At 71.4% G+C, this 57671-nt stretch carries 51 protein-coding genes and 4 tRNA genes (1 of these 55 running past the window's edge); 45 read left to right on the forward strand and 10 right to left on the reverse strand.

The window, feature by feature from the left end; translation table 11 throughout:
* Positions 1-134: 134 nt before the first annotated feature.
* Positions 135-1403, reverse strand: coding sequence for a hydrolase (locus ACFVVA_RS06265; RefSeq protein ID WP_387686220.1), 1269 nt, complete (start codon positions 1401-1403; stop codon positions 135-137).
* A gap of 278 nt (positions 1404-1681) precedes the next feature.
* Here ACFVVA_RS06265 and ACFVVA_RS06270 point away from each other — a divergent pair.
* The 8 genes from ACFVVA_RS06270 to ACFVVA_RS06305 all read left to right on the forward strand — a co-directional run bounded on the left by ACFVVA_RS06270 (position 1682) and on the right by ACFVVA_RS06305 (position 6494).
* Positions 1682-1754 (forward strand) — tRNA-Thr (locus ACFVVA_RS06270).
* A gap of 42 nt (positions 1755-1796) precedes the next feature.
* Positions 1797-1869: transfer RNA gene (locus tag ACFVVA_RS06275), tRNA-Met, on the forward strand.
* Positions 1870-1952: 83 nt separating this feature from the next.
* Positions 1953-2117 carry a 50S ribosomal protein L33 gene (gene rpmG, locus ACFVVA_RS06280; RefSeq protein ID WP_006604855.1) on the forward strand — a complete coding sequence of 55 codons (165 nt, stop codon included), beginning with the start codon at positions 1953-1955 and terminating at the stop codon, positions 2115-2117.
* A gap of 116 nt (positions 2118-2233) precedes the next feature.
* Positions 2234-2692: a MaoC family dehydratase N-terminal domain-containing protein gene (locus ACFVVA_RS06285; RefSeq protein ID WP_387686222.1), complete on the forward strand. Its 459-nt coding sequence runs from the start codon at positions 2234-2236 to the stop codon at positions 2690-2692.
* A gap of 5 nt (positions 2693-2697) precedes the next feature.
* Positions 2698-3120 (forward strand): MaoC family dehydratase, encoded by a 423-nt coding sequence (locus tag ACFVVA_RS06290; RefSeq protein WP_359897552.1) that lies wholly within the window; start codon positions 2698-2700, stop codon positions 3118-3120.
* Positions 3121-3225: 105 nt separating this feature from the next.
* Positions 3226-3807, forward strand: coding sequence for a TetR/AcrR family transcriptional regulator (locus tag ACFVVA_RS06295; RefSeq protein ID WP_387686225.1), 582 nt, complete (start codon positions 3226-3228; stop codon positions 3805-3807).
* Positions 3808-3913: 106 nt separating this feature from the next.
* Positions 3914-5344 carry an MFS transporter gene (locus ACFVVA_RS06300; RefSeq protein WP_387686227.1) on the forward strand — a complete coding sequence of 477 codons (1431 nt, stop codon included), beginning with the start codon at positions 3914-3916 and terminating at the stop codon, positions 5342-5344.
* A gap of 100 nt (positions 5345-5444) precedes the next feature.
* Positions 5445-6494, forward strand: a complete 1050-nt coding sequence (locus ACFVVA_RS06305) for a UDP-N-acetylmuramate dehydrogenase (RefSeq protein ID WP_387686377.1) — start codon at positions 5445-5447, stop codon at positions 6492-6494.
* A 12-nt stretch (positions 6495-6506) separates the two neighbouring features.
* Here the strand turns inward: ACFVVA_RS06305 and ACFVVA_RS06310 are convergent, their stop codons facing one another.
* Entirely contained in the window at positions 6507-7571 is a 1065-nt protein-coding gene (locus ACFVVA_RS06310; RefSeq protein ID WP_359897549.1) for an adenosine deaminase, read from the reverse strand.
* A 126-nt stretch (positions 7572-7697) separates the two neighbouring features.
* The gene (locus tag ACFVVA_RS06315) at positions 7698-8945 is read right to left on the reverse strand and encodes a pyridoxal phosphate-dependent aminotransferase (RefSeq protein WP_359897548.1); all 1248 of its coding nucleotides are present in this window, start codon (positions 8943-8945) and stop codon (positions 7698-7700) included.
* A gap of 284 nt (positions 8946-9229) precedes the next feature.
* Between ACFVVA_RS06315 and ACFVVA_RS06320 the strand changes: the two genes are divergently transcribed.
* From ACFVVA_RS06320 to ACFVVA_RS06425, 22 genes are all read left to right on the forward strand, one after another.
* Positions 9230-9302: transfer RNA gene (locus tag ACFVVA_RS06320), tRNA-Trp, on the forward strand.
* 147 nt (positions 9303-9449) lie between these two features.
* Positions 9450-9773, forward strand: a complete 324-nt coding sequence (gene secE, locus ACFVVA_RS06325; protein ID WP_387686230.1) for a preprotein translocase subunit SecE — start codon at positions 9450-9452, stop codon at positions 9771-9773.
* A 209-nt stretch (positions 9774-9982) separates the two neighbouring features.
* Positions 9983-10864 carry a transcription termination/antitermination protein NusG gene (nusG, locus tag ACFVVA_RS06330; RefSeq protein WP_387686232.1) on the forward strand — a complete coding sequence of 294 codons (882 nt, stop codon included), beginning with the start codon at positions 9983-9985 and terminating at the stop codon, positions 10862-10864.
* A gap of 165 nt (positions 10865-11029) precedes the next feature.
* Complete coding sequence (gene rplK / locus ACFVVA_RS06335; protein WP_359897545.1) at positions 11030-11464, forward strand: 50S ribosomal protein L11; 435 nt, start codon at positions 11030-11032, stop codon at positions 11462-11464.
* A 102-nt stretch (positions 11465-11566) separates the two neighbouring features.
* Positions 11567-12289: a 50S ribosomal protein L1 gene (rplA, locus tag ACFVVA_RS06340; RefSeq protein ID WP_387686236.1), complete on the forward strand. Its 723-nt coding sequence runs from the start codon at positions 11567-11569 to the stop codon at positions 12287-12289.
* A 213-nt stretch (positions 12290-12502) separates the two neighbouring features.
* The gene (locus ACFVVA_RS06345; RefSeq protein ID WP_387686238.1) at positions 12503-13282 is read left to right on the forward strand and encodes a hypothetical protein; all 780 of its coding nucleotides are present in this window, start codon (positions 12503-12505) and stop codon (positions 13280-13282) included.
* Between the two features lie 123 nt (positions 13283-13405).
* On the forward strand, positions 13406-14284 hold the full coding sequence (locus ACFVVA_RS06350; RefSeq protein WP_387686240.1) for a hypothetical protein: 879 nt from the start codon (positions 13406-13408) through the stop codon (positions 14282-14284).
* Positions 14285-14373: 89 nt separating this feature from the next.
* Entirely contained in the window at positions 14374-15285 is a 912-nt protein-coding gene (locus ACFVVA_RS06355) for a hypothetical protein (protein WP_387686242.1), read from the forward strand.
* Between the two features lie 185 nt (positions 15286-15470).
* Complete coding sequence (locus ACFVVA_RS06360; RefSeq protein ID WP_387686244.1) at positions 15471-16349, forward strand: hypothetical protein; 879 nt, start codon at positions 15471-15473, stop codon at positions 16347-16349.
* 371 nt (positions 16350-16720) lie between these two features.
* The gene (gene rplJ / locus ACFVVA_RS06365) at positions 16721-17284 is read left to right on the forward strand and encodes a 50S ribosomal protein L10 (RefSeq protein WP_045693068.1); all 564 of its coding nucleotides are present in this window, start codon (positions 16721-16723) and stop codon (positions 17282-17284) included.
* Positions 17285-17375: 91 nt separating this feature from the next.
* Entirely contained in the window at positions 17376-17759 is a 384-nt protein-coding gene (gene rplL, locus ACFVVA_RS06370) for a 50S ribosomal protein L7/L12 (protein ID WP_350519878.1), read from the forward strand.
* Positions 17760-18469: 710 nt separating this feature from the next.
* The gene (gene rpoB / locus ACFVVA_RS06375) at positions 18470-21946 is read left to right on the forward strand and encodes a DNA-directed RNA polymerase subunit beta (RefSeq protein ID WP_387686247.1); all 3477 of its coding nucleotides are present in this window, start codon (positions 18470-18472) and stop codon (positions 21944-21946) included.
* A gap of 98 nt (positions 21947-22044) precedes the next feature.
* On the forward strand, positions 22045-25938 hold the full coding sequence (locus tag ACFVVA_RS06380; protein ID WP_380538571.1) for a DNA-directed RNA polymerase subunit beta': 3894 nt from the start codon (positions 22045-22047) through the stop codon (positions 25936-25938).
* Between the two features lie 198 nt (positions 25939-26136).
* Positions 26137-26210, forward strand: a tRNA-Met gene (locus tag ACFVVA_RS06385).
* A 172-nt stretch (positions 26211-26382) separates the two neighbouring features.
* The gene (locus tag ACFVVA_RS06390; protein ID WP_387686250.1) at positions 26383-27057 is read left to right on the forward strand and encodes a DUF4097 family beta strand repeat-containing protein; all 675 of its coding nucleotides are present in this window, start codon (positions 26383-26385) and stop codon (positions 27055-27057) included.
* A gap of 82 nt (positions 27058-27139) precedes the next feature.
* Complete coding sequence (locus tag ACFVVA_RS06395) at positions 27140-28327, forward strand: sensor histidine kinase (RefSeq protein WP_387686252.1); 1188 nt, start codon at positions 27140-27142, stop codon at positions 28325-28327.
* Positions 28324-29004 carry a response regulator gene (locus ACFVVA_RS06400; protein ID WP_380351773.1) on the forward strand — a complete coding sequence of 227 codons (681 nt, stop codon included), beginning with the start codon at positions 28324-28326 and terminating at the stop codon, positions 29002-29004. The genes ACFVVA_RS06395 and ACFVVA_RS06400 overlap by 4 nt, the downstream gene beginning before the upstream one ends.
* 116 nt (positions 29005-29120) lie before the next feature.
* Positions 29121-29774 (forward strand): hypothetical protein, encoded by a 654-nt coding sequence (locus ACFVVA_RS06405; RefSeq protein WP_387686254.1) that lies wholly within the window; start codon positions 29121-29123, stop codon positions 29772-29774.
* A gap of 91 nt (positions 29775-29865) precedes the next feature.
* Positions 29866-30606 carry an NAD-dependent deacetylase gene (locus tag ACFVVA_RS06410; protein WP_380538563.1) on the forward strand — a complete coding sequence of 247 codons (741 nt, stop codon included), beginning with the start codon at positions 29866-29868 and terminating at the stop codon, positions 30604-30606.
* 91 nt (positions 30607-30697) lie between these two features.
* Entirely contained in the window at positions 30698-31912 is a 1215-nt protein-coding gene (locus ACFVVA_RS06415; RefSeq protein WP_387686256.1) for a cytochrome P450, read from the forward strand.
* Positions 31913-31932: 20 nt separating this feature from the next.
* Positions 31933-32931 (forward strand): ADP-ribosylglycohydrolase family protein, encoded by a 999-nt coding sequence (locus ACFVVA_RS06420; RefSeq protein ID WP_387686258.1) that lies wholly within the window; start codon positions 31933-31935, stop codon positions 32929-32931.
* Between the two features lie 55 nt (positions 32932-32986).
* A complete protein-coding gene (locus ACFVVA_RS06425) occupies positions 32987-34306 on the forward strand; it encodes a serpin family protein (protein ID WP_387686261.1) in 1320 nt (439 codons plus the stop codon).
* 16 nt (positions 34307-34322) lie between these two features.
* Here ACFVVA_RS06425 and ACFVVA_RS06430 read toward each other — a convergent pair whose 3' ends face one another.
* The 4 genes from ACFVVA_RS06430 to ACFVVA_RS06445 all read right to left on the reverse strand — a co-directional run bounded on the left by ACFVVA_RS06430 (position 34323) and on the right by ACFVVA_RS06445 (position 39328).
* Positions 34323-35435, reverse strand: coding sequence for an ADP-ribosylglycohydrolase family protein (locus ACFVVA_RS06430; protein ID WP_387686263.1), 1113 nt, complete (start codon positions 35433-35435; stop codon positions 34323-34325).
* 71 nt (positions 35436-35506) lie between these two features.
* Positions 35507-36778 carry a DUF2786 domain-containing protein gene (locus tag ACFVVA_RS06435; RefSeq protein WP_380538554.1) on the reverse strand — a complete coding sequence of 424 codons (1272 nt, stop codon included), beginning with the start codon at positions 36776-36778 and terminating at the stop codon, positions 35507-35509.
* Between the two features lie 97 nt (positions 36779-36875).
* Positions 36876-38510 carry a transporter gene (locus ACFVVA_RS06440; protein ID WP_387686265.1) on the reverse strand — a complete coding sequence of 545 codons (1635 nt, stop codon included), beginning with the start codon at positions 38508-38510 and terminating at the stop codon, positions 36876-36878.
* Entirely contained in the window at positions 38507-39328 is an 822-nt protein-coding gene (locus ACFVVA_RS06445) for an ABC transporter ATP-binding protein (RefSeq protein WP_359897527.1), read from the reverse strand. The genes ACFVVA_RS06440 and ACFVVA_RS06445 overlap by 4 nt, the downstream gene beginning before the upstream one ends.
* Positions 39329-39594: 266 nt before the next feature.
* On the opposite strand from ACFVVA_RS06445, the gene ACFVVA_RS06450 reads away from it, so the two are divergent.
* The 9 genes from ACFVVA_RS06450 to ACFVVA_RS06490 all read left to right on the forward strand — a co-directional run bounded on the left by ACFVVA_RS06450 (position 39595) and on the right by ACFVVA_RS06490 (position 50021).
* Positions 39595-40149 (forward strand): DUF1707 and DUF4190 domain-containing protein, encoded by a 555-nt coding sequence (locus tag ACFVVA_RS06450; RefSeq protein WP_387686269.1) that lies wholly within the window; start codon positions 39595-39597, stop codon positions 40147-40149.
* A gap of 266 nt (positions 40150-40415) precedes the next feature.
* On the forward strand, positions 40416-42014 hold the full coding sequence (locus ACFVVA_RS06455; protein WP_387686272.1) for a hypothetical protein: 1599 nt from the start codon (positions 40416-40418) through the stop codon (positions 42012-42014).
* A gap of 47 nt (positions 42015-42061) precedes the next feature.
* Positions 42062-43663, forward strand: a complete 1602-nt coding sequence (locus ACFVVA_RS06460; RefSeq protein WP_387686275.1) for a DUF2142 domain-containing protein — start codon at positions 42062-42064, stop codon at positions 43661-43663.
* Between the two features lie 376 nt (positions 43664-44039).
* The gene (gene rpsL / locus ACFVVA_RS06465) at positions 44040-44411 is read left to right on the forward strand and encodes a 30S ribosomal protein S12 (protein WP_014144289.1); all 372 of its coding nucleotides are present in this window, start codon (positions 44040-44042) and stop codon (positions 44409-44411) included.
* A 2-nt stretch (positions 44412-44413) separates the two neighbouring features.
* Complete coding sequence (gene rpsG / locus ACFVVA_RS06470) at positions 44414-44884, forward strand: 30S ribosomal protein S7 (RefSeq protein WP_030055803.1); 471 nt, start codon at positions 44414-44416, stop codon at positions 44882-44884.
* A 39-nt stretch (positions 44885-44923) separates the two neighbouring features.
* Entirely contained in the window at positions 44924-47029 is a 2106-nt protein-coding gene (fusA, locus tag ACFVVA_RS06475) for an elongation factor G (protein ID WP_359897523.1), read from the forward strand.
* A gap of 199 nt (positions 47030-47228) precedes the next feature.
* A complete protein-coding gene (tuf, locus tag ACFVVA_RS06480) occupies positions 47229-48422 on the forward strand; it encodes an elongation factor Tu (protein ID WP_359897522.1) in 1194 nt (397 codons plus the stop codon).
* A 220-nt stretch (positions 48423-48642) separates the two neighbouring features.
* Complete coding sequence (locus ACFVVA_RS06485; protein WP_387686279.1) at positions 48643-49575, forward strand: glycosyltransferase family 2 protein; 933 nt, start codon at positions 48643-48645, stop codon at positions 49573-49575.
* Positions 49572-50021: a GtrA family protein gene (locus ACFVVA_RS06490; protein ID WP_359897520.1), complete on the forward strand. Its 450-nt coding sequence runs from the start codon at positions 49572-49574 to the stop codon at positions 50019-50021. Before ACFVVA_RS06485 ends, ACFVVA_RS06490 begins: the two co-directional genes overlap by 4 nt.
* A gap of 74 nt (positions 50022-50095) precedes the next feature.
* On the opposite strand, the gene rfbC is transcribed toward ACFVVA_RS06490, so the two are convergent.
* Both rfbC and rfbA read right to left on the reverse strand, forming a co-directional pair.
* Entirely contained in the window at positions 50096-50695 is a 600-nt protein-coding gene (rfbC, locus tag ACFVVA_RS06495) for a dTDP-4-dehydrorhamnose 3,5-epimerase (protein WP_359897519.1), read from the reverse strand.
* Positions 50692-51567 (reverse strand): glucose-1-phosphate thymidylyltransferase RfbA, encoded by an 876-nt coding sequence (gene rfbA, locus ACFVVA_RS06500; RefSeq protein ID WP_359897518.1) that lies wholly within the window; start codon positions 51565-51567, stop codon positions 50692-50694. Before rfbA ends, rfbC begins: the two co-directional genes overlap by 4 nt.
* Positions 51568-51648: 81 nt before the next feature.
* On the opposite strand from rfbA, the gene rfbB reads away from it, so the two are divergent.
* The 6 genes from rfbB (at position 51649) to ACFVVA_RS06530 (ending at position 56955) form a co-directional block, all read left to right on the forward strand.
* Complete coding sequence (gene rfbB, locus ACFVVA_RS06505) at positions 51649-52626, forward strand: dTDP-glucose 4,6-dehydratase (protein WP_359897517.1); 978 nt, start codon at positions 51649-51651, stop codon at positions 52624-52626.
* On the forward strand, positions 52623-53558 hold the full coding sequence (gene rfbD, locus ACFVVA_RS06510; protein WP_387686282.1) for a dTDP-4-dehydrorhamnose reductase: 936 nt from the start codon (positions 52623-52625) through the stop codon (positions 53556-53558). The genes rfbB and rfbD overlap by 4 nt, the downstream gene beginning before the upstream one ends.
* Before the next feature lie 17 nt (positions 53559-53575).
* Positions 53576-54892 carry a lipopolysaccharide biosynthesis protein gene (locus ACFVVA_RS06515; protein WP_387686284.1) on the forward strand — a complete coding sequence of 439 codons (1317 nt, stop codon included), beginning with the start codon at positions 53576-53578 and terminating at the stop codon, positions 54890-54892.
* Between the two features lie 68 nt (positions 54893-54960).
* On the forward strand, positions 54961-55650 hold the full coding sequence (locus ACFVVA_RS06520) for a glycosyltransferase family 2 protein (protein WP_387686287.1): 690 nt from the start codon (positions 54961-54963) through the stop codon (positions 55648-55650).
* Positions 55647-56045, forward strand: coding sequence for a DUF2304 domain-containing protein (locus ACFVVA_RS06525; RefSeq protein WP_359897514.1), 399 nt, complete (start codon positions 55647-55649; stop codon positions 56043-56045). The genes ACFVVA_RS06520 and ACFVVA_RS06525 overlap by 4 nt, the downstream gene beginning before the upstream one ends.
* A 4-nt stretch (positions 56046-56049) precedes the next feature.
* Complete coding sequence (locus tag ACFVVA_RS06530) at positions 56050-56955, forward strand: glycosyltransferase family 2 protein (protein ID WP_387686290.1); 906 nt, start codon at positions 56050-56052, stop codon at positions 56953-56955.
* An 87-nt stretch (positions 56956-57042) separates the two neighbouring features.
* Here the strand turns inward: ACFVVA_RS06530 and ACFVVA_RS06535 are convergent, their stop codons facing one another.
* Positions 57043-57671, reverse strand: partial view of a hypothetical protein gene (locus tag ACFVVA_RS06535; protein ID WP_387686293.1) — the 3' portion only. 1132 nt of this gene lie beyond the right edge of the window; 629 of the gene's 1761 nt are visible here — the last part of the coding sequence; its start codon lies off the right edge, out of view — the gene reads right to left on this strand; it ends in the stop codon at positions 57043-57045.

The raw sequence follows: 57671 nt of genomic DNA on the forward strand, positions 1-57671 counted from the left end.
GGGGGCGCGGGGGGGGGGGGGTGGGCGGGGGGGCGCCGGGCGCCGGGTCGGGGGGGGGCCTTGTGGGGGGGGGGGGGCGCGCGACACCCGGCCCCCGCCCCCATCTGTCGTCGGAGCCGGGTCCGTCCCCCGGATCAGCCGTCCGCGGCCCCGGACTGCCGGGGCAGCGCCAGCGCCACCGTGTCCGCGAACTCCCGGACCGCGCTGGTCCGGCTGACCACCCGGCCGCTGTGCACCACCAGCCGGCTGTGCCCGCCCGCGAGCGCCCCGGCCAGGCTGTCCCCGCGCACCGCCAGCAGCTCCGCCGGGAACCCGGCGTCCACCCGGACCGGGGCCAGTCCGAGCGCCGCCCGGGCCTGGTTCGCCACCGCGTCGTACGCCGCCGCCGGGTCCAGCTCCCCACCGGCCGACAGCAGGTACGCCGACTCCAGCGGATCCGCCCGGCCGACCGGGTTGGACGGGTCGCGCAGCGCCCCGCTGCCCGCCGCCAGCGGCACCCGGGCGGCGGCCAACTCCCGTACCAGGCCCGGTCGCAGGCCCGTCGTCCGGCCCTCCAGCCCGGTGCAGCCGCCGTTCTGCGGCAGGCAGACGACCCGGATCCCGCTGGTCGCCAGCACCGTCGACCCGCCCCGGGCCAGTGCCCCGCACGGGCCGAGCGTCACCCGCGGCCGTAGCGGCGCCAACGCGCCCGCCAGCCGGGCGAGTTGGGCGGCGTCGGCGGCGCCGGTGTGCAGGTCCACCGGACAGTCCGCCTCCCGGGCGGCCTCCAGCAGCAGCTGCACGTACCCGGCCGGGTCCGGATCCAGGTCCGGGCAGCCGCCGGCCGCGGTGGCGCCCAGCTTGAGCGCCTCGCGCAGCTGCGCCCGGCCGTCCGCGCCGGCCCGCCCGGTGAGCAGCCGGGGCATCGCCACCGCCTGGAGCTCGGCCAGCCCGCGCAGCGCCTGCCGGGCGGTGAGCACCGCCTCCAGCCGGCGCAGTCCGTGCACGTCGCCGATCCGGACGTGGGTGCGCTGGGCGGTGGCGCCGTAGCCGAGCGAGGTCAGCGCGGCCTCGGTGACCCGGCGGGTGAGGTCGGCCGGGGTGTCCGGCGGCGGGGCGGCCAGCGCGGCGGAGAACGCGGTGTCGTAGTGGGCGTGCGCCTCGGCGGGGGCCGGGAGCAGCAGGTAGCCGCGCAGGTCGATCCGGGCGCCGGTGGTGACGGTGGGCGCGCCGGGCAGGGCGGGCAGTGGGCCGAGGCTGCCGACGGTGCCGACCGCCTGGATCCGGTCGCCGCTGATCCGGACGTCCACCACCCGCCCGTCGGCCAGCCGGGCGCCGGTGAGGAGCAGGACCGGGCCGTGCCCGAGCGGGTTGGCCGCCGGGCCGGGTCCGGAGTGCGGCCCGTCGGCGGCTGCGCTGTCCATCGCCGGCTCCTTCTCGCGTCGGCCCGTGCGGTCGGCCCCGGACCGCCGGCCCGTACCGCCGGGCGGTCCTCCCGATCAATGAGCGTCGAGCCTATGGGCCCGGGGGGCGGGGCGCCGGGAGGCGGGCAATAGTCGTATCGGGTCGGGCCGCGGCGCTCGCGGCCCGATCGAACGCCCGGCCTTGGATCGTCCGCCCGTACCCCTCACCCACCTGCGGTCTTCGCCGCGGGATACGGATTTCACCTCCGGGCGCGAAACGTGTAATCTCTTCCTCGTTCGCCCCTATAGCTCAGTCGGTAGAGCGTCTCCATGGTAAGGAGAAGGTCTGCGGTTCGATTCCGCATGGGGGCTCGGTGAGAAGCAGTCAGCCTCGGCTGTGCTGTGGATCACTGTGGCGGTGTAGCTCAGTTGGTAGAGCAAGCGGCTCATAATCGCTGTGTCACCGGTTCAAGTCCGGTCACCGCTACCCCGCGTAGTCGGTCGGGAGATCGCACTCCCGGTCGGCTACTCTTGTTGTGTTCTTATTCGTTGTCCAAGGAAGGCACTCCCGTGGCTGCCACCGACGTCCGCCCGAAGATCACGCTGGCCTGCGTGGAGTGCAAGGAGCGGAACTACATCACCAAGAAGAACCGGCGTAACGACCCGGACCGTCTTGAGATGAAGAAGCACTGCCCCCGCTGCAACTCGCACACCGCGCACCGCGAGACCCGCTGACCCTGAAGTAGGGCGACGGGCCTGTGTGAACTCAGGTCTTCTGCTCCGGGCCGCATCCCTCACAGGGGGTGCGGCCCGGAGTTTTTTCGTATCCACCCGCGTTCCGAGGAGCTGCCATGGCGCTCGACCCCTCCTTCATCGGGCGTAGTTACCCGCCCACCGAGCCGTACGAGGTCGGCCGGGAGAAGATCCGCGAGTTCGCGACCGCGGTCGGCGACGCCAACCCGGCGTACACCGACCCGGAGGCGGCGAAGGCGCTGGGCCACCCCGACGTGATCGCCCCGCCGACCTTCCCGTTCGTGATCACCTACCGAGCGGCCGGCCAGGTGGTCGAGGACCCGGAGCTGGGCCTGGACTTCAGCCGGGTGGTGCACGGCGACCAGAAGTTCGCCTACACCCGCCCGGTGCGGGCCGGTGACCGGCTGTCGGTCGTGGTGACCATCGACAACATCAAGTCGCTGGCGGGCAACGACGTGCTCACCGTGCGCGGCGAGGTGACGGACGCGACCGGCGAGCACGTTGTGACGTCGGTCATGACCCTGGTGGCCCGGGCCGCCGACGAGGCGGGGGAGTGAGCACGATGGCGATCAGCTACGACGAGGTCGAGGTCGGCACCGAGCTGCCGGCGCAGTCCTTCCCGGTGACCCGCGACACATTGGTGCGGTACGCGGGCGCCTCGGGCGATTTCAACCCGATCCACTGGAACGAGAGGTTCGCCCTGGAGGTCGGCCTGCCGGACGTCATCGCGCACGGCATGTTCACCATGGCCGAGGCGATCCGGGTGGTCACCGACTGGGTCGGCGACCCGGCCGCGGTGGTCGAGTACGGCGTGCGCTTCACCCGCCCGGTGCCGGTGCCGAACGACGGGGTCGGTGCGGTGGTCGAGGTGTCGGCCAAGGTCGCCAAGAAGCTGGACGACCGCAGGGTGCAGGTCGACCTGCTGGCCACCGCGGGCGGTCAGAAGGTGCTCGGGATGTCCCGGGCCGTGGTCCGGCTCGGCTGAGCCGCCCCTCGCGACGGCGGCCGCGGCCGGAGCCCCGTACTCACGGGATCCCGGCCGCGGCCGCGGGCCTTGCCTTGATAGTGATTGGCCACTAACTTGGAAGTCATGGCGAAGTCGAGCATCCGGATGAGCGCGGAGGAGCGGCGCGAGAGCGTCGCCCGGGCCGCCCTGATCGAGTTCGCCCGGGGTGGGTACCACGGCACCTCCACCGAGGCGATCGCCCGCCGGGTGGGCGTCTCGCAGCCGTACCTGTTCCGGCTGTTCCCGGGCAAGCAGGCGATCTTCGCCGCGGCTGCCGAGCGCTGCGTCGAGGAGACCTGGCGGGTGTTCGACGAGGCCTCGGCCGGGCTGTCCGGCGAGGAGGCCGCCGACGCGATGTCCGCCGCGTACATGAGCCTGGTCGAGGACCGTGACCAGCTCATGATGCAGATGCAGCTCTACGTCTCGGTCTTCGCGGCCCGGGCGGCCGGCGAGGAGGAGGTCGGCGAGACCGCCCGACGGCTGTGGGAGGACCTGTTCGACCGGGTCAGGATCCGGATCGGCGGCGACATGAAGGGCGCCACGCAGTTCTTCGCGTACGGGATGCTGATCAACACCATGGTGGCGCTGGGCTATCCGCCGGACCACCGGATGTGGAGCGGCTTCGACGGGGGCGAGGAGCCCGAGGAGCCAGAGGGGCCCGAGTAGCCGGGCCGCGCGGCGGGGTCCGTGCGGCCTTTTTTCGGTCCACGAAAGTTATTGAGCAATAACTACCTAGAGGAACCTGGGGGACGTCATGACGGAGAAACCGACCATGGGCAGAACCGCGGTCTGGACGCTGGTGATCGTCAGCGCGGCCAGTTTCATGGCCGCCCTGGACAACCTGGTGGTCACCACCGCACTGCCGTCGATCCGCGAGGAACTCGGCGGCGGGCTGTCCGACCTCGAGTGGACGGTCAGCGCCTACACCCTGAGCTTCGCCGTGCTGCTGATGTTCGGCGCCGCGCTCGGCGACCGCTTCGGCCGCCGACGGATCTTCCTGGTCGGCCTGACGGTCTTCACCGCCGGCTCCGCCGCGGCGGCGATGTCCCCGGGCATCGGCGACCTGATCGCCGCCCGGGCCGTCCAGGGCGTCGGGGCCGCGGTGATGATGCCGCTCACCCTGACCCTGCTCACCACCGCCGTGCCCGCGGCCAGGCGGGGGATGGCCTTCGGCATCTGGTCGGGCGTCAGCGGCCTCGCCGTCGCCGCCGGGCCGCTGATCGGCGGCTCGCTGACCGAGCACTTCTCCTGGCAGTGGATCTTCTGGGTGAACGTCCCGGTCGGCCTCGTCCTGCTGCCGCTGGCCTACCTGCGGCTCGGCGAGAGCCGGGGCGCGGGCCGGGCCCTGGACGTGCCCGGAACCCTGCTGGTCAGCCTGGGGATGTTCGGGGTCGTCCTCGGCCTGATCCGCGGCAACCCGGACGGCTGGACCAGCCCGCTGGTCCTCGGCGCCCTGGTCGCCGGCGTCCTGCTGCTGGCCGCCTTCGTCCGGTACGAGCAGCGGGTGGCCGCCCATCCGATGCTGCCGATGCGGCTGTTCCGCAACCGGGCCTTCTCCGCCGTCAACGCGGCCAGCCTGCTGATGTACCTGGGGATGTTCGGCTCGATCTTCCTGATCAGCCAGTACCTCCAGGGCGTCGGCGGCTTCAGCCCGCAGGAGTCGGGCATCCGGATGCTGCCGTGGACGGCGATGCCGCTGCTGGTCTCCCCGGTCGCGGGCATCGTCTCCGACCGGATCGGCGGCCGCCCGATCGTGGTCGCCGGGCTGGCCCTGCAGGCCGTGGGCCTGGTGCTGTTCGGCCTGGTCGCCGACGGGAGCACCGGGCTCGACTACCCCGCCCAGATCCCGGCCATCGTGATCTGCGGGATCGGTATGTCGCTGTACTTCGGCCCGACCGCCCAGCTGGTGATGGCCAGCGTCCGGCCGCAGGAGCAGGGGATCGCCTCCGGCGCCAACAACGCGCTGCGCGAGGTCGGCGGGGCGCTCGGGGTCGCCGTGCTCGCAGCGGTGTTCTCGGCGCGGGGCGGCTACCAGTCGGCGCAGGCCTTCACGGACGGGCTGGTGCCCGCGCTCTACGTCGGCGGGGCCGCCGTCGGGCTCGGCGCGCTCGCCGCGGTGTTCATCCCCCGGCGGCGCGCGGCGGCGGCCGCGGGGGCGCGGGAGGAGCGGGCCGGGGAGCCGGCCGTGCCCGCGGGGGTCTGAGGCGCCGGCCCGGGCGACCGGTGTGCGGGCGACCGGCGTACGGGCGGCGGGAGCACGGGTGGCGGGCGTGCCGGGGGGCACCCCCGCCACCCGTACGCTGGTGGGCGTGCTGGTAGAAAACGACGCCCCCCTCGCCCCGCTGACCACGCTCCGGCTCGGCGGCCCGGCCCGCCGCCTGGTGACCGCCCACACCGATGACGAGGTGATCGCCGCCGTCCGCGAGGCCGACGCGGCCGGCGAGCCGCTGCTGGTCCTCGGCGGCGGCTCCAACCTGGTGATCGGCGACGCCGGCTTCCCCGGCACCGTGCTGCGGATCGCCACCGAGGGCTTCGCCCTGGACGGCACCGCGCTGGAGGTCGCGGCCGGCGAGACCTGGTCCGAGGTGGTCCGCCGGACCGTCGTGGACCACGGGCTGGCGGGCATCGAGTTCCTGGCCGGCATCCCCGGTTCGGCGGGTGCCACCCCGGTACAGAACGTGGGCGCCTACGGCCAGGAGGTCGCTCAGTCGGTCACCGAGGTGGTCGCGTACGACCGCGCCGCCGACGAGGTGGTCGTGCTCTCGAACGCCGAGTGCGCGTTCTCCTACCGGCACAGCCGCTTCAAGGCCGAGCCGGAGCGCTACGTGGTGCTGCGGGTGCGGTTCCGCCTGGAGGACAACGGCGGCCTCTCCACCCCCGTCCGCTACGCCGAGACCGCCCGGCACCTGGGCGTCGAGCAGGGCGAGCGGGTGGCGGTCGGCACCGCCTGGAACGCGGTGCTGCTGCTGCGCGCCGGCAAGGGCATGGTGCTGGACCCGGCGGACCACGACACCTGGTCGGCCGGCTCCTTCTTCACCAACCCGGTGCTCACGGCCGCGCAGTACGACTCCTTCCGCACCCGCCCGGGTGCCGAGGACGCCCCCGCCTACCCGGCCCCGGAGGGCCGCACCAAGACTTCGGCGGCCTGGCTGATCGACCGGTCCGGCTTCGGCAAGGGCTACGGCAGCGGCCCGGCGACGCTCTCCACCAAGCACACCCTGGCGCTCACCAACCGCGGCTCGGCCACCGCCGAGGACCTGCTGGCGCTGGCCCGGGAGATCCGGGACGGGGTCCGCGAGGCCTTCGGGGTGGAACTGGTGAACGAGCCGGTGATGGTGGGCGTCGAGCTCTGAGGCGGCGCCTCGTCAGGCGGGTACGGCGGCCGGCTCCGCGGGGGCGCGGCCGCCCACCAGCCAGGCGTCGATGTCCGCCAGCAGCTCCTTGCGGACGGCCTCCGGCGCGACCGAACCGCGCACCGACTGCCGTGCCAGCTCGGCGAGTTCGGCGTCGGAGAAGCCCAGCACGTCCCGGACCAGCTCGTACTGGGCGGCCAGCCGGCTGCCGAACAGCAGCGGGTCGTCGGCGCCCAGCGCGAGCGGCACCCCGGCGTCGAAGAGCCGGCGCAGCGGGACCTCCTCGGGGTGCTCGTAGACGCCGAGCGAGACGTTGGAGGACGGGCAGACCTCGCAGGTGACCTGCCGGTCCGCCAGCCGCTCCATCAGCCTCGGGTCCTCGGCGGCGCGCACGCCGTGGCCGATCCGGCCGGCGCCCAGGTCGTCCAGGCAGTCCCGGACGGACTCCGGGCCGGAGAGCTCGCCGCCGTGCGGGGCCGCCAGCAGCCCGCCGTTGCGGGCGATCGCGAAGGCCCGGTCGAAGTCCCGGGCCAGGCCTCGGCGCTCGTCGTTGGAGAGGCCGAAGCCGACCACCCCGTGGTCGGCGTAGCGGACGGCCAGCCGGGCCAGCGTCCGGGCGTCCATCGGGGACTTCATCCGGTTGGCCGCGACCAGGACCCGGATGCCCACGCCGGTCGCCGCGGCGGCGTGCTCCACCGCGTCCAGGATCAGCTCCAGCGCGGGGATCAGACCGCCCAGCCGGGGCGCGTACGAGGTCGGGTCGACCTGGATCTCCAGCCAGCGGGAGCCGTCCCGCCGCTCGTCCTCGGCGGTCTCCAGGACCAGCCGGCGGATGTCCTCCTCGTCCCGCAGCACCGAGCGGGCGGTGTCGTACAGCCGCTGGAAGCGGAACCAGCCCCGCTCGTCGGTGGCCCGCAGTCGGGGCGGCTCGCCGGAGCTGAGCGCCTCCGGCAGCCGGACGCCGTGCTTGTCGGCCAGCTCCAGGAGGGTGGCGGGCCGCATCGAGCCGGTGAAGTGCAGGTGCAGGTGGGCCTTCGGGAGGCCCCTGACGTCTCGCGGGTTCAACAGGCGTTCCATTCACCGATACTGCCGTATGCGGCCCCCGAACGGGAACCGCCTCCTTTCCATCCCCCGAAGGGGTGAAAGGAGGCGGCGTGCCGGGTGAATCCCGTATGTCGGATTGACGTCAGTTCTCGAACCGGGTCAGTCGCGGGCCTCGCCGAGCAGCTTCTGCACCCGGCTGACGCCCTCGACCAGGTCGGCGTCGCCGAGCGCGTAGGAGAGCCGCAGGTAGCCGGGGGTGCCGAAGGCCTCGCCCGGGACGACCGCGACCTCGGCCTCGTCCAGGATCAGGGTGGCCAGCTCGCCGGAGGTCTGCGGGCGCTTGCCGCGGATCTCCTTGCCCAGCAGGCCCTTCACCGACGGGTAGGCGTAGAAGGCGCCCTCGGGCTCGGGGCAGAACACGCCGTCGATCTCGTTGAGCATCCGCACGATGGTCTTGCGGCGGCGGTCGAAGGCCTCGCGCATCTCGGAGACCGCGTCCAGGTCGCCGGCCACGGCGGCCAGGGCGGCGCGCTGGGCGACGTTGGAGACGTTCGAGGTGGCGTGCGACTGGAGGTTGGTCGCGGCCTTGATGACGTCCTTGGGGCCGATCACCCAGCCCACCCGCCAGCCGGTCATCGCGTAGGTCTTGGCGACACCGTTGACCACGACGCACTTGTCGGCCAGCTCGGGCAGCAGGGCCGGCAGCGAGGTGAAGGTGGCGTCGCCGTACACCAGGTGCTCGTAGATCTCGTCGGTGAGCACCCACAGGCCGTGCTCCAGCGCCCAGCGGCCGATCGCCTCGGCCTCGGCCTCGGTGTACACCGCGCCGGTCGGGTTGGACGGCGAGACGAACAGCACGACCTTGGTGTTCTCGGTGCGCGCGGCCTCCAGCTGCTCGACCGAGACCTTGTAGCCGGTGGTCTCGTCGGAGACGACCTCCACCGGGACACCGCCGGCCAGCTGCACCGACTCCGGGTAGGTGGTCCAGTACGGGGCCGGGATGATGACCTCGTCGCCCGGGTCCAGGATCGCCGCGAAGGCCTCGTAGATCGCCTGCTTGCCACCGTTGGTGACCAGCACCTGGGAGGCGTCCACCTGGTAGCCGGAGTCGCGCAGCGTCTTGGCGGCGATCGCGGTCTTCAGCTCGGGCAGGCCACCCGCCGGGGTGTACCGGTGGTTCTTCGGGTCGCGGCAGGCCTCGACGGCCGCCTCGACGATGTAGTCCGGGGTGGGGAAGTCGGGCTCACCGGCGCCGAAGCCGATGACCGGGCGGCCGGCGGCCTTGAGGGCCTTGGCCTTGGCGTCCACGGCGAGGGTCGCGGACTCGGCGATCGCACCGATCCGGGCGGAGACCCGGCGGTCGGCGGGGCGGATGGACTGGTCGGGCTGAGGGGTGGAAGCGCTCATGCCTGCATCGTCGCAGAACCCGGACCTACCGGGCATCGGGGTATCGGCATCCGTACGTTCCCGTCCGAATCGCGGCCCCGGCGATCCGTCGGCGGGCGCCCCGCCGGACCGGACATCCGCCGGGTGGCCGGCCGGTCCGGAAGAAGAGGTTCGACCAAACACCCCTCGACCACGTACACTCGCTGCTCGACGGCCCGCCGAGAAAAACCGGAGCTTTCACCGCCTGTACAGACAGCGGGGGGAGATGCGGTAGGTTGGTCGCCACCGGAGCCGCGAGGCACCGTAGGGCAATAGCTCAATTGGTAGAGCACCGGTCTCCAAAACCGGCGGTTGGGGGTTCGAGTCCCTCTTGCCCTGCTGCTAGATCCGTTTTCAGCCCGTTCGCTCCACAGGAGTGAGCGGGCTTGATGCGGAGATGGCACCGATCAGCACCGCTGGCCGACTGGCCGTGCCCCACCGGGAGCGCGGCGAAGCTCGGCAGGACCCGGATTCAGGTGAGGACGAGTGACGGAGACCACGGGCTCCACCGCAACGCCTGAGAGCGGCAACCCCGAGGGTGCCGATGGCGTTGCCGAGAACACGGCCGAGGGCGAGAGCAAGTCCGGCAAGCAGAAGAAGTCCGGCAAGCGGGGCAAGAAGGGCCTGTTCGCCAGGATGGGTCTGTTCTACCGCCAGATCATCGCCGAGCTGCGCAAGGTCGTCTGGCCCACCCGCGGCGAGCTCACCAGCTACACCGCCGTCGTGGTCACCTTCGTCGTGGTCGTGATGGCCTTCGTGGCCGGCCTGGACTATGGCTTCTCCAAGCTGAGCCTCCTGGTCTTCGGCTGACCGGCCGCCTCACCTTTCGAACAGCTTCCCGACCCGGGCCGAATCCTCGGCCCGGGTCGAGCTGTCGGTGCCGGACGTACGCGCGGTTACCGTGGACTCGGTACTGTTGAAGTCTCCGAGACCTCGCCTGGCGCCCGCGCGAGCGGCCGTACGCCGGACCGGTCGAGGAGCGCGCCACCTTCACCATCTCCAGGAAAGAAGCCGCCACCGTGTCTGAGTCCCCCCTGTACGACGCCGACGAGACCGTCCGCGAGGCGGATGCGGATGTCGCCGCCGCGCCGGACGCGACCGAGCTGGCTGACGACGTCGAGTCCGCCGAGCAGATCGTGGACGCCGCGGACAGCGACGAGGACGAGGTCGAGGCGTACGACGAGGCCGAGGCCGGCGAGCCCGCCGAGGAGGCCGCGCTGCACGTGGAGGGCGAGGCCGAACTCGACGCCGAGCTCGCCGACGGGGAGACCGTCGAGGAGGAGCCGGCCGAGGAGGTCGACCCGGTCGCCAAGTTCCGCGAGGACCTGCGCTTCATGCCGGGCGAGTGGTACGTGATCCACACCTACGCCGGCTACGAGAACCGGGTGAAGCAGAACCTGGAGCAGCGCGCCGTCTCGCTGAACGTCGAGGAGTACATCTTCCAGGCCGAGGTGCCGCAGGAGGAGGTCGTCCAGATCAAGAACGGCGACCGCAAGACCATCCGCCAGAACAAGCTCCCCGGCTACGTCCTGGTGCGCATGGACCTCACCCCGGAGTCCTGGGGCGTCGTGCGCAACACCCCGGGTGTCACCGGCTTCGTCGGCAACGCCTACGACCCGTACCCGCTGACCCTGGACGAGGTCGTCAAGATGCTCGCCCCCGACGTCGAGCGCCAGGCCGCCAAGGAGGCGGGCAAGCCGTCGCCGATCAAGCCGAGCGAGATCCAGGTGCTGGACTTCGAGGTCGGCGACTCGGTCACCGTCACCGACGGTCCGTTCGCGACCCTCCAGGCGACCATCAACGAGATCAACCCGGACTCGAAGAAGGTCAAGGGCCTGGTCGAGATCTTCGGCCGGGAGACCCCGGTCGAGCTCTCCTTCGACCAGATCCAGAAGAACTAGTCCCACGGTCTTCGGATCCGGGGCGGGGCCGAGGGCCCTGCCCCGGATCCGTTTTGGTCCAGCGGCGCCGACGCGTTAGCCTGGTCCGATGTGTGTGCTGGCGGCCGGGTGTCGCCCCGGTTCCGCACGCACCAGCAATCACCTCTCGGAAGGACCCGGAGAGACATGCCTCCCAAGAAGAAGAAGATCACGGGGCTTATCAAGCTCCAGATCAACGCCGGTGCGGCCAACCCGGCGCCGCCGGTCGGCCCCGCGCTGGGTCAGCACGGCGTCAACATCATGGAGTTCTGCAAGGCCTACAACGCCGCGACCGAGTCGCAGCGCGGCATGATCGTGCCGGTGGAGATCACGGTCTACGAGGACCGTTCCTTCACCTTCATCACGAAGACGCCGCCGGCCGCGCGCCTCATCCTGAAGGCCGCCGGTGTGGACAAGGGCTCCAGCGAGCCGCACAAGACCAAGGTCGCCAAGCTCACCAGCGCCCAGGTCCGCGAGATCGCCACCACCAAGATGCCCGACCTGAACGCCAACGACCTGGACGCCGCGGAGAAGATCATCGCCGGCACCGCCCGGTCGATGGGCATCACCGTCGAGGGCTGAGAATCTCCCTTCCCGCCAGGGAAAAGTTGATTCAGCCGTTCTTGTGGTAGGGCCCGCGCAGGCCCGTGACACCACACCTCCATTCACCATTCAGGAGCAGCCATGAAGCGCAGCAAGGCCCTGAAGGCCGCGGACGCCCAGGTCGACCGCGAGCGCCTTTACGCCCCCCTCGAGGCCGTCCGCCTCGCCAAGGCGACCAGCACCACCAAGTTCGACGGCACCGTCGAGATCGCCATGCGTCTGGGTGTCGACCCGCGCAAGGCCGACCAGATGGTCCGCAGCACCGTGATCCTCCCGCACGGCACCGGTAAGACCGCTCGGGTCCTGGTCTTCGCGACCGGCGAGCGTGCCGAGGCCGCGCGTGCTGCGGGTGCCGACATCGTCGGCTCCGACGAGCTCATCGACGAGGTCGCCAAGGGCCGCCTCGACTTCGACGCCGTCGTCGCCACCCCGGACCTCATGGGCAAGGTCGGCCGCCTCGGCCGCGTGCTCGGCCCCCGTGGCCTGATGCCGAACCCGAAGACCGGCACCGTGACTCCGGACGTCGCCAAGGCGGTCAACGAGATCAAGGGCGGCAAGATCGAGTTCCGCGTCGACAAGCACTCGAACCTGCACTTCATCATCGGTAAGGCCTCCTTCACCGACGAGCAGCTGGTCGAGAACTACGCCGCCGCGCTGGACGAGGTGCTCCGCGCCAAGCCGTCCGCCGCCAAGGGCCGCTACATCAAGAAGACCGCGATCTCGACCACCATGGGCCCCGGCATCCAGGTGGACCCGAACCGCACCCGTAACCTCCTCGTCGAGGAGGACCCGGCCGCGGTCTGAGCCTCAGCGCTCTAGAGCAGTCCGTACGGCGGGCCCGCACCCCCTTCACCGGGGGTGCGGGCCCGCCGTCGTTCCCGGGGGCGGGGCCGGTGCGGGCCGGAGGGCCGGGCGGGCTGCCGGACCGGGACACCCGCGGATGGGAACGGCGGGCCGAACCGTCGTACGCTCTGCCGGTCAGACCACATGGAGCACCTGTGACCGCCGGAGTGTGCCGTGCCGCCCGCCCCTCGCCCCACCGTTCTCGCAGCGGCCCTGCTGCTCGCCACCACCACCGGGTGCAGCCTGCTGGCCGCTCCGACCACCGGCACCCCCGGGGGTCCCGCGCCGGTGCCGCCCAAGCAGGTGGTGCTCACCGCCGCGCAGGCGCTGGACGACGCCGGCAGCGCCCGGATCGACGTGGTGCGGGAGGGCCCGGGCGGCCGGCGCACCGCGAGCGGCTCCCTGGTCTGGGGCGCCTCGGACGAGGCCCGACTGACCGTCACCGACGAACGCGGCAGCGGCCGGCTGACCGTGAAGGACGGCGCCCTCGACCTCGTCTACCAGGACGGCGCGGCCAGGCACGCGGAGCGGAGCACCGCCGAGTCGGTCGACCCCGGGGCGGGCCCCGACCCGGAGGGCTTCGCGGGCGGCTGGACGACGGCGCTGATCTCCAGCCCGGGCGGCCGGGCGTACGAGGTCGCCCAGGGCGTCAAGCTCACCTCGCTCGGCGGCGAGCAGCTGGCCGGGGTGACCGTGGCGCACTACCAGGGCTCCGCGCCGGTGGCCGAACTGTTCGGCAAGGACGAAGAGTTGAGCCCGCAACGGCGCGCCGCCACGCTGGACTGGTACCGGCAGCACGGGGTGACGGCGATCGGCTACGACATCTGGGTCGGGCCCGGCATGCAGCTGCTGAGGCTGCGCGAGACGGTCCGGGGGGACGCGGGAACCACGGTGACGACGACCGATGTCTCTGCTCCCGGGGCGGCGGACGCGACGCCTGCCGCGGACGGGTGACGGGGAGGCGGATATCCGGTGCGTGGGGACATCGACGATCCGTTAGAGTCCGCATGAAAAGAACATGAGAAGAGCTGACGATCGGTTCTTCCATGGGGATCTGGATCTCACGGGGGTATCTCCATGCGCGCTCTGCGCCTCGCCTCGGCCGTCGCGACGGCGGCCGTCCTGCTCGGTGCCGCGACCGCCTGCGGCAGTGACGCCAAGACCGGCGACGCCAAGGGCGGCACCAAGACCGGTGAGGCCAAGCCCGGTGACACCAAGAGCGCCGACGCCAAGGGCGCCGACCCGCTCGCGGCGGCCCTGGCCGCGGACCCGAAGGCCGCGCTGGCCGCGTCCGCCGTGGTGATGCAGAAGGCCGGCAACGGCAAGGTCACCATGATCCCGGCCGATCCCGCCGACCCCGCCGGCACCGGCGACGCGGACTGGAAGGACCCGGCCAAGGCGGCCGTGGACCTGGCCAGCGACATCGAGGGCAAGAAGCTCCGGATCCGGGTGCTCGGAACGGACGCCTACCTCGGCGGCGGCGACGACGTCGCGCCGGCCCTGGGCGGCAAGCACTGGGTCAAGATGCCCGCCGACGCGACGGGCGACAGCTTCCGGGCGGTCGGCCAGATGACGAACCCGGTCGTCCTGCTCACCGTCGCGGCCCAGAGCGGCAAGCTCTCCAAGGTCGGCCAGGAGGCCGTGGACGGCGTCCAGACCACCCACCTGCGGGCGGAGCAGGACACCGCCGCGCTGGTGGCCGGGATGACGGCGCTCTCGGCGGGCCAGCGCACGGCCGTCCAGAAGACGCTGGAGGAGGACGGCAAGACCCTCACCATCGACTTCTGGCTGAACGGCAACCAGGAGCTCGTCCAGTACAAGGAGTACGGCGACACCAACGGCGAGAAGCAGGCCGTCACGATCAAGTACTCCAACCTCGGCAAGGCCGCCGCGATCGCGGCGCCGGCCGCCGCCGACCTCGGCAACGAGGCCGACGTGCTCAAGCTGCTCGGCTGATCCGGCCGGACCGGGCACCGGGCCCACCCGCAACAACCGGCTACCACCCCGGGCGCACGACGCGCCCGGGGGTCCTCAAGGGGGGAATCATGGCTGGAACCCGCAAGACCGCCGTCGCCGTCGTCCTCGCCGCCCTGGCGCTGACCGCGACCGCGTGCAACAACAACGACAAGAGCGCCGCCCCGGCCGCGCCGACCACGGCCGCCACCTCGGCCACCCCGTCGGCGGCCGCCCCGACCACCGCCGCGAAGCCGGAGAAGGTCAGCCCGGCGGTCTTCCTGGAGCAGGTCACCCAGAAGACCGGCGCGGCCAAGTCGGCGAAGGTCGACGAGGTGATCCAGGTCGGCCAGGTCGTCATGAAGGGCCAGGGGGCGGTGTCCTGGGCCGACGGCCTGGAGGCCGACCTCACGATGGACCTGTCGGGCTCCCCGATGGCCAAGCTCCTGGAGCCGCTGACCGGCGGGCCGAAGGTGCACTACCTGTACGCCAAGGACGCCATGTACATGGGCCTGGGCGGGCAGCTGCTGGAGAGCGGCAGCCCGAAGTGGGTGCGCTACAGCAAGGCCGACATGGCCAAGGCGTCCGGTGGCACGACCGACCAGCTGCAGAGTGCGGACCCGGTGCAGGGCGTCCGGACGCTGATCGCCAGCGGCAAGGTCACCGAGGTCGGCCAGGAGACGGTGAACGGCAAGGCCACCACCCACTACTCCGGTGTGCTCAGCGCGGCCGACGTGCTCAAGGCCACCAGCCAGGGCATGACCCAGGCGCAGGTCGACAAGATCAAGCAGAACCTGGACACGGCCGGCATCACCACCGACCAGATCGACGTCTGGGTCGACGCCGACAAGCTCGTGGTCAAGCGGAGCGAGGTGGCCGACACCAAGGCCGGCGCGCTGAACGTCACCGTCAGCTACTCGGACTACGGCACCCCGGTGATCGCCTCCACCCCGGCGGACTTCATCGACCTCGCCGACCTGCAGAAGGCCGCGGCCGGCAGCTGATCCGCGCGGCCGGGGAGGCGGGGCGCCGGAAGCCGGTCCCCGCCTCCCCGGCCCCGGGCCCGGCTGGGCCGACCCGGTGGATCCGCCCGGCGGAGGGGGCCGCCACCGGGCGGACCGGGGACGGGTGGCAAGGTGGCCGGGACGGGGCCGCCGCAGGACGGGGCCGGGCGAGAGGGGAACGGGCGATGGCGGCACGGCAGCGGTTGGCGGCAGTGGCCGCCGTCGCCCTGCTGGCGAGCGGGCTGAGCGGGTGCGGCGGGGACGGCGGCGCGCCCGCCGCGACGCCCGGCAGCCCGAGCCCGGTCGGCGCCCCGCTCTCCACCGCCTCCCCGAGCGCGCAGGCCAAGCCCACCGACCGCTCGCCGCACGGGGTGCTGCTCTCGGCCCAGCTGGCCATGCAGACCGCCCGCCGGGCCAAGGTCAGCTACCGGCTCGGTTCGGACGCCGGGTCCGGCCCGTTGTTCTGGCAGCCCAAGACCGCGCTCCAGATCAAGCGCTCCACCCCGGCCGAGGCCGAGCAGCTGATCGTCGTGGACACCGTCGCCTACCAGGGCGGGGACGCCGCCACCGCTGCCCGGCAGGGCGGCCGCCACTGGGAGCGCTTCACCGTCCCGCCGGACGCGGACGGCCACAAGGAGATCCCGTACGCCGGGCTGATCGACCTGCTGAACCCGGTCGAGGCGCTGACCGCGGCCAACGCCGAGGGGACGGACCCGGTCTTCGTCGGCGAGGAGAAGTTCGAGGACTCCACCGTCGAGCACTACCGGGTCACCACCACCGCCGAGAAGTACGCCGCCGCCCAGACCCAGCTGACCCAGTCCCGCCGGGACGGCCTGCGGGCCGCGCTCGCGCCCGGCGGCTCGATCTCCCTCACCCTGGACCTCTGGCTCAACGACAAGGACCAGCTGGTCCGGCTCCAGCGCACCGGCAGCGGGGACAGCGGGCGGGCGGACGACTCGGTCCTCTACACCGACCTCGCCGGCGCGCTGCTCTCGGCGCAGGCGCCGGCCGAGACGGACACCGCGGACACCGGTGTCCGGACGGTCTCCCCGCTGGCCCGCTGAGCGGGCACCCGGGATGCTCCGGGACGGCCCGGGCCCACCCCGTCCGGGGGCGATTTGCACCTCGCGGAGGGCTCCGGCTACGCTGGCCGAAGCCAAAGACCGCTGGTTGTCGCCGCGCCCGTCAGGGAGCAGGTGACCGAAGGATCTGCGCTTCGTCGCAGGCAGCCCGCGCAGGTGCGTCTGGAGCTTCGACTTCCGGGTCCCGCGTTCGCGTGGAGGTCCGTCGAGGTCGTTCCGAGCCCCGTGCCCCTGTGCACCGGGGCTCATTGCATTTCTGCAAGGGCTTTCCTTCCGTCCGGTCGGTCCACGGCGACCTAGGTCGACTTTCGCGGTCGGCCCGAATTCGACATCACGGAAGGAGGCGTAAGCCTATGGCCAGGCCCGACAAGGCTGCCGCCGTCGCCGAGATCACGGACAAGTTCCGTGGCTCCTCCGCGGCGCTGCTGACCGAGTACCGCGGTCTCTCGGTGAAGCAGGTCAAGACCCTGCGTCGCTCGCTCGGCGACAACGCCGAGTACGCCGTGGTGAAGAACACGCTGACCAAGATCGCGGCCAATGAGGTCGGGATCACGGAGCTCGACGACCTGTTCAACGGTCCGACGGCTGTCGCCTTCGTCACCGGTGACCCGGTGGAGTCGGCGAAGGCTCTGCGTGACTTCGCCAAGGAGAACCCCGCTCTCATCATCAAGGGCGGTGTCCTTGACGGTAAGGCGCTGTCCGCCGATGAGATCAAGAAGCTCGCGGACCTCGAGTCCCGCGAGGTGCTGCTCGCCAAGCTGGCGGGTGCCCTGAAGGCCAAGCAGTCCCAGGCTGCCGCGCTCTTCCAGGCCCTGCCGTCGAAGCTCGTCCGCACTGTGGACGCGCTGCGCGACAAGGTCGAGCAGGGCGGTGCCGGTACGCCGGCTCCCGCCGCCGAGGACGCCGCCGCCGAGTAATTCGGCAGGCTCACGCCTCGCTGCGGGCCCGTACGCCCGCCCCACCCGTACATCCGGCACCAACCTGCCGATTTAGTGGAAGGACGCCATCATGGCGAAGCTGTCCCAGGACGAGCTGCTCGCGCAGTTCGAGGAGCTCACCCTCATCGAGCTGGCCGCCTTCGTGAAGGCCTTCGAGGAGAAGTTCGACGTCACCGCCGCCGCCCCGGTCGCCGTTGCCGCCGCCGGCGTTGCCGGCCCGGCCGCCGAGGCCGCTGAGGAGCAGGACGAGTTCGACGTCATCCTCGATGGCGCCGGCGACAAGAAGATCCAGGTCATCAAGGAGGTGCGCACCCTGACCTCCCTCGGCCTGAAGGAGGCCAAGGACCTCGTTGACACCGCTGGTGCCAAGGTCCTGGAGAAGGTTGCCAAGGACGTTGCCGAGAAGGCCAAGGCTGCCCTCGAGGGCGCCGGCGCCAAGGTCACCGTCAAGTGATCTCGCGCCCCCTCTGAGGGGGCGTAGGGCCGGGCCGATCACCCTTGCGGGTGGTCGGCCCGGCTTTTTCGCGTTTCCGGGCCGGGTCCGGGCCCCGCCGGGGCCGCCCCCGGTCCCGTTCCCCCGACCGGCCGGTACGGCCCGCCGGCGTGGCCGACGGCCCACTCGGCACCGTCGGTGCCGGGGGGTATGGTGATCACCGTCGTCGAGGGCGGCGCCACCACGGCTTCTGTAACGCCGGGGGGCTCCGGATCGATAGACAGGTCGAGGCCCGCGCCGCCGGCGGGCCCTTGACGAACCTGGCGCGGCGCGCGATTCTCAAGGCGCGAGTCCGCCCGGTTGGTTCGCCACTGGATGCATAACCAGTGGCTCCGGCGGGAAATGACTCCACGTGAGTTAGAGCAGTACCCGGTGGGCGCCCGCGCCCGCCGGCTACCGGGAGGAGTCTCCGATTCGGTCTCCGAATCAGAGCTGGACAGCAGTGTCGCCATTGGCTACACTGTCCCTTTGCGCTGCCTGTTAGCTTCTCCGTGACTCGTCGCCCGGAGTTTGCGTTGCCCTGATGGGGTCTGGCACCGCCTCCGCAAAGCGGCTCTGACCTGGGGTTTCGACCCCGGCGGAGGCCAGTGGCGAGGGAGGCGGCACCAAGCCCAAGCAGGCCCGGCTGGTACGCGCGTAGTGAGCTCCGAGCCCTCGGAAGGACCCCCCTCTTGGCCGCGCCGCGCAACGCCTCGAACAATTCCGCCGCATCCACCGCCCCGCTCCGCGTCTCGTTCGCGAAGATCAAGGAGCCCCTCGAGGTCCCGAACCTCCTGGCCCTGCAGACCGAGAGCTTTGACTGGCTGCTCGGCAACGCGGCCTGGAAGTCCCGGGTCGAGGCGGCCCTGGAGAGTGGTCAGGACGTCCCCACGAAGTCCGGTCTGGAGGAGATCTTCGAGGAGATCTCCCCGATCGAGGACTTCAGCGGGTCGATGTCGCTGACCTTCCGCGACCACCGTTTCGAGCCGCCGAAGAACTCCATTGACGAGTGCAAGGACCGCGACTTCACGTTCGCGGCCCCGCTCTTCGTCACGGCCGAGTTCACCAACAACGAGACCGGTGAGATCAAGTCTCAGACGGTCTTCATGGGCGATTTCCCGCTCATGACCCACAAGGGCACGTTCGTGATCAACGGCACCGAGCGTGTCGTCGTGTCGCAGCTCGTCCGCTCCCCGGGTGTGTACTTCGACTCCACCCTGGACAAGGTGTCCGACAAGGACATCTACTCCTGCAAGGTCATCCCCTCGCGTGGTGCCTGGCTGGAGATGGAGATCGACAAGCGCGACATGGTCGGCGTCCGCATCGACCGCAAGCGCAAGCAGTCCGTCACCGTGCTGCTCAAGGCGCTCGGCTGGACCAACGAGATGATTCTCGAGGAGTTCGGCGAGTACGAGTCGATGCGCGCCACCCTGGAGAAGGACCACACCCAGGGCCAGGACGACGCGCTGCTGGACATCTACCGCAAGCTGCGTCCGGGCGAGCCGCCCACGCGCGAGGCCGCGCAGACGCTTCTGGAGAACCTGTACTTCAACCCGAAGCGCTACGACCTCGCGAAGGTCGGCCGTTACAAGGTCAACCGCAAGCTGGGCAACGCCGAGTCGCTGGACTCCGGCGTGCTCACCGAGCCCGACATCATCGGTGCGATCAAGTACCTGGTGAAGCTGCACGCGGGCGAGACCGAGTGGCGTGACGACGAAGGCCGCGACATCGTGGTCGAGGTCGACGACATCGACCACTTCGGCAACCGTCGCCTGCGCAACGTCGGCGAGCTCATCCAGAACCAGGTCCGTACGGGTCTCGCCCGTATGGAGCGCGTCGTGCGCGAGCGCATGACCACCCAGGACGTCGAGGCGATCACGCCGCAGACCCTGATCAACATCCGGCCGGTCGTCGCCTCCATCAAGGAGTTCTTCGGCACCAGCCAGCTGTCGCAGTTCATGGACCAGACGAACCCGCTGTCGGGCCTGACCCACAAGCGTCGTCTGTCCGCGCTGGGCCCCGGTGGTCTGTCCCGTGAGCGGGCCGGCTTCGAGGTCCGTGACGTGCACCCCTCGCACTACGGCCGCATGTGTCCGATCGAGACCCCCGAAGGCCCGAACATCGGTCTGATCGGCTCGCTCGCCTCCTACGGCCGGGTCAACGCGTTCGGCTTCATCGAGACCCCGTACCGCAAGGTCATCGAGGGTGTCGTCACGGAGAAGGTCGACTACCTGACCGCCGACGAGGAGGACCGCTACGTCATCGCCCAGGCGAACGCGCCGCTGACCGCGGACCTGCACTTCGCCGAGCCGCGTGTCCTGGTCCGCCGCCGTGGCGGCGAGATCGACTACATCCCGGGCACCGAGATCGACTACATGGACGTCTCGCCGCGCCAGATGGTGTCGGTCGCGACCGCCATGATCCCGTTCCTCGAGCACGACGACGCCAACCGCGCGCTCATGGGCTCGAACATGATGCGCCAGGCGGTGCCGCTGCTGAAGAGCGAGGCTCCGCTGGTCGGTACCGGCATGGAGTACCGCTGCGCCGTCGACGCCGCGGACGTCATCACCGCCGAGAAGGCCGGTGTCGTCCAGGAGGTCTCGGCCGACTACGTCACCGTGGCCAACGACGACGGCACGTACACCACGTACCGCGCCGCCAAGTTCACCCGCTCGAACCAGGGCACCGCCTTCAACCAGAAGGTGCTCGTGGACGAGGGCGCCCGGGTCGAGGTCAACCAGGTGCTGGCCGACGGCCCGTGCACCGACGAGGGCGAGATGGCCCTCGGCAAGAACCTGCTCGTGGCGTTCATGTCGTGGGAGGGTCACAACTACGAGGACGCGATCATCCTGTCGCAGCGCCTCGTGCAGGACGACGTCCTCTCCTCGATCCACATCGAGGAGCACGAGGTCGACGCCCGTGACACCAAGCTCGGCCCCGAGGAGATCACCCGGGACATCCCGAACGTCTCCGAGGAGGTCCTCGCGGACCTCGACGAGCGCGGCATCATCCGCATCGGCGCCGACGTCGTCACCGGCGACATCCTGGTCGGCAAGGTCACGCCCAAGGGCGAGACCGAGCTGACCCCGGAGGAGCGCCTGCTCCGCGCGATCTTCGGTGAGAAGGCCCGTGAGGTCCGCGACACCTCGCTGAAGGTTCCGCACGGTGAGTCCGGCAAGGTCATCGGCGTCCGCGTCTTCGACCGCGAAGAGGGCGACGAGCTGCCCCCGGGCGTCAACCAGCTGGTCCGCGTCTACGTGGCCCAGAAGCGCAAGATCACCAACGGTGACAAGCTCGCCGGCCGTCACGGCAACAAGGGCGTCATCTCGAAGATCCTGCCGGTCGAGGACATGCCGTTCCTGGAGGACGGCACCCCGGTCGACATCATCCTCAACCCGCTGGGTGTCCCGTCCCGAATGAACCCGGGACAGGTCCTGGAGATCCACCTCGGGTGGCTCGCCAAGCAGGGCTGGGACGTCTCCGGGCTGGCCGACGAGTGGGCCCAGCGCCTGCAGGCGATCGGCGCCGACACGGTCGAGGGCGGCACCAACCTCGCCACCCCGGTCTTCGACGGCGCCCGCGAGGACGAGATCACCGGCCTGCTGGACAACACCACCCTCACCCGTGACGGTGAGCGCCTGGTGAACTCCACCGGCAAGGCCCGACTGTTCGACGGCCGCTCCGGCGAGCCGTTCCCGATGCCGGTCTCGGTCGGCTACATGTACATCCTCAAGCTGCACCACCTGGTCGACGACAAGCTGCACGCCCGTTCGACCGGTCCGTACTCGATGATCACCCAGCAGCCGCTCGGTGGTAAGGCGCAGTTCGGTGGTCAGCGCTTCGGTGAGATGGAGGTGTGGGCCCTCGAGGCGTACGGCGCGGCCTACGCGCTCCAGGAGCTCCTCACCATCAAGTCCGACGACGTCCTCGGCCGAGTCAAGGTCTACGAGGCCATCGTCAAGGGCGAGAACATCCCCGAGCCCGGCATTCCCGAGTCCTTCAAGGTTCTCATCAAGGAAATGCAGTCGCTCTGCCTCAACGTGGAGGTGCTGTCCTCGGACGGCCAGTCCATCGAGATGCGGGACTCCGACGAGGACGTGTTCCGCGCCGCCGAGGAGCTCGGCATCGACCTGTCCCGGCGCGAGCCGAGCAGCGTCGAAGAGGTCTGACGGAGGCCGGGCCGGCCGCAGCAGCGGCCGGCCCGCCCCCAGGCCCCCCTCAGACCACATGAACGACTCTCGACTTACGAAAGAGGGCTTGACGACCAGTGCTTGACGTCAACTTCTTCGACGAGCTCCGCATCGGCCTGGCCACCGCCGACGACATCCGCCAGTGGTCGCACGGCGAGGTCAAGAAGCCGGAGACCATCAACTACCGCACCCTGAAGCCGGAAAAGGACGGGCTCTTCTGCGAGAAGATCTTCGGCCCCACCCGGGACTGGGAGTGCTACTGCGGTAAGTACAAGCGCGTCCGCTTCAAGGGCATCATCTGCGAGCGCTGCGGCGTCGAGGTGACCCGCGCCAAGGTGCGCCGCGAGCGGATGGGCCACATCGAGCTGGCCGCCCCGGTCACCCACATCTGGTACTTCAAGGGCGTGCCGTCCCGCCTGGGCTACCTGCTGGACCTGGCGCCGAAGGACCTCGAGAAGGTCATCTACTTCGCCGCCTACATGATCACCTGGGTCGACGACGAGCGCCGCCAGCGCGACCTGCCGTCCCTGGAGGCGCACGTCTCGGTCGAGCGCCAGCAGATCGAGAACCGCCGCGACTCGGACCTCGAGGCCCGCGCCAAGAAGGCCGAGACCGACCTGGCCGAGCTGGAGGCCGAGGGCGCCAAGGCCGACGTGCGCCGCAAGGTGCGCGAGGGCGCCGAGCGCGAGATGAAGCAGCTGCGCGACCGCGCGCAGCGCGAGCTCGACCGCCTCGACGAGGTGTGGGCCCGCTTCAAGAACCTCAAGGTCCAGGACCTCGAGGGCGACGAGCTGCTCTACCGCGAGCTGCGCGACCGCTTCGGCACCTACTTCTCCGGCTCGATGGGCGCGGCGGCCCTCAAGGACCGCCTGGAGACCTTCGACCTGGCGGAGGAGTCCGAGCGCCTGCGCGAGATCATCCGCACCGGCAAGGGCCAGAAGAAGACCCGCGCGCTCAAGCGCCTCAAGGTCGTCTCCGCGTTCCTGCAGACCACCAACAAGCCCAACGGCATGGTGCTGGACTGCGTCCCGGTCATCCCGCCGGACCTGCGTCCGATGGTGCAGCTGGACGGTGGCCGCTTCGCGACCTCCGACCTGAACGACCTGTACCGCCGCGTGATCAACCGCAACAACCGCCTGAAGCGCCTTCTCGACCTCGGTGCCCCCGAGATCATCGTGAACAACGAGAAGCGCATGCTCCAGGAGGCCGTCGACGCGCTGTTCGACAACGGCCGTCGTGGTCGCCCGGTCACGGGCCCCGGCAACCGCCCGCTGAAGTCCCTCAGCGACATGCTGAAGGGCAAGCAGGGTCGTTTCCGTCAGAACCTGCTCGGCAAGCGAGTCGACTACTCGGCCCGTTCGGTCATCGTCGTCGGCCCGCAGCTCAAGCTGCACCAGTGCGGTCTGCCCAAGGCCATGGCGCTGGAGCTCTTCAAGCCGTTCGTGATGAAGCGCCTGGTCGACCTGAACCACGCGCAGAACATCAAGTCGGCCAAGCGCATGGTCGAGCGTGCCCGTCCGGTCGTGTGGGACGTGCTCGAAGAGGTCATCGCCGAGCACCCGGTCCTGCTGAACCGTGCGCCCACCCTGCACCGCCTCGGCATCCAGGCCTTCGAGCCGCAGCTGGTCGAGGGCAAGGCCATCCAGATCCACCCGCTCGTCTGCACCGCGTTCAACGCGGACTTCGACGGTGACCAGATGGCCGTCCACCTGCCGCTCTCCGCGGAGGCGCAGGCCGAGGCCCGCATCCTGATGCTGTCCTCGAACAACATCCTGAAGCCGGCCGACGGTCGCCCCGTCACCATGCCGACCCAGGACATGGTGCTCGGTCTGTTCTTCCTGACCTCGGACCGCGACAACGTGAAGGGCGCCGGCCGCACCTTCTCGTCGACCGCCGAGGCGATCATGGCCTTCGACGCCCGCGACCTGGACGTCCAGGCCCCGATCGAGCTGCGCCTGCCGGCCGGCACCGTCCCGCCGCGCGGCTGGACCGCCCCGGTGGACGAGGACGGCCAGTCGAGCTGGTTCGACGGCGAGCCCTTCCGCCTGACCACCACCCTGGGCCGCGCGCTCTTCAACGAGCTGCTGCCCGAGGACTACCCGTTCGTCGACTACGAGGTGGGCAAGAAGCAGCTCTCCGCGATCGTCAACGACCTGGCGGAGCGCTACCCCAAGGTCGTCGTCGCGGCGACCCTGGACAACCTGAAGGCGTCCGGCTTCCACTGGTCGACCCGCTCGGGTGTCACCGTCTCGATCTCCGACGTCGTCGTCCCGCCGAACAAGCCCCAGATCCTCGAGGGCTACGAGGCGAAGGCGGAGAAGGTCCAGCGTCAGTACGAGCGCGGCCTGATCACCAACGACGAGCGCAAGCAGGAGCTCATCGGCATCTGGACCCAGGCGACCAACGAGGTCGCCGAGGCCATGAACGAGAACTTCCCGAAGACGAACCCCATCTTCATGATGGTCGACTCGGGTGCTCGTGGAAACATGATGCAGATGCGCCAGATCGCCGGTATGCGTGGTCTGGTGTCGAACGCCAAGAACGAGACCATCCCGCGACCCATCAAGGCGTCGTTCCGTGAGGGTCTGTCCGTGCTGGAGTACTTCATCTCCACCCACGGTGCCCGTAAGGGTCTGGCCGACACCGCCCTCCGTACCGCCGACTCCGGTTACCTCACCCGTCGTCTGGTCGACGTCTCCCAGGACGTCATCATTCGCGAGGAGGACTGCGGCACCGAGCGCGGCCTGAAGCTGGCGATCGGCTCCGTGGGCGCGGACGGTGTGCTGCGCAAGGCCGACGACGTCGAGACCAGCGTCTACGCCCGCATGCTCGCCGAGGACATCACGGTGGACGGCAAGCTCCTTGCCACCGCCAACACCGACCTCGGCGACGTCCTGATCGACGAGCTGATCCGCCACGGCATCGGCGAGGTCAAGACCCGCTCGATCCTGACCTGTGAGTCGGCCGTCGGCACCTGTGCCATGTGCTACGGGCGCTCGCTGGCCACCGGCAAGCTGGTCGACATCGGTGAGGCGGTCGGCATCATCGCCGCCCAGTCCATCGGTGAGCCCGGTACCCAGCTGACCATGCGTACCTTCCACACCGGTGGTGTGGCCGGTGACGACATCACCCAGGGTCTGCCGCGTGTCGTCGAGCTCTTCGAGGCCCGTACCCCCAAGGGTGTGGCCCCGATCTCGGAGGCGCAGGGCCGGGTCCGCATCGAGGACACCGAGAAGACCCGCAAGCTGGTCGTCACGCCGGACGACGGCACCGACGAGATCGCCTACCCGGTCTCGAAGCGTGTGAAGCTGCTCGTCAGCGAGGGCGAGGCGGTCGAGGTCGGCCAGAAGCTGACCATGGGTGCCACCAACCCGCACGACGTCCTGCGCATCATGGGCCAGCGTGCCGTCCAGGTCCACCTGGTCGCCGAGGTCCAGAAGGTCTACAACTCGCAGGGTGTGTCGATCCACGACAAGCACATCGAGATCATCATCCGGCAGATGCTCCGCCGCGTGACGATCATCGAGTCGGGCGACGCCGAGCTGCTGCCCGGCGAGCTGGTCGAGCGCGGCCGCTTCGAGCAGGAGAACCGCCGCGTCGTCGCCGAGGGCGGTCACCCCGCCTCCGGCCGTCCGCAGCTGATGGGTATCACCAAGGCCTCGCTGGCCACCGAGTCCTGGCTGTCGGCCGCCTCCTTCCAGGAGACGACCCGGGTCCTCACCGACGCGGCGATCCACGCCAAGTCGGACCCGCTGCTGGGCCTCAAGGAGAACGTCATCCTGGGTAAGCTCATCCCGGCCGGTACGGGCCTGCCCCGTTACCGCAACATCCGGGTCGAGCCGACCGAGGAGGCCAAGGCCGCGATGTACTCGGCCGTCGGCTACGACGACTACGACCTGTCGCCCTTCGGCGCCGGCTCCGGCCAGGCGGTTCCGCTGGACGACTACGACTACGGCCCGTACACCGGCTGAGTCGCGCAGCACCGATCGCAGGGCGGTCACCCCACGGGGTGGCCGCCCTGCGGCGTTCCCGGGGGCCGCCAGGGGGCGCCGGGGGCCGTCAGGGGCCGCCGGGGGCGTGGGGGAGGCCCGGCCGGCGGGGCCGCCCGGGGCGCGGACGGAAGCCGATTAGGTCATTCGGCCGAAGTCGCGTAGAGTCATGTTTACCGACGCGGGGTGGAGCAGCTCGGTAGCTCGCTGGGCTCATAACCCAGAGGTCGCAGGTTCAAATCCTGTCCCCGCTACAAAGAGAAGGGCCCGGAGGCATCAAGCCTCCGGGCCCTTCGGCGTTCCCGGGGCCGGAGGGCTCCGTCGTACGGGGGAGGGGCGGGAACCGCTCCGGCGGGGGAGGCGGTCGGGGCGGCCGCCGAGGGAGGGTTCCCGGTGTCGGTCGACGGGCTTTCGAAGGAGCCGGGGATGAAGCGGGTGCTGGGCGCGGTGGCGATCACGGCGGGGGTACTGGTCGGGATGTCGGCCTGCCTGCCGTTCGGGGACGACGCGGAGCACCGGACGGTGAGCTACGGGGTGGCGGGGCCGGTCCGGGAGCTCGTCGTGGAGGGGGCCGACGGCGGGGTGGTGGTGAACGGGGGCGGTGACGCCGTGCACGTGGTCGAGAACCAGGACTACCGGGGGGACCCGCCGAAGAGCACCCACGAGGTGACGGACGGCGTGCTGAGGCTGACGTACGACTGCGGCTCCTGCGGGATCGGGTACACCGTGCAGGTGCCCGCCGGGACCAGGGTGCGGGTGAAGGAGGGCAACGGCGGCGTCAAGCTGTCCGGGCTGGCCGGCGAGGTGGACGCCGAGGTGACCAACGGCGGGGTCGAGGCCGACGGGCTGCGGGCCCCGCGGGTGCGGCTGACCACGGTGAACGGCGGGGTGCGGGCCGACTTCGCCGCGGCGCCGTCGAAGGTCGAGGCGAGCACCACCAACGGCGGGGTGCGGCTGCGGGTGCCGGCCGGGGAGGCGTACGCGGTGGACGCCAGGGCCTCGGCCGGCGCGGTGGACGTGGGCATTCCCTCGCAGCCGGGCGCGGCGCGCAGCATCAGCGCCCGGGCGGAGACCGGCGGTGTGACGGTCAGCGGTGTCTGACCTGGGCGTTCCGCAGGCGCTGCCGGTAGGGCATGATCTCCTGCGCGGGGGCGGCGTCCCCGGCTACGGGGGAGGGACCGGGGTGGAGCGTGCGGTGCGCCTGCGCGGCCGGCTGGACGGGTTCGGCCCGTACCTGCCGGACTCGCTGCTGGCGGTGGCGGCGGCCGGGGTCGCGCTCTGGGCGGTGTCCCAGGACACCACGGTGCGCCCGTGGTGGATCCACCTGCTCGCGGTGGCGACCGCGCTGCCGCTGCCCTGGCGGCGCCTGAGGCCGCTGACGGTGCTGGTGCTGGCGACGGCGCCGTCGCTGGTGATCTCGGTGGTGGCGCACTCGGCCAACCCCCAGGTGCCGCTGTCCGGGGTGGTCGCCCTCTACACGGTGGCGGAACGGTCCTCGGAGCGGGTGCGGTGGAGCGTGCTGGCGGTGGTGGTGGTCGGCAACGTGCTGGGCACCCACTCGCCGAACGGCGCGCTGTTCAGCCTGGTCACCTCCGTCGGCACCTTCGTGTTCGGCTCGCTGGTGCGCGCCCAGCGGCAGCTGGCCCGGGTGCAGGCGGAGCGGGCCCGGGAGGCCGGCGAACGGGCGGCGAGCGACGCGGCCCGGGCGGTGGCGGAGGAGCGGGCCCGGATCGCCCGGGAGATGCACGACATCCTGGCCCACGCCGTCTCGCTGATGGTGATCCAGGCCGAGGCCGGGCCGGTGGTGGTGCGCAGTGATCCCGATCGGGCGGTCCGCGCGTTCGACACCATCGCCGACGCGGGTCGGGACGCGATGGTCCAGCTGCGGCGGGTGCTGGGGGTGCTGAAGGATCCGGAGGCGGGCCGGCAGCTGGCGCCGCAGCCCCGGCTGGCGGAACTCGCCGCGGTGGCCGACCGGGTGCGCGCGGCGGGGCTGCGGGTGGATCTCGAACTTCCGGGGCAAGAGGGTCCGCTGCCGGCCGATGTGGAGACGGCGGCGTACCGGATCGTGCAGGAGGCGCTGACCAACACGGTCAAGCACGCCGGGGCGGACCGGGTCGCGGTCCGGGTGCGGCGGACCGGGGACGTGCTGGAGGTGGTGGTCTCGGACAACGGACGCGGGGTGCCGGCCGCGGCCGGCCGTGCGGTGGTCGGCTGGTCCGGCGGCCGCGGGCTGGTCGGCATCCGGGAGCGGGCGGCGGCCTGCGGCGGGCGGGCCGAGGCCGGGCCGGGGCCGGAGGGCAGGGGTTTCCTGGTGAGGGCCCGGCTGCCGCTGGGCACGGGCGGGGTGGTGGAGAGGGTGGACGAATGACGCCGATCCGGGTGGTCGTCGCGGACGACCAGGAGCTGGTGCGGGCCGGGTTCGGGATGATCCTGGACGCGCAGCCGGACATCGAGGTGGTGGCCGAGGCGTGCGACGGGGCCGAGGCGATCGAGGCGGTGCGCGCGCACGGCCCGGACGTGCTGCTGCTGGACGTCCGGATGCCGGTGATGGACGGGCTGGAGGCGGCCCGCCGGGTGTGCGCCGAGTTCCCGTCGACCAAGGTGATCATGCTGACCACCTTCGACATCGACGACTACGTCTTCGACGCGCTGTACGCGGGCGCCAGCGGCTTCCTGCTCAAGGACGTCCGGCGGGACGACCTGGCGCACGGGGTGCGGATGGTCGCCTCGGGGGAGGCGCTGCTCGCGCCGTCGGTGACCAGGCGGCTGATCGGCGAGTTCGCGGCCCGTCGGCCGGGGGCGCCGGAGCGGGCGGTGCGACCGCCGTCGCGGCTGCTGGAGCAGCTGACCCTGCGGGAGCGGGAGACGCTGCGGCTGATCGCGCGCGGGCTGTCCAACGCCGAGATCGCGGCCGAGCTGGTGGTCAGCGAGCACACGGTGAAGACGCACGTCAGCAATGTGCTGAGCAAGCTCGGGCTGCGGGACCGGGTGCACGCGGTGGTGTTCGCGTACGAGGCCGGGGCGGTGGTGGCGGGGGAGTCCTGACGGGCTCCCCCGTGCGGGGGAGGCGGCCGGTTCGCCGGTGCGGGTGATCCGGGACGAGGGCCCCGGGCGGGAGGCTCTGCGGTGTCGGAACGGACCACACCGCTGGAGACCATCGGATGAACGCCGCCCTGGATGCCCGGAACACCCGCCCCACTCGCACCAACCGCCCCACTCGCCTCGGCGGCCTCACGCCGTACGCCGTCGTCGGCGCCCCCGCCCTGATGGCCCTCTACGGCGGCATCCGCCTGGTGCCGGGCTCCCGGGCGCCCGGCCCCGGCTGGACGGCGGGGCACACCGCGATGCTCGCCGGGCTGCTGTTGTTCGCCCCCGTCCTCCTCGCCCTGCACCGGCGGCTCGCCCCGCGCGGCACGGCCGGGCGGACCGCGGCCGGGGCGGCGCTGGGGACGGCCCTCGCGGGGCTGCTCTGCTCGCTGGCGCAGATCGGCATCGACCTGGTGGTGGGGCTGGCGGCGGCGGACAAGGCCGAGCAGTCGCGGCTCTTCGACCGGGTCCAGGACGTCCCGGGCGTGCTGCCGGTCGTCTACCAGGTCGGCCCGCTGCTCTTCTACGTCGGCCTGCTGGCGCTGCTGACCGCCGCCGCGGCGGGCCGCTCCCGGGCGCTGCGCTGGTGGAGCCCGGTGCTGGCGCTGCTCGGCACCCTGGCCTCGGGCGTCGACCTGGCCCTCGTCCCGCTCGCCGCCGCCTGCTACCTGCTCGCGCTCGCCCCGCTGGCCCGCCCGGCCGCCGCGCCGCGCGCCGCTCTGGCCTGAAACGCGCGTCCTGGCCCGAAGCGGGCCCCGGCCCGGCGGCCCCCGGATTTTCGGTGGCCGGTCGTGGGCCGCGAGCCGTACGGTCCGGGGTATGAACGCGAAGCGCCCCCTGATCGCCGTGCTCACCGGCGCGGGCATCTCGACGGACTCCGGCATCCCCGACTACCGCGGCCCGCAGGGGCTGTGGCAGAAGGACCCGTCGGCGCAGGAGCTGGTCACCATCGGGCCGTACCTGGAGGACCCGGAGGTCCGGCGGCGGGCCTGGCGGATGCGGCTGGAGACCGGCGCGCTGGGCGCCGAGCCGAACGCCGGGCACCGGGCGCTGGTCGACCTGGAGCGCTCCGGGCTGCCGCTGCGGGTGCTCACCCAGAACATCGACGGGCTGCACCAGAGGTCCGGGCTGACCGCCCGCAAGGTGCTCGAACTGCACGGCAACGTGCGGGAGACGCAGTGCCTGCGCTGCCGGGTGGTCGGGTCGATGGCGGACGCGCTGGAGCGGGTCGGGGCGGGCGAGCCGGACCCGGCGTGCCGGGAGTGCGGGGGGATCCTCAAGCCGCGCATCGTGATGTTCGGCGAGAACCTGGACCCGGAGGTGCTCGGGCAGGCCGACGCGGTCGCCCGGGCCTGCGACGTCTTCATCGCGGTCGGCACCAGCCTCCAGGTGTTCCCGGTGGCGGGGCTGCCGTACAACGCGGTGCGGACCGGGGCGAAGCTGATCATCGTGAACGGCGAGCCGACGCCCTACGACGAGGCCGCGGCCGAGGTGATCCGGGAGCCGATCTCGCAGGCGCTGCCGAAGCTGGTGCGCCGACTTGTCCTGGAACGGGCCTGAGCGGGCGCCGGAAGGGTCATGTTCCCGGATGCACCGCGTGCGTACGATGATCTTTCCGGCTTCCCCCCTCCTGGCCTGGAGTGATCGACCGATGACGACGACGGCGAAGTTCGACCCCTGGTCGGCGGCCTTCGTGGCCCACCCGTACGACGCGTACGCCGAACTGCGCGAGCACGCGCCGGTGACGTACTTCGAGCCCACGAACCAGTGGCTCGTCTCGCGCCACGAGGACGTCAGCGCCCTGCTGCGCGACCGGCGGCTCGGCCGCACCTACACCCACCGCTTCAGCCACCAGGAGTTCGGCCGCCCCGAGCCCGACCCGGCGCACGAGCCCTTCCACACCCTCAACGACCACGGGCTGCTCGACCTGGAGGCGCCCGACCACACCCGGCTGCGCCGGCTGGTCTCCAAGGCCTTCACCCCGCGCATGGTCGAGGGCCTGCGCCCCACCGTGCAGCGGCTGGCCGGCGAACTGGTCGACGGGCTGCTCGCGGCCGGCGGCGGCGACCTGATCTCCGCCGTCGCCGAGCCGCTGCCGGTCGCCGTGATCGCCGAGATGCTCGGCGTGCCGGAGGCCGACCGCCACCTGCTGCGGCCCTGGTCCGCCGACATCACCGGGATGTTCGAGCTCAACCCCACCGAGGAGACCGCCCGCCGGGCCGTCACCGCGAGCATCGAGTTCTCCGACTACCTGCGCACCCTGATCCGCGAACGCCGGGGCAACCCCGGGACGGACCTGATCAGCGCACTCATCCAGGCCCAGGAGGGCTCCGACGCGCTCAGCGAGCAGGAGATGATCTCCACCTGCGTGCTGCTGCTCAACGCCGGCCACGAGGCCACCGTCAACACCACCGGCAACGGCTGGTGGGCGCTGTTCCGCAACCCCGGGGAGCTCGCCCGGCTGCGCGGCTCGGTGGACGCACTGCTGCCCACCGCGATCGAGGAGCTGATGCGCTGGGACACCCCGCTGCAGATGTTCGAGCGCTGGGTGCTGGAGGACATCGAGGTCCGCGGCGTCACCATCCCGCGCGGCGCCGAGATCGCCCTGCTCTTCGGCTCCGCCAACCGCGACCCCGAGCGCTTCGCCGACCCGGACCGCCTCGACCTCGGCCGCACCGACAACCCGCACATCACCTTCGGCGCCGGAATCCACTTCTGTCTGGGTGCTCCGCTCGCCAGACTGGAGCTCACCGAGTCCTACGGCACGCTGCTGCGCCGGGCCCCGGGCCTGCGGCTGGTCCGCGAGCCCGAGTGGAACCCGGGCTACGTGATCCGCGGGCTCAAGGAGCTGTTGGTCGAGGTGTGACGGGAAGAGGGGGAGCTGCTGTGGGCAAGGCGACGGGGGCACTGCTGGGGCTGGCGATCGGCGACGCGATGGGCCGGCCGACCGAGTTCCAGGACATCGAGCGGATCGCCGCCGACCACCCTGACTGGCGGCGGCTCCCGCTGCCGAAGAAGGCGCTGGTCACCGACGACACCCAGATGACGCTCGCCCTCGCCCGCGGCCTGCGCACCGCCCTGGCGCGCGGGACCCTGACGCCCCTGCGGCTGGAACGGCCGGTCCGCGAGGAGTTCGTCGACTGGTGGCGCTCCCCGCAGAACAACCGCGCCCCCGGCATGACCTGCCTGCGCGCCTGCCAGCGGCTCAGCCACGACGAGTACCGCTGGCAGCAGGCCAGCGACGTCGGCTCCAAGGGCTGCGGCGCCAACATGCGGGTCGCCCCGGTCGGGCTGATCCGCGACCTGGACGCCCGGCAGCTCTCCGGCGCCGCCCAGCTGCAGTCCGCGCTCACCCACGGCCACCCGACCGCGCTCGCCGCCAGCGACCTCACCGCGTACGCCGTGCGCAGGCTCGCCGAGGGCGTTCCGCCCGCCGCACTGCCCGCGGTGCTGCGGGCGTACGCGCTGGCGAACCGCGAGCGGTACGACGCGTTCTGGCTCGGCGACCTCGCCGACCACTGGCACGGCGCCTCCCCGCAGGCCGTCATCGCCCGCGGCTGGGACGACTGCCTCCGGGTGCTCGACCGGCTGGACGCGGCGCTCGCCGCCCCCGACGTCGAGGCCGACCCGTGCCTGGCCACCGGAGAGGGCTGGGTCGCCGAGGAGGCCTTCGGCACCGGCCTGCTCTGCTTCCTGCTGCTGCCCGACGACCCGGTGGCGGCCGTCCGCCGGGCCGCCTGCTCCAGCGGCGACTCCGACTCGCTGGCCTGCCTGACCGGTGCCTTCGCCGGCGCCCATCACGGCGAGGCGGCCTGGCCGGCCGACTGGGTGGAGCGGATCGAGCACCGGGACGAACTGCTGGAGTTCGGAGCGCTCTGGGACTGATCCGGGGCGCGCCGGCCGGGCGGAACCGGTGGGCGGGGCGGCACGTCGAAGGGCCATGACGAACCGCAGCACCGCAACCCGTCGCACCCTCCGCCGCCCGGCGGCGCTGCTCCTCGCGGCCGCGCTCGCCACGCCGCTGCTCTCCGGCTGCGGCAGCACCGGGGCCGCCGCGCCCGTGGAGCTCCGGGCGTCCGCGGCCGCGAGCCGGCCGGCCGTCGACCCGGCCCAGGTGGCCGCCACCGCGACCGCCACCGACGCCTTCGGCCTGGACCTCCTGCACGCCCTGACCGGCGAGCCGGACGCCGCCGGGAGCAACCTCGTGGTCTCCCCGTCCGGCCTGGCCACCCTGCTCGCCATGCTGCTGCCCGGAGCCCGCGGCGCCACCGCCGGGGAACTGGCCGCGGCCCTGCACACCGGGCTCGACCCGCGGCAGTACGCGCTCGCCACCGGCGCGCTGAACCGGCCGGTCCCGGCCACCGACAGGCTGACCCTGCGCCGCAGCGACGACGTCTGGACCCAGCAGGGCCTGGCCGTCGAACCGGACTACCTCGCCACCCTCGCCGCCGCCTTCGACGCCGGGGTCCACCAGGCCGACTTCGCCAAGGACCCGGACGGGGCCCGCAAGACCGTCAACGCGACCGTGGAGAAGGCCACCGACGGCCGGATCAAGGACCTGTTCGGCTCGAACGGGATCACGTCGAGCACCCGGCTGGTGCTCACCGACGCGCTGTACCTCAAGGCGAAGTGGGCCTCCGCCTTCAAGCCCTCGCACACCGCCGACCGCCCGTTCCGCAAGCTCGACGGCTCCGCCCCGGCCGTCCCCACGATGGGGCAGACCGGGGAGTTCAAGTACGCCGACGGCTCCGGCGGGATCGTCGGCGAGCCCTGGCAGGCCGTCGAGCTGCCCTACGCGGAGGGCGGGCTGGTGATGGACGTGATCGTCCCCGCGCAGGGCGGCTTCGCCGCGTTCGCCAAGGGCCTGGACCAGCCCCAGCTCGACCGCATCCTCGGGGCCCTCGCCGAGCGGCCGGTCGACCTCCGGCTGCCGCGCTTCCACTTCGGCACCTCGAAGGAGCTCACCCCCGCGCTGCGCTCGCTCGGCGTGCGGGCGGCCTTCGACGCGGCCGACTTCGGCGGCATCGCCAAGGACCCGCTGGCCGTCGGCACGGTGGTGCAGAAGGCCACGATCGAGGTCGGCGAGGACGGCACGGTCGCGGCGGCCGGCAGCGGTGTCGGGATGGAGGTGATGGCGGTGCCGAACGCCGAACGGCCGGTCCAGCTGTACGTCGACCGGCCGTTCCTGTTCCTGATCCGGGACGCCCGGGGCGGCGCGCCGCTGTTCCTCGGCCAGGTCACCGACCCGCGGGCGGGGTAGTCACCGGGCCGGGTGGTCACCAGGCGGGGTAGCGCCCGCCGAGCCCGGGGTGCAGCGGGTCGCGGCTGCCGAACAGCACCAGCAGGTCGTCGGCGACCTGCCGCAGCTCGGACCGGCCCTCGACCGCCCCGGCCCACTCGGGGGGCAGCGCCGCGGCGCCGTACGCGGCCCCGACCAGGTTGCCGCAGACCGCGCCGGTCGAGTCGCTGTCCCCCGAGTGGTTCACCGACAGCAGCAGCGCGGTGCGCACCGGGTCGGGGTCCAGGGTGGCCGCCAGCAGCGAGTACACCGCGATGGCCAGGCACTCCTCGGCGATCCAGCCGAGCCCGACCCGCTCCACCGTCTCCGCGGCCGGCTCGGCCTCCTGGGCCAGCCGCACCGCCCGGGCCAGCGCCTGGACGGTCTCCTTGGAACTCGGCAGCTCGCGGATCTGCTCCACCGTCTCGCCGACCGCCGCCCACGGCTCGGTGCCGTCCGCGAGCCGCTCGACCAGGGCCGCGAAGGCGCCGGCCGCGAGGTAGCCGGTCGGGTGTCCGTGGGTGAGCTGGGCGCACTGCACCGCCAGTCCGAAGGACTGCTCGACACCGAGCCGGGCCAGCCCGAACGGCGCCGAGCGCATCACCGTGCCGCAGCCCTTGGAACCCGGGTTGATCGGCCCCAGCAGCCCGATCGCGGACGGCGCCTCGAACACCGGATGCTCGGTCACCCCGCTCAGGCAGGCGTTGCCGGGCGCCCGCCGCGCGTACAGGAAGGGCCGGCTCAGCAGCCAGCCGTCGTACGGGCGGGGCTGCGGCTCGGTGTCCGGCGCGCCCTGGTACTGGGTCCGCAGCCAGCGCCGGTAGGCGCCGTGGACGGCCTCCGGCACCGAGCCGCCGCCGCCCGTCCAGCCGCGGACGAAGCCGCGGATCAGGCCCTCGGCGGTGAACAGCGTCATCTGGGTGTCGTCGGTGACCTCGACCGGCCCGGGCCCGGCCGGCAGCGTGGTCACGCCCTGCGGCCCGAACCGGTCCTGGATCTGGTGGAGTTGCTGGAACTCCACCGGCCAGCCCAGCGCATCGCCGATCGCTCCGCCGAGCAGCGCTCCGCGCACCCGGTCCCGGTACCCCGACTCCGCCGCCGGATCCGTCACGTCGCGTCCCCCTTCGTTCGTGGCGGACTACGTTCTATCAGGTCCCCGGGGAATGATCGGCGGGACGGGCCCTACCGGCGGATCGCACCGGCGCGCCCGTGCAGCGCGGCCCGGTCGGCGGCGGCGCGTCCGGCGGCCCAGCCCACGCCGTCGCTGACCCGCACCCGCTGCGAGACCAGCTTCGGGAACAGCCGGTCGACCTGCTCGTCCACCGCCTCGGAGCGGGCGGCGAGCGCGGGCAGCAGCCGCTCGTCCGGCAGCAGCTGCTCCTCGGTGCCGTCCTCGCGCAGGTGCCGGCCGGCCGCGGCGGCGCTGGTGGCGCGCTCGGTCGCGGCGGTCAGCCGCTCGCGGATCCGCGCCGCGTACGCGACCAGGAAGGACTGCCGGAACGCCTTGCTGCGCGAGTCCTTGCGGGAGCCGGCCTTGTTGAGCGCGTGGGTGGCCTGCACCAGCAGCGAGGTGTAGAGCAGCTCGACGCCGTCCAGGTCGCCGTCGAAGCCGACCACGGTGCAGAAGCCGAACTCCTTCGCCCACACCACCCGGCACCGGTTGGCCGCCGCGACGGCGTCCAGCAGCATCGTCTTGGGACCCTCGTACGGGTTGTCCACCCCGATCCGCAGCGCCGCCGGGGTGTCGCGGTCGGCGCCGGCCGCGGCCAGCAGCGCGTCGTCGATGCTGTGCTGGGCCATCAGCTGCTGGGCCTTGGCGGTCAGCGCCTCGGCCTCCTCCGGGTACTCGGTCGACTCGGCCTTGGCCAGCAGCGCCCGGATCCGCGCCAGCATCCGCGGCTCGCCGGTCACCGGCGCCGAGTGCCGCCCCCGGACGGCCTGCCCGGGGGCGGGCCCCACCGGGGCGATCGGCGGCAGCCGGCCCCAGGTGCGCAGCAGCTCCAGGACGGCGGTGGCGAGCGCGAAGCGGTCCAGCCGGTGCCGGTGGGCGAAGGCGCCGAGGTACTCCTCGTCGCCGGACCACCACACCTCGGCCTCCAGTTCGCGCAGCTGCTCCCGCCAGCGCCGGTCCAGGCCGGCCGCGGGGTGGCGGCGGTCCTCGGCGGCGATCAGGTCCACGGCGAGGGCCAGGTGGACGGGCTGCAGCTCGCGCCGCACCACCCGGGCCAGGTCGGCCGGCCGCCATCCGGCGGACCAGCAGCGGCCGACGGCGGTGTCCGCGTGGCCGAGCACCGCCCGGCTCACCTCGGGCCACTGCCCGGCCGAGGCGGCCAGCAGCGAGGCCCCGGTGTCCAGGGCGAGGTCCAGTGCGTCCTCCGGTGCCGTCAGCACCGACCGCACCGCCTGCTCCAGCAGCGGCCCGGCGGTCCCGGCCTGCTGCGCGCGCTCGCCCACGGTGTGTCCCTGCTCTCCTCGACGGTCCGGCCTCCTGCCCATGATGCCGGAGCCGCGGCGAAGACCGTCCGGCGCTCGGGCCGGCGGGGCCCGCGGCTCAGCGCTCGATGGCCTTGGCCAGGATCTCCGGCGTGCGCTCCAGCAGCCGGCCCGCGGCCGTCCGCACACCGAGCGTCGCGACCAGGGCGCCGTACAGCGGGCCGATCAGCAGCACCGGCCAGCTCGGCCCGTCCGAGACCAGCGCCCAGGCGAGGTAGCCGCCGACCGGCAGTGCCAGCACCGTGACGCCGAGCATCGAGCCGAACTGGTTGAGCAGGATCAGCCCGCCCTGTCCGGGGGCGGCGTTGCGCATCGGGTTGCTGTCGGCCGGCATGGTGTAGGGCGCCAGCACGCTGAACATCGAGCCCAGCGCGATCCCGCAGCCGAGCAGGGTCAGCGCCAGGCCGAGCGCGGACGGCAGCTCGCCCCACCGGCCGGTGACGGCCGCCAGCACCAGCCCCAGCACCACCGTCACCGGGACGGCGTACGACAGCACCGCGTACGCCCGGCCGCGCAGCTCGGACCGGGCGTCGGCCGGGGTGCGCAGGGTGGCGGCGACCATCCAGAACGCCGAGCCGTCCATGCCGAACAGGTTGAGCATCTGCAGTCCGAGGAACACCCCGGTCATCGCCAGCAGGTAGACGCTCGCCCAGCCCTGGACCATCGACAGCACGCAGATCACCAGCGTCATCCCGATGCTGGTGAACAACGCGGCCTTGGCCCGCGGCTCGCGCCAGGCGTACCGCAGATGGCGCTGCATCACCGCGCCGGTGCGGCCCTGGGGCAGGAAGCGCCAGCCGCGCGAGTTCTGCACCCCCCGGGCCACCTCCAGGGTGGAGGAGTCGGCGGTGACCATCAGCTCCTGCAGGCTCCGCCGCCACCAGCGCAGCAGCAGCGCCAGCAGCGCGGCGGCCGCGGCGAGCTGGAGCAGCGCGAGCCCGTACCGGCCCTCGCCCGCGGTGCGCGGCGCGTCCGCCGCGCTGATCGGCGGGATCCAGCGCAGCACCGAGGCGATCGGCTTCAGCGGGGTCAGGTCGATCGGTCCGCCCCGACGGCCGAGGATGCTCTGCGAGCCGACGTTGGCGACCTGCACCAGCAGCGCGAAGGCCAGCCCGCCGAAGATCGCGAAGTCCTTGCCGCGCCGGCTGGAGAGCATCCGGGCGTTGCCCGCCGCGACCGCCCGGGAGAGCGTGACCAGGCAGAGCACCGCGAGCGGTACGGCGGGCACCGCGACCGCGGCCGAGGCGCCGCCGGCCGCGCCGGCCAGCACCGCGCCGGTCACCAGCACCAGGCTGATCAGCGGCCCCGGTCCGATCAGCGCGGCCAGCAGCGAGCCGCGCAGCAGCGGGCCGGGCCGCAGCGGCAGCATGGTCAGCCGGGTCGGGTCGGCGCTCTCGTCGCTGGAGAAGAGGAACAGCGGCAGGGCGGCCCAGCCCAGGGCCAGCACGCCGAGCAGCATCACCCCGGCGTCCCCGGAGCCCGCGTAGCGCCCGTTCAGCGCGCTCATGGCGACGGCGACGCCGGCCGCGAGGGCCAGGCCCAGGACGCCGCCGATCACGTAGACGGTGGTCCGGCCGGGGCTGCGCCGCAGCCCGTTGCGCAGCAGCCGCAGCTTGAGTGCGACCAGGGCGCGCACCACCGTCCGCCCGTCGGGCACCGAGGCCGTGCGCGTGGCCCCGCTCGGCTCGGTCACAGGGCACCCCCGGGCTGCCCGCCGCCGAGCCAGCCGAGCGCCTGCCCGTCGTCCTCGCGCACGCCTATCAGGTCCAGGAAGGCCTCGTGCAGGCTGCGCCCGCCCCGTACGGTGTCCAGCGGCCCCTGGGCGATCACCTGGCCGGCGTTGACCACGGCGACCCAGTCGCAGAGCTGTTCGACCAGCTCCATCACGTGGCTGGAGAAGACCACCGTGGAGCCGGCCGCCGCGTACCGCTTGAGCACGCCGCGGATGGTCTGGGCGGAGACCGGGTCGACGCCCTCGAAGGGCTCGTCCAGGAACAGCACGTCCGGGTTGTGCAGCAGCGCCGCGGCCAGGCCGATCTTCTTGCGCATGCCGGTGGAGTAGTCGGCGACCAGCTTGTCGGAGTCCCGGCCGAGGTCCAGGACGGCCAGCAGCTCCTCGGCCCGCCGGTCCACCTCGGCGCCGGGCAGGCCGCGCAGCCGCCCGGTGTACTGGAGCAGCTCGCGCCCGCTGAGCCGCTCGAACATCCGCAGGCCCTCGGGCAGGATGCCGATCCGCGCCTTGACCGTGACCGGGTCCGCCCACACGTCGGTGCCGTGCACCAGGACGGTGCCCTGGTCGGGCCGGAGCAGCCCGGTGACCATCGACAGCGTGGTGGTCTTGCCGGCACCGTTCGGCCCGACCAGGCCGATGAACGCCCCGGCCGGCAGCTCCAGGCTCAGCCCGGCCACTGCGGCCTGGGTGCCGAAGTGCTTCCAGAGCCCCTGGATGCTGACGGCGGACGGGGTTCCCGGCCCGGGGAGGTCGGAGGACGGCGGCGCTGACGCCTGCATGGCGGCCTTCTCTGCTCGTGGAGGTGGAGTGGTGGGCATCGTGCTGGTGGAAGCTCTCGCGGCTCAGCCTGTCACTGCTCGAACAGGCTGTCGCCCGAGTTGAGCATCCCCTGAGCACATCCGCCGAACGGGTGAGGCACGCCGACCAATATCCTCTTCTCGGCGGCTACTGGGCCGATTTGGCAACTACTCAGTTCGGCTGTTCGTCCTGCACTATGAGGAAGCAGTGACGTGCGCGGGGGTGCCGCGCTACCGGGAGGTGGCGGATGTCCGTACAACCATGGGGCGAGCCCGGTTCCGGCTATCCGCCCGGCAAGCAGTCGGCGGGCGGCTGGCAGCCGGTGCCCGCGCCCGCGGTGTCGTCGCAGGCGGCGATGCGGGCGGGCCACGCGGACCGGGACCGGACGCTCGACGTGCTCAAGGCCGCGTTCGCCGAGGGGCGGCTCTCCGTCCAGGAGTACGAGCAGCGCCACGAGGCCGTGGCCGCGGCGCAGACCTACGGTCAGCTGGCCGTGCTGGTGGCCGACCTGCCCTCCGGGCCGATGACGGCGCCGCCGGCCGCCGCCGGCCCGCCGGTTCCGGCCACCTTCATGGCCGTCCCGCCGCCGGTGCAGGCCCGCCCCACCAACGTGCTCGCCGTGGTCTCCCTGGTGGCCAGTCTGGTCGGCCTCTCCGCGCCCGCCGTGATCACCGGCCACATCGCCCGTTCGGAGATCCGCCGCCGCAACATGGACGGCGACTGGGCGGCCGTCCTCGGCCTGGTCATCGGCTACCTGGGGTGCGCGTTCTGGACCCTGATGATCCTCGTCGGCTTCGCCTGAGGCCCACCCGGTCGGGTGATCCCACGGCGGTCGGCCGTTCTTCCCGATGGGGCCTTCCTCAGGCGGAGGACCTATGATGCCCGGGGCTGCCGCCGCGCACCCGGACGCAGTACGTTCTCCGTCACCGGCCGACGCCGAAGGGCCGGGCGGGCCGAGCGAGCGACCACGAGCTGAGGACCGTGCCAGTGACAGTCAGTGCCCAAGAGGCCTCCAGGATCCCGCCGATCGGAGGACGTTCGCTGATCCGGGGATCCGCGGGCCGCTCCGTGGCCCGGCTCCGGACGTCGGCTCCGGCACTGCTCGCGGGCGAGGCCGCGGTCTCCTTCCTGGCCGCCCTGGTGCTCCCGCTGATGGCGCGCGGCTTCCAGATGGACCCGCTGAACCGGATCGCCCAGGTGAGCGGTCTCGCCGCGGTGCAGCTGCGGTTCGCGGTCATCGGCTTCCTCCTGCTCGGCGCGGTCGTGCTCGCGATGCGCTTCCGCTCGGGCCGGCACTTCGGCCTGGCGTCGCGTTTCTCCTCGGCCGCCATCGCCGGTCTCGCCAGCGGCTTCGTGGCGGCCGGCGCGGTCATCGCGCTGCTCGGCACGCCCTGGCCGATGTTCGGCATGAACGGTGACAGCCAGCGCATCGTCGAGTGGGCCCACGCGGTGGTGAACGGTCAGCCCTCGGGCTCGCCGGTCTACCCGCCGGCGCCGCTCTACACCCTGGGCTTCTACGCGGAGCTGTTCCGCGGCGGCAACACCGCGTACGCCTTCAAGGACCTGCAGATCTTCGGCGCCGCCGCGTTCGGCCCGCTGGTCTACCTCTCGTGGCGCATGCTGCTCAGCCCGGTCCGCGCACTGGCCTTCGGCGTGCTGCCGGCCTTCGCCCTGATCGACGCCTACAAGCCGTACAGCCAGACCGTGCTGGTGGTCCTGGTGCCCGTGCTGGTCGCCGTGGTGGTGCACCTGCGCCGGAGCGGGACGGACGGCTGGCGGCTGCTGCTGCTGAAGGCGGGCGCCTTCGGGGCGTTGCTGGGCCTGATGTTCCTCACGTACTCCGGCTGGTTCCTGTGGAGCGCCCTCGGCGTGCTGGTCGCGGCGCTGATGTACTTCCCCTGGCACGAAGACCGGCGCAAGGGCCTGGCGTACCTCGGCACCACCGGGGTCGCCTTCCTGCTGGTCTGCGGCAGCTACCTGGTGACCATGCTGACGGAGGCCCCGGACACCAAGGACTCCAACTTCCGCTTCGACAACTTCACCGACCCGGCGTACTTCCTGATGTGGCGTACGGACATGCCGGGCAAGGTGGGGGACTGGCCGATCCCCGGCGAGTTCGGCGGCATGGACCTGTTCGCGGTGGTGATGTTCGTCGCACTGGGCGCCGCCCTCTGGCTGGGCATCCGCAAGCCGGTGATCGTCACCATCAGCTGCATGTTCGCGAGCGCCTGGGTGATGCGGATGTTCATCGCCTCGCACATGTACGAGACGCAGACGGTCCAGCTCTACACCCGGACCAACAACCAGCTGCTCTACTGCGGCCTGCTGCTCTGCGCCCTGCTCGCCCACCTGGTCTCGCTCCGGCTGGCCGAGCGCCGCCGGGCCGCGGAGGCCGCGGAGGCTGCCGGGACGGCCGGAACCGCCGGAACGGCCCTGCCGGGTCCGCAGGCGGCCGTGATCGGTACGCTGTTCGCTCTTCTCTTCCTGTTCGGTACGGTCTCCTCGTCGATGGCGGACCGCTACATGCCGGCGAAGGAGGACACCTACCGCATCCTGCCGTGGGTGTCGCACACCATGCAGAACCTCGACGGCACTTGCCCGAAGTTCGCGCCGGGTGGGCAGTGCTCCAAGACCGGTGACCAGTCATGGCTCAGCATGATCAAGTAACCAGTTCCCGCCCATGAGCCCGAACTGACCCCGAAGGCCCAATCCTGATGATGATCACCGCCGTCAAGAGCCTCGCCGACCGGCTCGTCTCCTCACCGAGGCGTCTGTGGGTCGTGGCGTTCGCGATCCTGTTCGCACTGAGTGGGGCCTGGGCGTTCGCTTCGCCGACCGGCGCCTCGCCGGACGAGCACGCACACCTGATCCGGGCGGCGGCCGTCGCCCGGGGCCAGGTCGAGGGACGGGAGGTCATGGTCCCGCACCTGGTGGGCGGCATCGAGGGCCAGTTCGCCGAGACAGGGGTCGAGCTCCCGCGCATCTACCAGGACCTCAAGGACGTCAACAGCTGCTACGTCTTCAAGCCCGAGCAGCCGGCCTCCTGCGCGCCCCGGCTCGTGGACCGGCCGGGGGAGACCCTGGTGACCACCGCGGCGGGCCGCTACCACCCGGCGTACTACTTCGCGGTGGGCTGGCCCAGCCTCCTGGTCCACGGGGCCAAGGCCTTCTACCTGATGCGCCTGATGTCGGCGCTGATCTGCTCCGCCCTGGTGGCGAGCGCGGTGGTCTCGGCGGCGGAGTGGCGGCGGCGCTCCTTCACCCTGCTCGGCGTGATCACCGCGGCCACGCCGATGGCGCTGTTCCTGTTCGGCGTGGTCAACCCGAGCGGTCCGGAGATCGCGGCGGGCATCCTGGTCTGGAGCGCCGGGCTGCCGATGCTGATGAGCCCGGACCCGCTCCTGCTGAACCGCCGGCTGGCGCGGCTGGGCATCGGCGCGCTGGTGCTGATCAGCATCCGCCCGCTGGGCCTGATCTGGTTCGCCGGGGCCCTGTTCTTCGCGCTGCTGCTGGGCCAGAAGGGGGCGGTGCGCGAGGTGCTCCGCCGCAAGGTGACCTGGCTCTGGGGCGGCCTGGCGGCGGCGGGGGCCCTCGCGGCCCTGGCCTGGTCGTCGAGCCACCCGGACAACTCGATCATCAACACCCCGAGCGACCTCACCCCGCTCGCCGCGGCCCGGAAGACCTTCGACTTCGGCCTGCTCTACATGAAGCAGATGATCGGCTACTTCGGCTGGCTGGACGCCGAGGCGCCGGCCGCGACGCTGCTGGTCTGGTGCGGTGTGGCGCTCGCGCTGGCGATGTTCGCGCTCTGCTACGCCCGGTTCCGCGACGCCCTGGCGATCGTCGGCGTGATGGCCGGCATCGTGGTGATACCGATAGCGGCACAGGCCATGCAGGCGCGCCAGCTGGGCATGATCTGGCAGGGCCGCTACCTGCTGCCGTTCGCCGTCGGACTGCCGATCCTGTGCGCCGCGATCTGCCACGAGCGGCTGCCCTGGGGCGGCTTCGCCTGGCGCCGGCTGCTGGTGATCGCCGGCTTCTCGCTGTCCCTGGTCAACGCCGCGGCCTTCCTCTGGGCGCTGCGCCGCAACACCGTCGGCAGCACCGGCCCGCTGCTGATCAACCCGGCCCACTGGTCCCCGCCCGGCACCTGGATGCTCTGGCTGGCCGTGTACACGCTGGCCGCGCTCGCGCTGGGGCTGTTCACGGCGGTGTCGGACAACCGGGAGCGCCCACTGCCGCAGTCGGCCGGGGCGGCCGGCGGCAGCGCCAGCCAGGACCCGCCCCGGCTCGCCGGGGCCCACGCGGAGGCGTAGGGTCGCGGTGCGGGGGCTGCCCGGTTGTGGTAGGGAGCCCCGCCCCGGCCCGGTTCCCGGCCCGCTTTCGGTGCAAGCCCCGCGACCTGCGGCGTTGCATTTGTTTTGACCGAGCCCGATGCGCTAGGTACGCTCTGACCTTGTGCCTGGGGTGTCCCCGGGTCCTTGTGCGTGCATGCACACCGGTCGCCGCGCCGAGCCGGAGCGCTTCCCAGCGCGCCGCGCGTAGAGCGCCGTCGCTGTACAGCAGCCATGGGATTCCGTGTCGTAACAAGCCCAACACACCCGACCGCGTGGGTCGACCACGGGGCCGTGTGCGAGGGAGACATCGCAGGTTAGTTCCACCAAGCCTTGGCACACAGAAAACGGAGAAACGGTGCCTACGATCCAGCAGCTGGTCCGAAAGGGCCGGCAGGACAAGGTCGAGAAGAACAAGACTCCCGCGCTGAAGGGTTCCCCGCAGCGCCGTGGGGTCTGCACGCGTGTGTACACGACCACCCCGAAGAAGCCGAACTCGGCTCTCCGCAAGGTCGCCCGTGTGCGCCTCACCAGCGGGATCGAGGTCACCGCTTACATCCCGGGCGAGGGCCACAACCTGCAGGAGCACTCCATCGTGCTGGTGCGCGGTGGTCGTGTGAAGGACCTTCCTGGTGTCCGCTACAAGATCATCCGCGGTTCGCTCGACACCCAGGGTGTCAAGAACCGCAAGCAGGCCCGCAGCCGCTACGGCGCCAAGAAGGAGAAGTAAGAATGCCTCGTAAGGGCCCCGCCCCGAAGCGCCCGGTCATCATCGACCCGGTTTACGGCTCCCCGGTCGTCACCCAGCTGGTCAACAAGATCCTGCTGCACGGCAAGCGCTCCACCGCCGAGCGGATCGTCTACGGCGCCCTCGAGGGCGTCCGTGAGAAGACCGGCTCGGACCCGGTCGTCACGCTGAAGCGTGCGCTGGAGAACGTCAAGCCGGCCCTCGAGGTCAAGTCCCGCCGTGTCGGTGGCGCGACCTACCAGGTTCCGGTCGAGGTCCGTCCGGGCCGCGCCAGCACCCTGGCGCTGCGCTGGATGGTCGGTTACTCCCGCGCCCGTCGCGAGAAGACCATGACCGAGCGCCTGATGAACGAGATCCTCGACGCCAGCAACGGCCTGGGCGCTTCCGTGAAGCGTCGTGAGGACACCCACAAGATGGCCGAGTCCAACAAGGCCTTCGCGCACTACCGCTGGTAGTCCCTACCCCGTCACTAGACAGAGAGAGAACGAGCCACCATGGCTGCAACCTCCCTTGACCTCGCCAGGGTCCGCAACATCGGGATCATGGCGCACATCGACGCGGGCAAGACCACCACCACCGAGCGGATCCTGTTCTACACCGGTGTCTCGTACAAGATCGGTGAGGTCCACGATGGCGCTGCCACCATGGACTGGATGGAGCAGGAGCAGGAGCGCGGCATCACGATCACGTCGGCCGCGACGACCTGTCACTGGACCGTTGACGACGTCGACAACACCATCAACATCATCGACACCCCGGGCCACGTCGACTTCACCGTCGAGGTGGAGCGTTCGCTGCGCGTCCTCGACGGTGCCGTGACGGTGTTCGACGGTGTCGCCGGTGTCGAGCCCCAGTCCGAGACCGTGTGGCGGCAGGCTGACCGCTACGGCGTCCCGCGCATCTGCTTCATCAACAAGCTGGACCGCACGGGCGCGAACTTCTTCTTCTGCGTCAAGACCATCGTGGACCGCCTCGGCGCCACCCCGCTGGTCATGCAGCTGCCGATCGGTGCCGAGTCGGACTTCCAGGGCGTTGTCGACCTGGTCCGCATGAAGGCGCTGGTCTGGTCCGCCGAGGCCGCCAAGGGCGAGATGTACGACGTCGTCGACATCCCGGCCGACCTGCAGGAGCAGGCCGAGGAGTACCGCGAGGCGCTCATCGACACGGTCTCGAACGTCAGCGACGAGATCATGGAGCTCGCCCTGGAGGGCGAGGAGATCCCGGTCGAGCTGCTGCAGGACGCGATCCGCAAGGGCACCCTGAACTCGGACTTCACCCCGATCTTCTGTGGTACCGCCTTCAAGAACAAGGGCGTTCAGCCCCTGCTCGACGCGGTCGTCAAGTACCTGCCGTCGCCGCTGGACATCGAGTCCATCGAGGGCACCAAGCCCGGCGACGACACGGTCAAGATCTCCCGCAAGGCCTCGGACGACGAGCCGCTCGCCGCGCTCGCGTTCAAGATCATGTCGGACCCGCACCTCGGCAAGCTCACCTTCGTCCGGGTCTACTCGGGCCGCCTGGAGTCCGGCACCTCGGTGCTGAACGCCGTCAAGGGCAAGAAGGAGCGCATCGGCAAGATCTACCGCATGCACGCGAACAAGCGTGAGGAGATCGACTCGGTGGGCGCCGGCGACATCATCGCCGTCATGGGCCTGAAGCAGACCACCACCGGTGAGACGCTGTCCGACGAGAAGAACCCGGTCATCCTGGAGTCCATGGACTTCCCGGCCCCGGTCATCCGCGTCGCGATCGAGCCCAAGTCCAAGGGTGACCAGGAGAAGCTGGGTGTTGCCATCCAGCGTCTCGCCGAGGAGGACCCGTCCTTCCAGGTCAACACGGACGAGGAGACCGGCCAGACCATCATCGCGGGTATGGGCGAGCTGCACCTCGAGGTGCTGGTCGACCGTATGCGCCGTGAGTTCAAGGTCGAGGCCAACGTCGGCAAGCCGCAGGTCGCGTACCGCGAGACCATCCGCCAGGCGGTCGAGCGCATCGACTACACCCACAAGAAGCAGACCGGTGGTTCCGGTCAGTTCGCCAAGGTGCAGATCGCGATCGAGCCGCTCGAGCAGGCCGAGGGCTACGAGTTCGTCAACAAGGTCACCGGTGGCCGCGTTCCGCGCGAGTACATCCCGTCGGTCGACGCCGGCTGCCAGGAGGCCATGGAGTTCGGCATCCTCGCGGGCTACCCGCTGCAGGGTGTCCGCGTGAGCCTGCTCGACGGTCAGGCGCACGACGTCGACTCCTCCGAGCTCGCGTTCAAGATCGCCGGTTCGATGGCGTTCAAGGAAGGCGCGCGGAAGGCCAAGCCGGTCCTCCTCGAGCCGATGATGGCCGTCGAGGTCACCACGCCCGAGGACTACATGGGCGACGTGATCGGCGACATCAACTCTCGCCGTGGCCAGATCCGGTCCATGGACGAGCGTCACGGTGCCCGCGTCGTCACGGCGCTGGTGCCCCTCTCCGAGATGTTCGGCTACGTCGGTGACCTGCGCAGCAAGACCTCTGGTCGCGCGAGCTACTCGATGCAGTTCGACTCGTACGCCGAGGTTCCGAAGAACGTGGCGGACGACATCATCGCCAAGGCCAAGGGCGAGTGACGTCCCGATAATCGGGACGATAGCGAAGCCTTAGGCTATTCGGAGGCAACCCGGGAGGATCCGGTCGGATCCTCCCGGGAGCCTCCGGCCCCCCACCAGCGGGACGGCACGGGATGTCCTCCGGACAACCCGCACCAAAACCGATCAAAGACCAACTGGCGTCAGCACGGCGTACAGGAACTGTCCTCAGGAGGACTCAGTGGCGAAGGCGAAGTTCGAGCGGACGAAGCCCCACGTCAACATCGGCACCATCGGTCACATCGACCACGGTAAGACCACGCTGACCGCGGCCATCACCAAGGTGCTGCACGACGCGTACCCGGAGATCAACCCCTTCACGCCGTTCGACCAGATCGACAAGGCGCCGGAGGAGCGGCAGCGCGGTATCACCATCTCCATCGCGCACGTCGAGTACCAGACCGAGGCGCGCCACTACGCCCACGTCGACTGCCCGGGTCACGCCGACTACATCAAGAACATGATCACCGGTGCTGCCCAGATGGACGGCGCCATCCTCGTGGTCGCCGCCACCGACGGCCCGATGCCGCAGACCAAGGAGCACGTCCTCCTGGCCCGCCAGGTCGGCGTTCCGTACATCGTCGTCGCCCTGAACAAGGCCGACATGGTGGACGACGAGGAGATCCTGGAGCTCGTCGAGCTCGAGGTCCGCGAGCTGCTCTCCGAGTACGAGTTCCCGGGCGACGACCTGCCGGTCGTCCGCGTCTCCGCGCTGAAGGCGCTGGAGGGCGACAAGGAGTGGGGCGAGAAGCTCCTCGGCCTGATGCACGCGGTCGACGAGGCCATCCCGACCCCGGCCCGCGCCGTGGACCAGCCGTTCCTGATGCCGATCGAGGACGTCTTCACGATCACCGGTCGTGGCACCGTCGTCACCGGTCGTATCGAGCGTGGCATCCTCAAGGTCAACGAGACTGTCGACATCATCGGCATCAAGGAGACCAAGACCACCACCACGGTCACCGGCATCGAGATGTTCCGCAAGCTGCTCGACGAGGGCCAGGCCGGTGAGAACGTCGGTCTGCTGCTCCGTGGCATCAAGCGCGAGGACGTCGAGCGCGGCCAGGTCATCATCAAGCCGGGTTCGGTTACCCCGCACACCGACTTCGAGGCCCAGTCCTACATCCTGTCGAAGGACGAGGGTGGCCGCCACACCCCGTTCTTCAACAACTACCGCCCGCAGTTCTACTTCCGTACCACGGACGTGACCGGCGTCGTGACCCTCCCCGAGGGCACCGAGATGGTCATGCCGGGCGACAACACCGCCATGACCGTCGCGCTGATCCAGCCGATCGCCATGGAGGAGGGCCTGAAGTTCGCCATCCGTGAGGGTGGCCGCACCGTCGGCGCCGGCCAGGTCACCAAGATCATCAAGTAGTCTGACGGTCTGACCTGCCTGCCTCGTACAGGCTCAGTCCGAAGGGCCCCGCGCACCGCACGGTGCGCGGGGCCCTTCGGCGTCTCATCAGCGGTTCACCGGAGCGCGCCTCCTTTCAGCGGCCGCTCATCGCAGACTGTTATGGTCGGGCGACATCCAGCCCGGCCGTCGTGGAAAGTGGGACCAACGCATGTCAACGGCACCGCTGTTGTCGGTCGTGATGCCTATCTACAACGAGCAGGAGGCGCTCCCGCTGACCGTCGAACGGCTGCGGCCGATCCTCGACGGGCTCGACGTGAGCTACGAGGTGGTCGGCGTCGACGACGGCAGCACCGATGTCACCCCGGTGCTGATGCAGAAGATCCGCCAGGACTGGCCGGAGTTCCGCATCGTCCGCTTCGCCCGCAACTCCGGGCACCAGGCCGCCCTCACCGCCGGCCTCCACCGCGCCTTCGGCGACTACGTGGTCTCCATCGACGCCGACCTCCAGGACCCGCCGGAGAAGATCCCCGAGATGCTGGCGCTCGCCCGCGAGCAGAACCTGGACATCGTCTACGGGGTGCGCGGCGACCGCGGCACCGACACCTTCTTCAAGCGGCACACCGCCGGCGGGTACTACCGGCTGATGCGCCGACTGGTCGGCAAGCGGATGCCCAGCCAGGCCGGCGACTTCCGGCTGCTGAGCCGGGCGGCCGTGGACGCGCTCAAGGCGATGCCCGAGCACCAGCCGGTCTACCGGCTGCTGGTGCCCTGGCTGGGCTTCCCCAGCGGCGAGGTGGTCTACGTGCGCGAGGAGCGGATCGCGGGGACCAGTCACTACCCGCTGTCCAAGATGGTCCGGCTCGCGTTCGACAGCGTCACCAACTTCTCCGCCGCCCCGCTGCGGCTGGCCACCTGGCTCGGGCTGTTCAGCTTCCTGGTCTGCATCCTGCTGGCGCTCTACACCACGGTCGCGTACGCCGTCGGCTCCACCGTGCCCGGCTGGTCCTCGCTGTTCATAGGGATGCTCTTCATCGGCGCCGTGCAGCTGGTCTGCGTCGGCCTGCTGGGCGAGTACGTCGGCCGGATCTACTCGGCGGTCCAGGCGCGGCCCGCGTACTTCGTCGGCTACGACTCGGCCGAGGAGCCGGACCGGTACGGTGCGGGCGCGTGAACGAGAGCCTCCCCACGGCCCGGGACGAGCGCGAGGAGCCCGCCGAGGCACCCCGGCCGGTCCGCCGGCTGCTGCCGTCCTTCCTGGTGATCGGGGTGCTGAGCACCGTCTTCTGCCTGGCGCTGTTCGTGCTGCTGCGGCTGGTGACCTCGCCGCAGGTGGCCAACCTGATCGCGCTGGCGGTCAGCGCGGTGGCCAACACCGCGGCCAACCGCCGCTTCACCTTCGGCATCACCGGCTCGGACGGCGCGGTGCGCCACCAACTGCAGGGCGCGGTCGCGTTCCTGATCGGGCTGGGCCTGTCCAGCGGCGCCCTGGCGCTGCTGGACGTGGCGGTGCCGCACGCCTCCCGGACGGTCGAGGTGGCCGGGCTGGTGGTGGCCAACGGCCTCGCCACGGTGGTCCGGTTCGTGCTGGCCAAGGTGTGGGTCTTCCGGACGCCCTGAGCCGGCGCGGGGGAGACGACGACGGAGGGGGCGCGTGCCGTGGCACGCGCCCCCTCCGTGTGGGCCGGGCTGCGCTACTGCTGCTTCAGCGAGTCCGTGTAGGCCTTGCAGGCCTGGTAGTCCGGCAGCAGGCCGTCGGCGAGCGCCTCCGCGAGGGAGGGCGCCACCGCGTCGCGGGCCGAGAGCTGCGGGGCGTCGGTCGGCCACTCGATGCCGAGATCCGGGTCCAGCGGGTGCACGCCGTGCTCGCCGGTCGGGTTGTACGTCGCCGAGCAGAGGTAGGTCAGCGTGGCGTCGTCGGTGAGGGCGCAGAAGCCGTGGCCGAGGCCCTCCGGGATGTAGACGGCCTTGCGCTCGGTGTCGTCCAGCCGGACGAACTCCCACTTGCCGAAGTTCGGCGAGCCGACCCGCAGGTCGACGATGACGTCCAGCACCGCGCCGCGGGTGCAGGCCACGTACTTGGCCTGGCCGGGCGGGACGTCGGCGAAGTGGATGCCGCGGACGACGTCCTTGGCGGAGAGCGACAGGTTGGCCTGGGCCAGGTTCAGCGGGTGGCCGACGACCTCGGCGAGGCGGTCGAAGCGGTACCACTCGGTGAAGTGGCCGCGGGCGTCGCCGTGCACCTGAGGGGTGATCTCGAAGGCGCCCTCGATGGAGAGCTCACGGAACTTCACTTGGCGGCCGCCTCTTCGAGCAGGCCCACCAGGTACTGGCCGTAGCCGCTCTTCAGCAGCGGCTCGGCGAGCTCGCGCAGCTGGGCGTCGTCGATCAGCCCGGCCCGCCAGACGGCCTCCTCGATGCAGCCGATCTTGAAGCCCTGGCGCTCCTCGATGACCCGGACGAACTCCGAGGCCTGGACCATCGACACGAACGTGCCGGTGTCCAGCCAGGCGGTGCCGCGGTCGAGGATCGTCACGTGCAGGTCGCCGGTGCGCAGGTAGGCGTCGTTGACGGCGGTGATCTCCAGCTCGCCGCGGGCGCTCGGCTCCAGCGTGCGGGCGATCTCGACGACCCGGTTGTCGTAGAAGTACAGGCCGGGGACGGCGTAACGGGACTTGGGCTCGGTCGGCTTCTCCTCGATGGAGATGACCTGGCCGGTCCCGTCGAACTCGACCACGCCGTACGCGGTCGGGTCGGCCACGGGGTACGCGAAGACCCGGCCGCCCTTGATGTCGGAGTGCTCGGTGAGCGCGGTGCCCAGGCCGGTGCCGTGGAAGATGTTGTCGCCGAGGATCAGGGCCACCGGCTCGTCGCCGATGAAGTCCGCGCCGAGCACGAAGGCCTGGGCGATGCCCTCGGGCTTCTCCTGGACGGCGTACTGGAGCTTCAGGCCGAACTGGGAACCGTCGCCCAGCAGTCGTTCGAACTGGTCCCGGTCGTTCGGGGTGGTGATGATCAGGATTTCGCTTATCCCGGCCATCACCAGGGTCGAGAGGGGGTAGTAGATCATCGGCTTGTCGAAGACCGGGAGGAGCTGCTTCGACACCGCACGGGTCAGGGGCCACAGCCGCGAGCCGGTGCCGCCGGCCAGGAGGATTCCACGCATGGGTGCACCCTATTCGAGATCGGTGAACGCGGGAGGGGCCGGGTCGGGAGGGCGTTCGGGCGGCGGTAGACTACGCGCATTATGCGCATCCTCGTGACCGGCGGCGCCGGATTCATCGGTTCGGAGTTCGTCCGTCAGCTCCTCGGGGCTGACGAGAATGCCCGGATCACGGTCTTTGACAAGCTCACCTACTCGGGCGTCCTGGAGAACCTCGCTCCGGTGGCCGACCACAAGGGCTACACCTTCGTCCAGGGCGACATCTGCGACGCGGACGCCGTCGACCAGGTCATGCCTGGACACGACGTGGTGGTGCACTTCGCCGCCGAGTCCCACGTGGACCGTTCGATCGCCGGCGCGGGCCCGTTCGTGCTGACCAACGTCGTCGGCACCCAGGTGCTGCTCGACGCGGCCCGCAAGCACGGCGTCGGCCGCTTCGTCCACATCTCCACCGACGAGGTGTACGGCTCGATCAACGAGGGCTCCTGGACCGAGACCTGGCCGCTCGAGCCGAACTCCCCGTACTCGGCCTCCAAGGCCTCCTCCGACCTGCTGGCGCTGGCCTACCACCGCACCCACGGCATGGACGTCGTGGTGACCCGCTGCTCCAACAACTACGGGCACTACCAGTTCCCGGAGAAGGTCATCCCGCTGTTCACCACCAACCTGATCGACGGCAAGAAGGTGCCGCTGTACGGCGACGGTGGCAACGTCCGCGACTGGCTGCACGTCTCGGACCACTGCCGGGGCATCGAGCTGGTCATGCGCGGCGGCCGCGCGGGCGAGGTCTACAACATCGGCGGCGGCACCGAGGCGACCAACAAGGAGCTGACCGGCCTGCTGCTGGAGGCCGCCGGCGCCGGCTGGGACATGGTCGAGCACGTCGCGGACCGCAAGGGCCACGACCTCCGCTACTCGATCGACATCAGCAAGATCCGCGAGGAGCTCGGCTACGAGCCGCAGGTCCGCTTCGAGGACGGCCTCGCCGCGACCATCGCCTGGTACCGCGAGAACCGCGCCTGGTGGGAGCCGCTGAAGCAGAAGGCGGCCCTGGCCAAGTGACCGCGAACGCCGCCGCGCCCGTGCGCTGGCTGGTCACCGGCGCGGCCGGGATGCTCGGGCAGGACCTGCTGTCGGTGCTGGGCGCCGACGGGACCGCCGAGATCACCGCGCTGCGCCGGGCGGACCTCGACATCACCGACGCGGCGGCCGTCCTGGCCGCCGTCGAGGGCCACGACATCGTGGTCAACTGCGCCGCGTGGACGAACGTCGATGGTGCGGAGACCGAGGAGGCAGCCGCCACCGCCGTCAACGGCACCGGCGTGCGCCACCTGGCCGCGGCCTGCGCCAGTACCGACGCGCGGCTGCTGCACGTCTCCACCGACTACGTCCTGCCGGGCGACGCCACCGAGCCCTGCCCGGAGGACGCCCCGACCGCTCCGGTGAACGCGTACGGCCGCAGCAAGCTGGTGGGGGAGCAGGCGGTCGCCGAACTCCTCCCCGAGCACGGCTACATCGTGCGCACCGCCTGGCTGTACGGCGAGCACGGCCCGAACTTCGTGGCCACCATGCTCAAGCTCGCCGCCCAGCGGGACACCCTGGACGTGGTGGACGACCAGCACGGCCAGCCGACCTGGTCGTACGCGCTGGCCGGCCGCCTGGTCGAGCTCGGCCGGGCCGCGCTCGCCGGGCAGGCCCCGGCCGGGGTCTACCACGGCACCGCGAGCGGCCGCACCACCTGGTGCGGACTGGCCGGCGAGACCTACGCGCTGAGCGGACTGGACCGGGAGCGGATCCGTCCGACCACGTCGGAGGCCTTCGTCCGCCCGGCCGCCCGCCCCGCCTTCAGCGTGCTGGCCCACGACCGCTGGGCCGCCGCCGGACTGGCGCCGCTGCCCGAGTGGCGGGCCATGCTGGCCGAGGCGCTGTCCCGGCCCGTCTTCGCCGAACTGGCCGCAACGGCCCGGAGCACCGAGAGCGACAGACCTCAGTGAAGAACGCGCTGACGAAGGTGGCTGCCGCGCTACCGCCGGGAACCCTGGCGGTGGCCGGCGGCACCGTCGTCCTGGGTGCCGCCTCCTACATCCACCTCGGGGTGGCGGGCCACAGCCTGTCCGTCGACGACATGGCGAACGTCTCGCTGCTGTGGACGATCGTGATGTCCGTCGGCATCGGCGTCTTCTTCCCGATCGAGCAGGAGCTCACCCGGATCGTCGCGGCGCGCGCGGCGCTCGGCCACGGTGCCGCGCCGGTCCTGCGCCGGGCGGCCCTGCTCACCGGCGGGATCCTCGGGGCGACCCTGATCGTCCTCGGCGCCGCCTCCGGCCCGATCGCCCGGTCGATGTTCCACGGCGACCGCTCGCTGGTGCTGGCGCTCGGCGGGGCCTTCACCGGCATGGCCGTCTGCTACCTCACCCGTGGCGTGCTGGCCGGCCTCGGCCGCTTCGGCGCGTACGGCACCCAGCTCGGCCTGGACGGCGGCCTGCGGATCGGCCTGGCCTTCGCCTGCGGCGTGGCCGGGGTGCACTCGGCGCTCGCGTTCAGCCTGATCCTGGCCGTCGCGCCGATCCTCGCCACGATCGCCACGCTGCCGCCGCTGCTGCGCGCGGTGAAGCCCGGCGAGCAGGTCGGCTGGTCCGAACTCTGCTCCGGGCTGGGCCTGCTGATCTGCTCGACGCTGCTCTCGCAGGTCGTGGTGAACGCGGCCGTGGTGAGCACCAAGCTGCTCGCGCCCTCGGACTCCGCGCTGATCGCCGCCCTGCTCAACGCGCTGGTGCTGGCCCGGGTGCCGCTGTTCGTCTTCGGTTCGCTCCAGGCCTCGCTGCTGAACGGCCTCTCCGCCGCGATCGCGGTCGGGGACCGGGCGGCCTTCGCCGGGATGCTCAAGAAGATCGGCGTCGTGGTGGGCGCGCTCGGCGTGCTCGGCGGGATCCCGGCGGTCGCCCTCGGCCCGTGGCTGATCCAGGTGCTGTTCGGCGCCAAGCCGGTGCTCGGCTGCCTCGACTTCTTCTGGTTGTCCGCCGGAACCGTGGCGTACATGTTCGCGATGGTGCTGGGCCAGGCGCTGATGGTATTCAAGCGGCACAACCTTCAGCTGCTCTGCTGGGCGCTCGGCACCGCGGTCCTCGCCGGGGTGACCTTCCTGCCGGGCGAGGTGTCCACCCGCGTGATCCTTGCGTACACGGCGGGTTCCGTGGCCACCGTCCTCGGTATGCTGGCGGTGCTGAGGCAGAGTTTCGCCCGTTCGGCGACGAATTCCGCCGGCCTCGTCCAGCAGCCGGGGGACCCGAACGCCGCGGTGCTGAGCAGCCGGACGGCCGGTGAATGACCGTGTCCGCCCCTCATCTTCAGATCGCCGCGCAGCAGCGCGGGCCAGACCCCATTCATGGAGCCTCCGTGTCCCAGTACGACGATGTTTGGCTGGTGATCCCGGCCTACAACGAGGGCCAGGTGATCGCCGACGTTGTGGAGGGGGCGCGAAAGACGTTCCCGAACATCGTGGTGGTCGATGACGGCAGCGGCGACGACTCGGCCAAGCACATCATGGCGACGGGCGCGCACCTGGTGCGCCACCCGGTCAACCTCGGTCAGGGCGCCGCCCTCCAGACCGGCCTGGCCTACGCCCTGGCCCAGCCGGGCGCCAAGTACTTCGCCACCTTCGACGCGGACGGTCAGCACCAGACCGCCGACGTCGAGAAGATGGTCGCCCTGCTGCGGGAGGGCGACACGGACGTGGTCCTCGGCTCGCGCTTCATCGAGCAGAACGGGCAGGTGCCGTGGATCAAGCGGGTCGTCCTGCGCACCGCGGCGACCGTCAGCCCGACCGCCCGCAAGCTCAAGCTGACCGACTCCCACAACGGCCTGCGGGTGCTGAACCGCGAGGCCGCCGGCCGGCTGCGGATCACCATGAACGGCATGGCACACGCGTCGGAGATCGTCAGCTTCCTCGCCGGCTCGGACCTCCGGGTCGCCGAGCTCCCGGTGGACATCCTGTACACCGACTACTCACGCGCCAAGGGTCAGTCCCTGATCAACGGCGTCAACATCATCTTCGACATCTCGCTGCGGGAGCGTAGCCGCCGATGAAATTCTTCTGGATCCAGCTGGTTCTCATTCTCGGCTCGGTCACTCTCGCCTACATGTTCATCCGGCGTTGGGACCGTGCCAACACCCGCGCCTGGAAGCGCATCGCGTTCTCGGTCTTCGTGGTCGTGAACATCTACGCGGTGCTGCGTCCCACCGACGTGACCTGGCTGGCCCACCAGCTCGGCGTCGGCCGCGGCACCGACCTGGTGCTGTACGGGATGGTGCTGGCGATGGGCTTCCTGACCCTGAACACCTTCCTGCGCTTCCGCTCGCTGGAGAAGAAGCTCACCGATCTGGCGCGCACCGTGGCGATCAACGAGGGCGCCCGCCTGAACGAGGAGCGCTTCGACCTGGACCTGCCGGTCTCGGCGCCGGTCGACCGCAGCAAGGCCTGATCCCGTGGCGACCTTCGAGTTCATGCTGCCGTACTACGGCGACGTGGCGCTGATGCAGGCCGCCGTGCGGAGCATCCTCGCGCAGACCGACCCGGACTTCCGGCTGACGGTCATAGACGACGGCAAGGAGCCGGACGTCCCGGGCTGGTTCGCCACGCTCGGCGACGACCGGGTGGGCTACCTGCGCAACGAGCAGAACCTCGGCATCACCAAGAACTTCCAGAAGTGCGTGGAGCTGTCCAAGGCCGACCACGTGGTCATCATGGGCTGCGACGACCTGCTGCACCCGCACTACCTGGAGACCGTCCGGTCGATCGTCAAGGCCAACCCGGACCTGGGCATGGTGCAGCCGGGCGTCGAGGTCATCGACGGCAACGGCGAGGTCAGCCGTTCCGGCCTGGCGGACAACGTCAAGGAGAAGATCTACGCGCCGACCGTCAAGGGCCGGCGGCTGATGGGCGGCGAGGAGCTGGCCGCGAGCGTGCTGCGCGGCAACTGGCTCTACTTCCCGTCGATCTGCTGGCGGGGCGAGGCGCTGCGCGCGGTCAACTTCCGTGACGAGTACTCGGTGATCCAGGACCTGGCCCTGGTCGTCGACCTGCTGGAGCGCGGCGAGCAGATGATGGTGGACAACACCACCGTCGTCTTCCAGTACCGCCGGCACGCCGTCAGCGAGTCCTCGGTGCAGGCCTTCTCCGGCACCCGGTTCACCGAGGCGGAGCGGTACTTCAACGCGGTGGCCGAGCGGATGGACGCCCGCGGCTGGCCGAAGGCCGCCCGGGCGGCCCGGTTCCGCAGCGCCTCCCGGCTGCACGCGCTGACCATGCTGCCGGGTGCGCTGAAGCGCGGCCAGCGGGGCGGCGCCAAGGTCCTGGTCCGCCACGCGCTGACCGGCGGAGAGCGGCACTGACCGTTCGTAGGTCCTGATACGGCACTGGGCCGGTAGTCCGAACTCGGACTACCGGCCCAGTGCCGTTCGCGGGCGCCTCGCCACGGGTTACCAGGGCGCGCCCTGGGGGCCGAGCGGGTCGGGCTGCCGCGGCGGGTACGGGTTGACCTTCGGGCACGCGAGCTTGCCGGTGTCGGGCACCGGCTCCAGCAGGTTGCTGATGTCCGTCGGCTGGTCGCACTGGCCGTTGGGCGCGTAGCGCGAGCAGTGCCCCTTGGTGTCGGCGGTGCTCTGCGCGATCCACGCCAGCGCCCCCGGGCCCCAGTGCGGGTCGGGCATGTACTTGCTGGCGGTGGCGGAGCCGGCCATGCCGAAGAGCAGGCCCAGCGAGCAGATGGCGCCGATGGCCACACCGCGCGGGTTGAGGCGCAGCGGGAGCCGGCGTCCGGTCTCCGCGGCGGTCTCGGCGGTGGGGGCCGCCGGGGCGCCCTGGCGGCGGCGGACGATCAGGTAGCACGCCAGCCCGACGAGGACCAGCAGGCAGTAGAGCAGCTGCGCGCTGGTGCGCGGGTAGAGCATGACGGCCTGGTCGCGCTCCATGTGGGAGGCGTACCAGTAGCGCATCAGCAGGGCGCTCGCCGTGCACGCGGCGGCGGTCAGCACGGTGGCCCGGCCGATCCCGAGGGCCAGCGCCACGCCCAGGCCGACCAGCAGGAGGATCGTGAAGAGGCCGACCC

The organism is Kitasatospora sp. NPDC058048, assembly GCF_042885555.1.
Taxonomy (GTDB): domain Bacteria; phylum Actinomycetota; class Actinomycetes; order Streptomycetales; family Streptomycetaceae; genus Kitasatospora; species Kitasatospora lactacystinica.

Bases quoted from the DNA above. Each gene is read 5' to 3' on its own strand.
- ACFVVA_RS06400 (WP_380351773.1), top strand. From the start codon at position 28,324: ATGACGCCGATCCGGGTGGTCGTCGCGGACGACCAGGAGCTGGTGCGG.
- ACFVVA_RS06415 (WP_387686256.1), top strand. From the start codon at position 30,698: ATGACGACGACGGCGAAGTTCGACCCCTGGTCGGCGGCCTTCGTGGCC.
- ACFVVA_RS06355 (WP_387686242.1), top strand. From the start codon at position 14,374: ATGGCTGGAACCCGCAAGACCGCCGTCGCCGTCGTCCTCGCCGCCCTG.
- ACFVVA_RS06360 (WP_387686244.1), top strand. From the start codon at position 15,471: ATGGCGGCACGGCAGCGGTTGGCGGCAGTGGCCGCCGTCGCCCTGCTG.
- ACFVVA_RS06300 (WP_387686227.1), top strand. From the start codon at position 3,914: ATGGGCAGAACCGCGGTCTGGACGCTGGTGATCGTCAGCGCGGCCAGT.
- ACFVVA_RS06295 (WP_387686225.1), top strand. From the start codon at position 3,226: ATGGCGAAGTCGAGCATCCGGATGAGCGCGGAGGAGCGGCGCGAGAGC.
- rfbB (WP_359897517.1), top strand. From the start codon at position 51,649: ATGCGCATCCTCGTGACCGGCGGCGCCGGATTCATCGGTTCGGAGTTC.
- ACFVVA_RS06445 (WP_359897527.1), bottom strand. From the start codon at position 39,328: ATGCAGGCGTCAGCGCCGCCGTCCTCCGACCTCCCCGGGCCGGGAACC.
- ACFVVA_RS06450 (WP_387686269.1), top strand. From the start codon at position 39,595: ATGTCCGTACAACCATGGGGCGAGCCCGGTTCCGGCTATCCGCCCGGC.
- ACFVVA_RS06390 (WP_387686250.1), top strand. From the start codon at position 26,383: ATGAAGCGGGTGCTGGGCGCGGTGGCGATCACGGCGGGGGTACTGGTC.
- ACFVVA_RS06285 (WP_387686222.1), top strand. From the start codon at position 2,234: ATGGCGCTCGACCCCTCCTTCATCGGGCGTAGTTACCCGCCCACCGAG.
- ACFVVA_RS06405 (WP_387686254.1), top strand. From the start codon at position 29,121: ATGAACGCCGCCCTGGATGCCCGGAACACCCGCCCCACTCGCACCAAC.
- fusA (WP_359897523.1), top strand. From the start codon at position 44,924: ATGGCTGCAACCTCCCTTGACCTCGCCAGGGTCCGCAACATCGGGATC.
- ACFVVA_RS06485 (WP_387686279.1), top strand. From the start codon at position 48,643: ATGCCTATCTACAACGAGCAGGAGGCGCTCCCGCTGACCGTCGAACGG.
- ACFVVA_RS06350 (WP_387686240.1), top strand. From the start codon at position 13,406: ATGCGCGCTCTGCGCCTCGCCTCGGCCGTCGCGACGGCGGCCGTCCTG.
- ACFVVA_RS06290 (WP_359897552.1), top strand. From the start codon at position 2,698: ATGGCGATCAGCTACGACGAGGTCGAGGTCGGCACCGAGCTGCCGGCG.
- rfbA (WP_359897518.1), bottom strand. From the start codon at position 51,567: ATGCGTGGAATCCTCCTGGCCGGCGGCACCGGCTCGCGGCTGTGGCCC.
- ACFVVA_RS06525 (WP_359897514.1), top strand. From the start codon at position 55,647: ATGAAATTCTTCTGGATCCAGCTGGTTCTCATTCTCGGCTCGGTCACT.
- rpsG (WP_030055803.1), top strand. From the start codon at position 44,414: ATGCCTCGTAAGGGCCCCGCCCCGAAGCGCCCGGTCATCATCGACCCG.
- ACFVVA_RS06310 (WP_359897549.1), bottom strand. From the start codon at position 7,571: ATGGAACGCCTGTTGAACCCGCGAGACGTCAGGGGCCTCCCGAAGGCC.
- rplA (WP_387686236.1), top strand. From the start codon at position 11,567: ATGAAGCGCAGCAAGGCCCTGAAGGCCGCGGACGCCCAGGTCGACCGC.
- ACFVVA_RS06460 (WP_387686275.1), top strand. From the start codon at position 42,062: ATGATGATCACCGCCGTCAAGAGCCTCGCCGACCGGCTCGTCTCCTCA.
- ACFVVA_RS06315 (WP_359897548.1), bottom strand. From the start codon at position 8,945: ATGAGCGCTTCCACCCCTCAGCCCGACCAGTCCATCCGCCCCGCCGAC.
- rplK (WP_359897545.1), top strand. From the start codon at position 11,030: ATGCCTCCCAAGAAGAAGAAGATCACGGGGCTTATCAAGCTCCAGATC.
- rplJ (WP_045693068.1), top strand. From the start codon at position 16,721: ATGGCCAGGCCCGACAAGGCTGCCGCCGTCGCCGAGATCACGGACAAG.
- ACFVVA_RS06410 (WP_380538563.1), top strand. From the start codon at position 29,866: ATGAACGCGAAGCGCCCCCTGATCGCCGTGCTCACCGGCGCGGGCATC.
- ACFVVA_RS06425 (WP_387686261.1), top strand. From the start codon at position 32,987: ATGACGAACCGCAGCACCGCAACCCGTCGCACCCTCCGCCGCCCGGCG.
- ACFVVA_RS06265 (WP_387686220.1), bottom strand. From the start codon at position 1,403: ATGGACAGCGCAGCCGCCGACGGGCCGCACTCCGGACCCGGCCCGGCG.
- rplL (WP_350519878.1), top strand. From the start codon at position 17,376: ATGGCGAAGCTGTCCCAGGACGAGCTGCTCGCGCAGTTCGAGGAGCTC.